At 57.3% G+C, this 54,923-nt stretch carries 58 protein-coding genes, 1 pseudogene and 1 other annotated feature (2 of these 60 only partly in view); of the genes and pseudogenes, 32 read left to right on the top strand and 27 right to left on the bottom strand.

Annotation, left to right across the window (positions count from 1 at the left end):
* Positions 1-809: the 3' portion of an adenine permease AdeP gene (adeP, locus tag ACWKXT_RS14090; RefSeq protein WP_454528126.1), read on the top strand. Its footprint begins 529 nt before the window's first position; only the last 809 of its 1,338 coding nucleotides appear in the window; its start codon lies off the left edge, out of view; the stop codon is at positions 807-809.
* A 44-nt stretch (positions 810-853) separates the two neighbouring features.
* On the opposite strand, the gene ACWKXT_RS14085 is transcribed toward adeP, so the two are convergent.
* From ACWKXT_RS14085 to rpmH, 9 genes are all read right to left on the bottom strand, one after another.
* Positions 854-1,420, bottom strand: coding sequence for an NADPH-dependent FMN reductase (locus tag ACWKXT_RS14085; RefSeq protein ID WP_454532676.1), 567 nt, complete (start codon positions 1,418-1,420; stop codon positions 854-856).
* Positions 1,421-1,456: 36 nt separating this feature from the next.
* Positions 1,457-2,203, bottom strand: coding sequence for a 4'-phosphopantetheinyl transferase family protein (locus ACWKXT_RS14080; RefSeq protein WP_454528128.1), 747 nt, complete (start codon positions 2,201-2,203; stop codon positions 1,457-1,459).
* 122 nt (positions 2,204-2,325) lie between these two features.
* Positions 2,326-3,297, bottom strand: coding sequence for an HTH-type transcriptional regulator YidZ (gene yidZ / locus ACWKXT_RS14075; RefSeq protein WP_454528129.1), 972 nt, complete (start codon positions 3,295-3,297; stop codon positions 2,326-2,328).
* Positions 3,266-4,441 (bottom strand): MdtL family multidrug efflux MFS transporter, encoded by a 1,176-nt coding sequence (locus tag ACWKXT_RS14070; protein ID WP_454528130.1) that lies wholly within the window; start codon positions 4,439-4,441, stop codon positions 3,266-3,268. The genes yidZ and ACWKXT_RS14070 overlap by 32 nt, the downstream gene beginning before the upstream one ends.
* A 111-nt stretch (positions 4,442-4,552) precedes the next feature.
* On the bottom strand, positions 4,553-5,917 hold the full coding sequence (gene mnmE / locus ACWKXT_RS14065; protein ID WP_215723139.1) for a tRNA uridine-5-carboxymethylaminomethyl(34) synthesis GTPase MnmE: 1,365 nt from the start codon (positions 5,915-5,917) through the stop codon (positions 4,553-4,555).
* Positions 5,918-5,989: 72 nt separating this feature from the next.
* Entirely contained in the window at positions 5,990-7,633 is a 1,644-nt protein-coding gene (gene yidC / locus ACWKXT_RS14060; protein ID WP_454528131.1) for a membrane protein insertase YidC, read from the bottom strand.
* Positions 7,634-7,635: 2 nt separating this feature from the next.
* Positions 7,636-7,893 carry a membrane protein insertion efficiency factor YidD gene (yidD, locus tag ACWKXT_RS14055; RefSeq protein WP_001307474.1) on the bottom strand — a complete coding sequence of 86 codons (258 nt, stop codon included), beginning with the start codon at positions 7,891-7,893 and terminating at the stop codon, positions 7,636-7,638.
* A complete protein-coding gene (rnpA, locus tag ACWKXT_RS14050; protein ID WP_014072458.1) occupies positions 7,857-8,216 on the bottom strand; it encodes a ribonuclease P protein component in 360 nt (119 codons plus the stop codon). Before rnpA ends, yidD begins: the two co-directional genes overlap by 37 nt.
* 16 nt (positions 8,217-8,232) lie before the next feature.
* Positions 8,233-8,373, bottom strand: a complete 141-nt coding sequence (gene rpmH / locus ACWKXT_RS14045) for a 50S ribosomal protein L34 (RefSeq protein ID WP_000831330.1) — start codon at positions 8,371-8,373, stop codon at positions 8,233-8,235.
* A 599-nt stretch (positions 8,374-8,972) separates the two neighbouring features.
* Here rpmH and dnaA point away from each other — a divergent pair.
* The 4 genes from dnaA to gyrB are packed head-to-tail and all read left to right on the top strand — an operon-like array spanning position 8,973 to position 14,985.
* Positions 8,973-10,367 (top strand): chromosomal replication initiator protein DnaA, encoded by a 1,395-nt coding sequence (gene dnaA, locus ACWKXT_RS14040; protein WP_119916710.1) that lies wholly within the window; start codon positions 8,973-8,975, stop codon positions 10,365-10,367.
* A gap of 4 nt (positions 10,368-10,371) precedes the next feature.
* Complete coding sequence (gene dnaN / locus ACWKXT_RS14035; protein ID WP_010426557.1) at positions 10,372-11,472, top strand: DNA polymerase III subunit beta; 1,101 nt, start codon at positions 10,372-10,374, stop codon at positions 11,470-11,472.
* Entirely contained in the window at positions 11,472-12,545 is a 1,074-nt protein-coding gene (gene recF, locus ACWKXT_RS14030) for a DNA replication/repair protein RecF (protein ID WP_454528132.1), read from the top strand. The genes dnaN and recF overlap by 1 nt, the downstream gene beginning before the upstream one ends.
* A gap of 28 nt (positions 12,546-12,573) precedes the next feature.
* The gene (gene gyrB / locus ACWKXT_RS14025) at positions 12,574-14,985 is read left to right on the top strand and encodes a DNA topoisomerase (ATP-hydrolyzing) subunit B (RefSeq protein WP_454528133.1); all 2,412 of its coding nucleotides are present in this window, start codon (positions 12,574-12,576) and stop codon (positions 14,983-14,985) included.
* A gap of 34 nt (positions 14,986-15,019) precedes the next feature.
* Here gyrB and ACWKXT_RS14020 read toward each other — a convergent pair whose 3' ends face one another.
* Complete coding sequence (locus ACWKXT_RS14020; RefSeq protein WP_454532675.1) at positions 15,020-15,955, bottom strand: LysR family transcriptional regulator; 936 nt, start codon at positions 15,953-15,955, stop codon at positions 15,020-15,022.
* A gap of 110 nt (positions 15,956-16,065) precedes the next feature.
* On the opposite strand from ACWKXT_RS14020, the gene ACWKXT_RS14015 reads away from it, so the two are divergent.
* From ACWKXT_RS14015 to ACWKXT_RS13980, 8 genes are all read left to right on the top strand, one after another.
* Positions 16,066-17,091 carry a zinc-dependent alcohol dehydrogenase family protein gene (locus tag ACWKXT_RS14015; RefSeq protein ID WP_454532674.1) on the top strand — a complete coding sequence of 342 codons (1,026 nt, stop codon included), beginning with the start codon at positions 16,066-16,068 and terminating at the stop codon, positions 17,089-17,091.
* Positions 17,092-17,205: 114 nt separating this feature from the next.
* A complete protein-coding gene (gene yidA, locus ACWKXT_RS14010) occupies positions 17,206-18,018 on the top strand; it encodes a sugar-phosphatase (RefSeq protein WP_454532673.1) in 813 nt (270 codons plus the stop codon).
* Between the two features lie 226 nt (positions 18,019-18,244).
* A complete protein-coding gene (gene dgoR / locus ACWKXT_RS14005; protein WP_003861109.1) occupies positions 18,245-18,934 on the top strand; it encodes a D-galactonate utilization transcriptional regulator DgoR in 690 nt (229 codons plus the stop codon).
* On the top strand, positions 18,931-19,809 hold the full coding sequence (locus tag ACWKXT_RS14000; protein WP_454532672.1) for a 2-dehydro-3-deoxygalactonokinase: 879 nt from the start codon (positions 18,931-18,933) through the stop codon (positions 19,807-19,809). The genes dgoR and ACWKXT_RS14000 overlap by 4 nt, the downstream gene beginning before the upstream one ends.
* Positions 19,793-20,410: a 2-dehydro-3-deoxy-6-phosphogalactonate aldolase gene (locus ACWKXT_RS13995; protein WP_454532671.1), complete on the top strand. Its 618-nt coding sequence runs from the start codon at positions 19,793-19,795 to the stop codon at positions 20,408-20,410. The genes ACWKXT_RS14000 and ACWKXT_RS13995 overlap by 17 nt, the downstream gene beginning before the upstream one ends.
* Complete coding sequence (dgoD, locus tag ACWKXT_RS13990; protein WP_454532670.1) at positions 20,407-21,555, top strand: galactonate dehydratase; 1,149 nt, start codon at positions 20,407-20,409, stop codon at positions 21,553-21,555. The genes ACWKXT_RS13995 and dgoD overlap by 4 nt, the downstream gene beginning before the upstream one ends.
* A 180-nt stretch (positions 21,556-21,735) precedes the next feature.
* Positions 21,736-23,073 (top strand): MFS transporter, encoded by a 1,338-nt coding sequence (locus tag ACWKXT_RS13985; RefSeq protein ID WP_454528140.1) that lies wholly within the window; start codon positions 21,736-21,738, stop codon positions 23,071-23,073.
* 51 nt (positions 23,074-23,124) lie between these two features.
* Positions 23,125-24,357: a DUF3748 domain-containing protein gene (locus ACWKXT_RS13980; RefSeq protein WP_454532669.1), complete on the top strand. Its 1,233-nt coding sequence runs from the start codon at positions 23,125-23,127 to the stop codon at positions 24,355-24,357.
* Here ACWKXT_RS13980 and ACWKXT_RS13975 read toward each other — a convergent pair.
* Positions 24,354-24,686: a YceK/YidQ family lipoprotein gene (locus ACWKXT_RS13975; protein WP_454528142.1), complete on the bottom strand. Its 333-nt coding sequence runs from the start codon at positions 24,684-24,686 to the stop codon at positions 24,354-24,356. The genes ACWKXT_RS13980 and ACWKXT_RS13975 overlap by 4 nt on opposite strands.
* 250 nt (positions 24,687-24,936) lie before the next feature.
* Positions 24,937-25,008 (top strand) — a sequence feature (ROSE (Repression Of Heat Shock gene Expression) occurs in the 5'-region of heat shock genes and acts as an RNA thermometer to modulate expression.).
* Here ACWKXT_RS13975 and ibpA point away from each other — a divergent pair.
* From ibpA to ACWKXT_RS13960, 3 genes are all read left to right on the top strand, one after another.
* Complete coding sequence (gene ibpA, locus ACWKXT_RS13970) at positions 25,002-25,412, top strand: small heat shock chaperone IbpA (protein ID WP_008500162.1); 411 nt, start codon at positions 25,002-25,004, stop codon at positions 25,410-25,412. It overlaps the preceding feature by 7 nt.
* A gap of 136 nt (positions 25,413-25,548) precedes the next feature.
* Positions 25,549-25,977, top strand: a complete 429-nt coding sequence (ibpB, locus tag ACWKXT_RS13965) for a small heat shock chaperone IbpB (protein WP_454532668.1) — start codon at positions 25,549-25,551, stop codon at positions 25,975-25,977.
* Positions 25,978-26,106: 129 nt separating this feature from the next.
* A complete protein-coding gene (locus ACWKXT_RS13960) occupies positions 26,107-27,768 on the top strand; it encodes a putative transporter (RefSeq protein WP_454532667.1) in 1,662 nt (553 codons plus the stop codon).
* Positions 27,769-27,873: 105 nt separating this feature from the next.
* Here the strand turns inward: ACWKXT_RS13960 and ACWKXT_RS13955 are convergent, their stop codons facing one another.
* From ACWKXT_RS13955 to ACWKXT_RS13940, 4 genes are all read right to left on the bottom strand, one after another.
* On the bottom strand, positions 27,874-28,548 hold the full coding sequence (locus ACWKXT_RS13955; RefSeq protein ID WP_454532666.1) for a DUF2931 family protein: 675 nt from the start codon (positions 28,546-28,548) through the stop codon (positions 27,874-27,876).
* Positions 28,545-30,299 carry a phospholipase effector Tle1 domain-containing protein gene (locus ACWKXT_RS13950; RefSeq protein ID WP_454532687.1) on the bottom strand — a complete coding sequence of 585 codons (1,755 nt, stop codon included), beginning with the start codon at positions 30,297-30,299 and terminating at the stop codon, positions 28,545-28,547. The genes ACWKXT_RS13955 and ACWKXT_RS13950 overlap by 4 nt, the downstream gene beginning before the upstream one ends.
* A 109-nt stretch (positions 30,300-30,408) precedes the next feature.
* Positions 30,409-30,891, bottom strand: a complete 483-nt coding sequence (locus ACWKXT_RS13945) for a PAAR domain-containing protein (RefSeq protein ID WP_454532665.1) — start codon at positions 30,889-30,891, stop codon at positions 30,409-30,411.
* Between the two features lie 79 nt (positions 30,892-30,970).
* Positions 30,971-31,030, bottom strand: a complete 60-nt coding sequence (locus ACWKXT_RS13940; RefSeq protein WP_454532686.1) for a hypothetical protein — start codon at positions 31,028-31,030, stop codon at positions 30,971-30,973.
* Between the two features lie 4 nt (positions 31,031-31,034).
* On the opposite strand from ACWKXT_RS13940, the pseudogene ACWKXT_RS13935 reads away from it, so the two are divergent.
* The 3 genes and pseudogenes from ACWKXT_RS13935 to ACWKXT_RS13925 all read left to right on the top strand — a co-directional run.
* Positions 31,035-31,466 (top strand): annotated as a pseudogene (locus ACWKXT_RS13935) (family 4 glycosyl hydrolase); the annotation flags it as partial.
* A 92-nt stretch (positions 31,467-31,558) separates the two neighbouring features.
* Positions 31,559-31,906, top strand: coding sequence for a YidH family protein (locus ACWKXT_RS13930; protein WP_014068263.1), 348 nt, complete (start codon positions 31,559-31,561; stop codon positions 31,904-31,906).
* Positions 31,896-32,243 (top strand): DUF202 domain-containing protein, encoded by a 348-nt coding sequence (locus ACWKXT_RS13925; protein WP_454532664.1) that lies wholly within the window; start codon positions 31,896-31,898, stop codon positions 32,241-32,243. The genes ACWKXT_RS13930 and ACWKXT_RS13925 overlap by 11 nt, the downstream gene beginning before the upstream one ends.
* 34 nt (positions 32,244-32,277) lie before the next feature.
* On the opposite strand, the gene dsdA is transcribed toward ACWKXT_RS13925, so the two are convergent.
* Positions 32,278-33,564, bottom strand: coding sequence for a D-serine ammonia-lyase (dsdA, locus tag ACWKXT_RS13920; RefSeq protein WP_454532663.1), 1,287 nt, complete (start codon positions 33,562-33,564; stop codon positions 32,278-32,280).
* A 95-nt stretch (positions 33,565-33,659) separates the two neighbouring features.
* Between dsdA and ACWKXT_RS13915 the strand changes: the two genes are divergently transcribed.
* A complete protein-coding gene (locus ACWKXT_RS13915) occupies positions 33,660-34,748 on the top strand; it encodes a glycoside hydrolase family 5 protein (protein WP_454528150.1) in 1,089 nt (362 codons plus the stop codon).
* Here ACWKXT_RS13915 and emrD read toward each other — a convergent pair.
* The 4 genes from emrD to tisB form a co-directional block, all read right to left on the bottom strand.
* Complete coding sequence (gene emrD / locus ACWKXT_RS13910; protein WP_454528151.1) at positions 34,651-35,835, bottom strand: multidrug efflux MFS transporter EmrD; 1,185 nt, start codon at positions 35,833-35,835, stop codon at positions 34,651-34,653. The two genes, ACWKXT_RS13915 and emrD, sit on opposite strands and share 98 nt — an antisense overlap.
* Before the next feature lie 175 nt (positions 35,836-36,010).
* On the bottom strand, positions 36,011-36,844 hold the full coding sequence (locus ACWKXT_RS13905) for an EamA family transporter (RefSeq protein WP_454528152.1): 834 nt from the start codon (positions 36,842-36,844) through the stop codon (positions 36,011-36,013).
* A gap of 62 nt (positions 36,845-36,906) precedes the next feature.
* Positions 36,907-37,353, bottom strand: a complete 447-nt coding sequence (locus ACWKXT_RS13900; RefSeq protein WP_454528153.1) for a GNAT family N-acetyltransferase — start codon at positions 37,351-37,353, stop codon at positions 36,907-36,909.
* Positions 37,354-37,417: 64 nt separating this feature from the next.
* The gene (gene tisB, locus ACWKXT_RS13895) at positions 37,418-37,507 is read right to left on the bottom strand and encodes a type I toxin-antitoxin system toxin TisB (protein WP_119936442.1); all 90 of its coding nucleotides are present in this window, start codon (positions 37,505-37,507) and stop codon (positions 37,418-37,420) included.
* A 522-nt stretch (positions 37,508-38,029) separates the two neighbouring features.
* Here tisB and ivbL point away from each other — a divergent pair.
* The 11 genes from ivbL (at position 38,030) to ACWKXT_RS13840 (ending at position 47,645) form a co-directional block, all read left to right on the top strand.
* Positions 38,030-38,128 (top strand): ilvB operon leader peptide IvbL, encoded by a 99-nt coding sequence (gene ivbL / locus ACWKXT_RS13890; protein ID WP_057979964.1) that lies wholly within the window; start codon positions 38,030-38,032, stop codon positions 38,126-38,128.
* Between the two features lie 106 nt (positions 38,129-38,234).
* Positions 38,235-39,923 (top strand): acetolactate synthase large subunit, encoded by a 1,689-nt coding sequence (gene ilvB, locus ACWKXT_RS13885; RefSeq protein ID WP_454532662.1) that lies wholly within the window; start codon positions 38,235-38,237, stop codon positions 39,921-39,923.
* A gap of 3 nt (positions 39,924-39,926) precedes the next feature.
* Positions 39,927-40,214, top strand: coding sequence for an acetolactate synthase small subunit (gene ilvN, locus ACWKXT_RS13880; protein WP_010426528.1), 288 nt, complete (start codon positions 39,927-39,929; stop codon positions 40,212-40,214).
* A gap of 82 nt (positions 40,215-40,296) precedes the next feature.
* Positions 40,297-40,890 carry a transcriptional regulator UhpA gene (gene uhpA / locus ACWKXT_RS13875; RefSeq protein WP_014881931.1) on the top strand — a complete coding sequence of 198 codons (594 nt, stop codon included), beginning with the start codon at positions 40,297-40,299 and terminating at the stop codon, positions 40,888-40,890.
* A complete protein-coding gene (gene uhpB, locus ACWKXT_RS13870) occupies positions 40,887-42,392 on the top strand; it encodes a signal transduction histidine-protein kinase/phosphatase UhpB (RefSeq protein ID WP_454528155.1) in 1,506 nt (501 codons plus the stop codon). The genes uhpA and uhpB overlap by 4 nt, the downstream gene beginning before the upstream one ends.
* Positions 42,385-43,695 (top strand): MFS transporter family glucose-6-phosphate receptor UhpC, encoded by a 1,311-nt coding sequence (gene uhpC, locus ACWKXT_RS13865; RefSeq protein WP_454528156.1) that lies wholly within the window; start codon positions 42,385-42,387, stop codon positions 43,693-43,695. Before uhpB ends, uhpC begins: the two co-directional genes overlap by 8 nt.
* A gap of 132 nt (positions 43,696-43,827) precedes the next feature.
* Positions 43,828-45,219, top strand: a complete 1,392-nt coding sequence (uhpT, locus tag ACWKXT_RS13860) for a hexose-6-phosphate:phosphate antiporter (RefSeq protein ID WP_454528157.1) — start codon at positions 43,828-43,830, stop codon at positions 45,217-45,219.
* A 110-nt stretch (positions 45,220-45,329) separates the two neighbouring features.
* On the top strand, positions 45,330-45,782 hold the full coding sequence (locus ACWKXT_RS13855) for a DUF1198 domain-containing protein (protein ID WP_454528158.1): 453 nt from the start codon (positions 45,330-45,332) through the stop codon (positions 45,780-45,782).
* Positions 45,783-45,884: 102 nt separating this feature from the next.
* The gene (gene nepI, locus ACWKXT_RS13850; protein WP_454532661.1) at positions 45,885-47,075 is read left to right on the top strand and encodes a purine ribonucleoside efflux pump NepI; all 1,191 of its coding nucleotides are present in this window, start codon (positions 45,885-45,887) and stop codon (positions 47,073-47,075) included.
* 56 nt (positions 47,076-47,131) lie between these two features.
* Positions 47,132-47,404, top strand: a complete 273-nt coding sequence (locus ACWKXT_RS13845; protein ID WP_104949785.1) for a type II toxin-antitoxin system Phd/YefM family antitoxin — start codon at positions 47,132-47,134, stop codon at positions 47,402-47,404.
* Positions 47,379-47,645, top strand: a complete 267-nt coding sequence (locus ACWKXT_RS13840) for a Txe/YoeB family addiction module toxin (RefSeq protein WP_041911701.1) — start codon at positions 47,379-47,381, stop codon at positions 47,643-47,645. The genes ACWKXT_RS13845 and ACWKXT_RS13840 overlap by 26 nt, the downstream gene beginning before the upstream one ends.
* A 1-nt stretch (position 47,646) precedes the next feature.
* Here ACWKXT_RS13840 and ACWKXT_RS13835 read toward each other — a convergent pair whose 3' ends face one another.
* The 6 genes from ACWKXT_RS13835 to ACWKXT_RS13810 form a co-directional block, all read right to left on the bottom strand.
* The gene (locus ACWKXT_RS13835; protein ID WP_454532660.1) at positions 47,647-48,552 is read right to left on the bottom strand and encodes an EamA family transporter; all 906 of its coding nucleotides are present in this window, start codon (positions 48,550-48,552) and stop codon (positions 47,647-47,649) included.
* A 148-nt stretch (positions 48,553-48,700) separates the two neighbouring features.
* Positions 48,701-50,080: a carbohydrate porin gene (locus ACWKXT_RS13830; RefSeq protein ID WP_014881942.1), complete on the bottom strand. Its 1,380-nt coding sequence runs from the start codon at positions 50,078-50,080 to the stop codon at positions 48,701-48,703.
* A gap of 136 nt (positions 50,081-50,216) precedes the next feature.
* Entirely contained in the window at positions 50,217-50,519 is a 303-nt protein-coding gene (locus ACWKXT_RS13825) for a PTS lactose/cellobiose transporter subunit IIA (protein WP_454528280.1), read from the bottom strand.
* A 5-nt stretch (positions 50,520-50,524) separates the two neighbouring features.
* Positions 50,525-51,901 (bottom strand): glycoside hydrolase family 1 protein, encoded by a 1,377-nt coding sequence (locus ACWKXT_RS13820; RefSeq protein ID WP_454532659.1) that lies wholly within the window; start codon positions 51,899-51,901, stop codon positions 50,525-50,527.
* Between the two features lie 17 nt (positions 51,902-51,918).
* The gene (locus tag ACWKXT_RS13815; RefSeq protein WP_454528162.1) at positions 51,919-53,244 is read right to left on the bottom strand and encodes a PTS sugar transporter subunit IIC; all 1,326 of its coding nucleotides are present in this window, start codon (positions 53,242-53,244) and stop codon (positions 51,919-51,921) included.
* A gap of 11 nt (positions 53,245-53,255) precedes the next feature.
* Positions 53,256-53,570, bottom strand: a complete 315-nt coding sequence (locus ACWKXT_RS13810; RefSeq protein ID WP_014830072.1) for a PTS sugar transporter subunit IIB — start codon at positions 53,568-53,570, stop codon at positions 53,256-53,258.
* A gap of 293 nt (positions 53,571-53,863) precedes the next feature.
* On the opposite strand from ACWKXT_RS13810, the gene ACWKXT_RS13805 reads away from it, so the two are divergent.
* Entirely contained in the window at positions 53,864-54,814 is a 951-nt protein-coding gene (locus ACWKXT_RS13805) for a LacI family DNA-binding transcriptional regulator (protein WP_454528163.1), read from the top strand.
* A 45-nt stretch (positions 54,815-54,859) separates the two neighbouring features.
* Here ACWKXT_RS13805 and ACWKXT_RS13800 read toward each other — a convergent pair whose 3' ends face one another.
* Positions 54,860-54,923: the end of a YicS family protein gene (locus ACWKXT_RS13800; RefSeq protein ID WP_454528164.1), read on the bottom strand. 233 nt of this gene lie beyond the right edge of the window; 64 of the gene's 297 nt are visible here — the last part of the coding sequence; its start codon lies beyond the right edge, outside the window — the gene reads right to left on this strand; its stop codon occupies positions 54,860-54,862.

Genomic DNA, 54,923 nt, shown 5'->3' with positions numbered 1-54,923 from the left:
TTGGTCACCTGACTTCCCACAGCGTGCTGCTGGGCGTGCTGGGCTTCTTTATCATCGCGATCCTCGCCTCCCGCAACATTCACGCGGCAGTGCTGGTGTCCATCGTGGTCACCACCCTGCTGGGCTGGATGCTGGGTGACGTACATTACAACGGTATCGTCTCTGCGCCACCGAGCGTCTCTACCGTGATTGGTCACGTTGACCTCGCGGGCTCCCTGAACCTGGGGCTGGCGGGCGTGATTTTCTCCTTCATGCTGGTCAACTTGTTTGACTCCTCCGGTACGCTGATTGGCGTGACCGACAAAGCGGGTCTGGCGGACGAGAAGGGCAAATTCCCACGCATGAAGCAGGCGCTGTATGTGGACAGCATCTCTTCCGTCGCGGGTTCTTTCATTGGAACCTCGTCTGTTACCGCTTACATTGAATCCTCTTCCGGCGTCTCCGTGGGGGGCCGCACTGGCCTGACGGCGGTAGTCGTGGGTATCCTGTTCCTGCTGGTGATCTTCCTCTCTCCGCTGGCGGGTATGGTGCCACCGTATGCGGCAGCCGGCGCGCTGATCTACGTCGGCGTGCTGATGACATCGAGCCTGGCGCGCGTGAAGTGGGAAGATTTAACCGAAGCGGTACCGGCGTTTATTACCGCGGTGATGATGCCGTTCAGCTTCTCGATCACCGAAGGTATCGCGCTGGGCTTTATCTCTTACTGCATTATGAAGATCGGTACCGGCCGCTTCCGCGAACTCAGCCCGTGCGTGATTATCGTGGCGCTGCTGTTTGTGCTGAAGATTGTCTTTATCGACGCCAAATAAAAGGTTTGTTCCCTCTCCCACAGGGAGAGGGTTAGGGTGAGGGGTTACGCCTTCACCCGCTTAATATAATCCCCAAACGCCGTCAGCTGGCCAGACAGATGGTCACGCGTGCTCTGATCCACCACTTCACCCGTCTGCGGGTCGACCTTGTTCTGAATCACGCCGCCCATAAATTCCGGCTTGTTCATCACCATTGCATCCAGGAACACCAGGATCTGACGCAGGTGATACTGGCAGCGCGCGCCGCCAATCGCGCCCATTGAGCTGGTCTGGATCAGCACCGGTTTGCCAGACAGCGGCTGCTCCGGTAAACGGGATAACCAGTCAATGGCGTTCTTCAGGCCACCCGGAACCGAGTAGTTATACTCCGGTGTAACAATGACTACACCGTCAGCCTGGCGGATCTGCTCGGCTATCGCCTCCACGCTCTGCGGGAACCCTTCGTCCTGCTGGACATCTGCATCATACAGCGGGATATCGCCAATCGACGGCAGGGTGCTAATCTCCATACCTGCCGGTGCCAGCTGTGGCAGCGTACGGGCCACCATCCCGTTAAATGAACCTTTGCGCAGGCTTCCCAGTAACGTAACAACTTTCAACGTATCAGACATGATTACTCCTGTTTCATCATGATGACCCTGAATGGATCAGCTAAGTATGTATGCTTTTTCTGCAGGTAAACTGGTTAACCGCATCAGACGCGCGGCGGGCGCATTGGCGCGCTCGGGCACATCCGGAAGGCTACTCCATCCATCTTTACTGTCAAACTCCCAGATCTTCAGCCGTTCGATGGCGGGGCTGACCGCAACTGACCATATCAACACGTCTTCTGCATCGCTGAGCGCCTCTACAAGCGTGGCTTTAGCGGCACGCAGGCGTCCGGAGCCTGGCAGCAATTGCAGCAGACTGGCGTCGTCTGAGGCGCACCCACAGAGCTTGCGGATGCTCTGACGCAGGGTGATGAGCTGAGCTCTGGCCTCGACGGGGTCGTTCTGATTGCGCACCCACAGCTTTTCATTGCTTGAGAGCGGGTAGTCATCGTGCGGGCTTGCGCCATGGAACCCTCGCGTCGCACGCTGAAGCTCCATATCCAGCCCGCAATCCCCTTCGGTGGTCAGCGCCACGCCAATGATATTGCCCGTATAGGCAATGGAAAATCGCGGGAGATCCGGGTCAGCAAAGACCGGACGGCCCTCTGGCTGAGTGATAATCTCCGGCAGTTCGCTGGTGCCATACAGCATAAACAGCAGTTCTGCGAGAAGTGCTCTGGACGCTAAAAACCGCGTCCTGCGGTGTTCGGGAAGTTTGAGTGCCTCACTGTGACAGGCTGAAGAGAGTCTGGCCGATACGAGACGTCCTTCTGTAAGTATCCCTCTTGCAAAGTGCGTTGCCATTTTTCGCTCCTTGATAATGGTCGTAATCGGTTAAACGGTTACATGATTATCGCTTAACTTGCTTCCTGTTTTAATCAGTAAATGGGAGTAAGAGAAGCCTGAGGACCGAACTTTACATTTTCTTAGGCAAAAATTGGATCGCTGCCACCGTACAACGCCTTGATGGTCTCCCGCAGCCAGAGGATTTTCGGGTTATGGCTGTTCCGTTTATGCCAGATCAGCGTGAAGGGAACGGTCAGCTTTTCAGACTGGGCTTCGTCAATGGGGATGGGCAGCGCAATCAGCTTCCGCTGGTGGAGTTGATTATAGTGATGGCAGTAGTGCGGTGCGGTGGCGATATAGTGATGACCGGGCTGCGCCGCCATAAACATCGCCTGTTCGAAGCCCGGCAGGCTCATGGCGACAGTGCGCTCACGTCCCATCTCCTTGAGGACTTCATCAAGCGCCCAGGTGTCGCTGCGTTCCCAGAAGATACTGATATGGGGATAGCGCAGGAATGTCTCCAGGTTCCACTCCTCCTGCAGAGCGGGGTGGTCTTCGCGCAGATAGACGCAGGGGCGGTCGCTAAACAGAATTTCGTAGTCGATAAACCACGGCATCAGCTTCAGCAGCTCGCGGGAACGCGGATGCGTTTCGCGTCCGGTAAAACCGAGATCGACCTCTCCGCGGGTAATGGCATCCAGCGAGTCGTAATCCCAGTGCCGCATCTTCACCGTCGCCTGCGGATAGCGCTGATTCACCTGCTCCAGTAGGGTATTAAACCGGATCAGCATCAGCGGCGTTTCCGCCGCGAGTTCGAAGTTCAGACCGCCGGGCGAATCATGGTGGAATTTGTCGAGGATCTGATTACCTATCTGCATCCAGTCGGCCAGATCCTGCTCCAGGCTCACCGTCAGGGGTGTAGGGAGCAGCCCTAACGGCGTTTTGACAAACAGCGGGTCGTCAAACCAGTCGCGCAGCTTGGCCAGCGATTTGCTCACCGCCGACGGCGTCACGTTCATCCGCTTTGCGGCTTTGGTGACGCTGCGCTCCTGCAGCAAAAGCTGCAGGCAAAGTAACAGGTTAAGATCGAGGTTGCTGATGGGCTTCTTCATAATGTGCCGCGGGCTGGATGACCATAAGTAAGGTAATGCAGACCATGCTACAGCCAATCAGAATCCCGATCAGCATATTGAGCGCGTTAAGTCCGATGACCGCTGCCAGCCATATCCACAGTGACGAGCCGCAGACCTGCGCGATCCCCAGCACCGAGCTTGCCACGCCTGCCCGCAGCGAGAAGGGGCCAAGTGCCTGACTCATCGCCACGCCAAAGCCAACCGAGAACCCGGCGCAGATGAGAGTAATGCCCACCAGCATAACCGCGTGTGAACTGGTGGTTGCCAGGATTGCGCCTGCGGCGAGGAACAGCACCTGGGACGTCAACATCAGCGTGCGCTGGCGGAAAAGATTCAGCGCAAAGGGGGTCGAGAACGAGACCGCCATACTGACCATGGCGGTTAAGGCCATTACGGTAGAATACTCACCGCGATCGAAGCCCATGGTCTCCATCAATAAAACCGGGGAAACGTTTACATACGTCAGGATCACCGCCACGCTTAACGTGGTCACGGCCAGACGGCTGAGGAAAAAGCGGTTAAGCAGTTTCTCTGCCGGGTGGAACGTTGCCGCATGGCCTGTGTTTTGCGAGCCCGGATGGGTCTCTTTCAGCACCGCAATCGACAGCACAAAGACCAGGGCGCCCATCGCCGCCATGGTCCAGAACAGGCTCTGCCACGGGAATTTCAGCATGATCAGATACCCCACAACCGGGGCCAGCACCGGGATGATGCAGGTTATCCCGTTCAGCATGGAGAGTACTTTGGCACGGCGCTGGGCGCTTAAGGTGTCGCGCAAAATGGCAAACGCCACCACATAGCAGCCGCCAGCCCCAATACCCTGGACGAAGCGTCCTGACAGAAACAATGTGCTTTCCTGTGCGACCGAACACAGTATCGATGCCAGCGCGAAGACAATCGCACCGGTAATGGCGACAGGCTGACGGCCAGCCTTATCCGCGATCTTCCCGGCAAAGACCATCGACGACGCCATCCCCGCGAGGTAGGCCGAAAACGCGATATGCAGCTGCGCTTCGCTGGCACCCAGATCGCGGGCGATGTGCGGTAATCCCACCAGATACATATCAATGCCGGACGGATAAAGCAGAACTAATGCGAAACTACAAAACAGAAAACGCGCCATAAACCCCCCATAGATGCAGGCATGCAGAATAGGGGGTGAAAAGGGATTAGGCGAGTTGCCATTTGGACAATGGTGATTTCCTGAGAGGAAATCACCCAGTGTTAGCGGGAGTTACTTACCAATACAGAAGCTCGAGAAGATCCTGCCCAGCAGATCGTCCGACGTAAACTCCCCGGTGATCTCGCTCAGGTTCTGCTGCGCCAGACGCAGCTCTTCCGCCAGCAGTTCACCTGCCCACGCCCCGATCAGCTGCGCTTTGCCCTGGTCAAGATGGCGTGCCGCCTCTTCCAGCGCCTGCAGGTGACGACGACGCGCCAGGAAACCGCCTTCCATGCTGGTATCAAAGCCCATGCTCTGCTTGAGATGGTTACGCAGATCGTCCACGCCTTCACCGGTACGCGCCGACAGGCGAATAAGTGAGTGACCATTCACATCGCTGATGCCCAGCGTTTCGCCGGTCACGTCTGCTTTGTTACGCACCACGGTGATTGGCAGTTTGGCTGGCAGACGAGCGATAAAGTCTGGCCAGATCTCCGCCGGGTCAACGGCGTTGGTCGTGGTGCCGTCCACCATAAACAGTACACGGTCAGCCTGCTCGATCTCCTGCCAGGCGCGTTCTATCCCGATGCGTTCAACTTCGTCGCTGGCATCGCGCAGGCCCGCGGTGTCGATAATGTGCAGCGGCATCCCGTCGATGTGGATATGCTCGCGCAGGACGTCGCGGGTGGTGCCGGCGATATCCGTCACGATGGCGGCTTCACGGCCCGCCAGGGCGTTCAGCAGGCTCGATTTCCCGGCGTTAGGGCGACCAGCAATCACCACCTTCATCCCTTCACGTAGCAGGCTGCCCTGGCGCGCTTCGGCGCGCACGGCGTCGAGATCGTTCATCACCTGGTTGAGCTGTGCTTCGATTTTACCGTCAGAAAGGAAGTCGATCTCCTCGTCCGGGAAGTCGATAGCCGCTTCGACGTAGATTCGCAGGTGAGTAAGTGCTTCCACAAGGTGATTCACGCGTGCGGAAAATGCGCCCTGCAACGAATTCAAAGCGGAGCGGGCCGCCTGTTCGGAACTGGCGTCGATCAGGTCAGCAATCGCCTCGGCCTGCGCCAGGTCGAGCTTATCGTTGAGGAAAGCACGCTCGGAGAACTCGCCCGGCTTCGCAATACGCAGGCCAGGCAGGGTCAGAATACGTTTTAACAGCAGGTCGAGGATAACCGGGCCGCCGTGACCCTGAAGCTCCAGCACGTCTTCGCCGGTAAAGGAGTTCGGGCCGGGGAACCACAGCGCAATGCCCTGGTCCAGCGGCGTGCCGTCGGCATCTTTAAACGGCAGGTAATCAGCGTAGCGTGGCTTTGGCAGTTTACCCAGCACCGCTTCAGCCACCTCGCGCGCCTTCAGGCCGGAGATACGCAGAATGCCTACACCACCGCGTCCCGGTGGGGTTGCCTGGGCGACGATAGTGTCGTTATGGCTCATGGTTGGTCTCGTTCAATACAAATAAAAAAGGCGGTCAATCGACCGCCCTTATTTTAGCGTTAACTTACCGAATCAGGACTTTTTCTTTTCGCGGCTATGCAGGCCACGTTTTTCCAGACCACGGTAAATCAGCTGCTGCTGGATGATGGTCACCAGGTTGCTGACGATATAGTACAGCACCAGACCTGACGGGAACCACAGGAAGAACACGGTGAAGATGACCGGCATAAAGGTCATGATCTTCTGCTGCATCGGGTCGGTCACGGTGGTCGGCGACATCTTCTGGATGAAGAACATCGTCACGCCCATCAGGATCGGCAGGATGTAGTACGGGTCCTGTGCGGACAGGTCATGGATCCACAGGGCGAACGGCGCATGGCGCAGCTCAACGGAACCCATCAGCATGTAGTACAGCGCAAGGAAGATTGGCATCTGAATCAGCAGCGGGAAGCAGCCACCCAGCGGGTTCACTTTCTCTGCTTTATACAGGGCCATCATCTCCTGGCTCTGACGCTGTTTGTCATCGCCCAGACGCTCACGCATCGCCTGAATCTTCGGCTGCAGCATGCGCATCTTCGCCATGGAGGTGTACTGCGCTTTAGTCAGCGGGTACATGATGCCACGAACGATGAAGGTGATAACGATGATGGAGAAGCCCCAGTTACCCAGGAAGCTGTGGATGAACTTCAGCAGCTTAAACAGCGGCTGAGAGATGAACCACAACCAGCCGTAATCAACGGTCAGATCCAGGTGCGGCGCAACGGCAGCCATTTTGTCCTGGATTTCCGGGCCGACCCACAGGGTGCTTGCCAGGTTACCGGTTTGACCCGGCTGAACCAGAACCGGCTGAGATTTGTAGCCGATAGCGGCAAGACCGTTACCCAGGTTCGCGGTATAGAAGTTGTTGCTACCGTCGTTATTTGGGATCCATGCCGTTGCGAAATACTGTTGCAGCATTGCTACCCAACCGCCTTTGGAGCTGACGTTCAGGTTTTCGTTATCGGCAATGGTATCGAATTTGTATTTCTCATACTTCGCGTCAGGCGTGGAGTATGCCGCGCCACGGAAGGTATGCAGCGCAAAGTTGCTGCTTCCGGTGTCACGGTGAGACGGCAGATTGATGGACTGCTTCAGCTGACCAAAGGTAGACAGTTCCAGCGGTTTCGCGCCGGTATTCTGTACGCTGTAGCCCACGTTCACCGCATACTCACCGCGTTTCAGGGTGAAGGTTTTGGTGAAGGTGTTGCCTGCCGCGTCGGTGTAGGTCATCGGGATAGCGATTTCATTCTGACCGTCAGCCAGTACGAAAGTATCTTTCTCGACGTTGTACAGTGGACGCGCACCGTTAGCCGGGTTATCCGGGCCATCACGACCGGTCAGGCCGCTCTGCGCCTGGTAGATAAACTCAGGCGTGGTTTCCAGTAACTGGAACGGTTCGGTAGACTTCAGCTCTTTCGGGTAGGTCAACAGCAGCGCCTGCTCTACATCACCACCACGGGTGTTGATAGTCAGCTCAAGCACATCGGTCTTAACCGTAATCTGTTTCCCCTGGCCACTGGCCGGTACGCCCTGATCGGCGGCGCTACCCGTTGCGGTGGTCGTAGTCTGCGTGGTCTGCTGCTGGGGTTGAGGATTTTTATCCTGCTCCCATGCCTGCCAGATCATGAAAGACACGAACAACAAAGCGATGATAAGAAGATTGCGTTGCGAATCCATCGTTAGTGTTCTCTGGTATCAAAGGGTCCTGGGGGGACGGGGTCGTCTCCACCGGGGTGTAAAGGGTGGCATTTTAATACGCGTTTCACCGTCAACCAACTGCCTTTTATCACTCCAAACCTGCGCAATGCCTCAATTCCGTAGCTTGAGCATGTTGGCGTGAAACGGCAGTGCGGCCCGAGTAGCGGACTAATCAGGCGTTGATAGACCCGAATGAGGGCTATCAGGACCCGTGAGCCAGGCGACAGTGGCGGCGCCATAATTTTTCCAACGCTTCCGAGAGAGCACGGTTATCGAGGTCGGCAACCCCTTTTTTAGCCACCACCACGAAATCCATTGAAGGCAGTTCGTGCTGACGTAAACGGAAGCTTTCACGCGTCAGACGTTTAATCCGGTTGCGTTCATGCGCTCGCTTAACGTTTTTCTTAGCGACTGTCAGACCGATGCGGGGATGCCCCAGCGAATTTTGGCGGCCGAGGATGGTGATTTGCGGCGTGCCAGCCCGTTGTGGCTGCTGGAAGACGAAAGTGAAATGAGTGGGAGTTAACAAACGTAACTCCCTGGGAAATGCTAGCTTAACCACTCAGGGGTTAGCTTTATTACTTGGAAACGGTCAGACGAGCGCGGCCTTTAGCACGACGACGTGCCAGAACCTGACGACCATTTTTAGTAGCCATACGAGCACGGAAGCCGTGAGAACGGTTGCGCTTCAGTACAGACGGTTGAAAAGTGCGTTTCATGGCGATTTCTACCTAAACTTGAATAAATTCACTGACTTTTGCGTATACCCGAACGAGTTTCGAACGACTAACGCCTCAGCGTGGGTGATTAAAGAGGCCGGATTGTAATAATTGTACACTCCGGAGTCAATTCTCTTTCCTTATTTCCCGCGTATTTCCGCACGATTTCGCGTGGAAAATGAGCAACGGACGACGCAGGAAGATGAGCATCACGCGCCGGGTCGAGGATTATACGGCCTCGCCAACAAAGCGCAAGGATCGTCCCGGATCTTCGTTAGATCATTTAAGCAAAAAATTGTCGCTGCTCATTAAATTTTCCAATATGCGGGCTAAATCGCGGGGCACTCGCGCCAGGATCGTTTACACTTACCCGGTTTCGGATCTTCCTGTGGATAAATCGGGAAGAATCTGTGAGAAACAGAAGATCTCTGGCTCAGTTTACGCTATGATCCGCGGTCCCGATCGGGATCCCAGGATCCTGGTCAGGATAAATTGCAGATAGCAATTCGCACGTCCCCCTTTACACAGGGTCATGTCGATGTGCGCCAACAATCATGAATATTCAATAGTTTTCTTTTATTGTTCGAGTGGAGTCCGCCGTGTCACTTTCGCTTTGGCAGCAGTGTCTTGCCCGATTGCAGGATGAGTTACCAGCCACAGAATTCAGTATGTGGATCCGCCCGTTGCAGGCGGAGCTGAGCGATAACACGCTGGCTTTGTATGCGCCAAACCGTTTTGTGCTCGATTGGGTAAGAGACAAGTACCTCAATAACATCAACGGCCTGCTGAACGATTTCTGCGGGTCAGATGTTCCACAGCTGCGTTTTGAAGTGGGCACAAAGCCGGTCACCCAAACCGTTCGTGAAACCGTGAACGTCACCGCGCCCGCTCAGGCTGTTCCGGCCCCGGCGCCTCGCGTCGCACCCGCTCGTCAGGGCTGGGATAACGTCCCTGCACCCGCAGAGCCGACCTACCGCTCTAACGTTAACGTGAAACACACGTTCGATAACTTCGTTGAAGGTAAGTCGAACCAGCTGGCGCGCGCGGCGGCCCGTCAGGTTGCCGATAACCCCGGCGGGGCCTACAACCCGCTGTTCCTGTATGGCGGCACGGGTCTCGGTAAAACCCACCTGCTGCATGCGGTGGGTAACGGCATTATGGCGCGCAAGCCCAACGCGAAAGTGGTGTATATGCACTCCGAGCGCTTCGTTCAGGACATGGTAAAAGCCCTGCAAAACAATGCGATCGAAGAGTTTAAACGCTACTACCGTTCCGTTGACGCGCTGCTGATCGATGACATCCAGTTCTTTGCTAATAAAGAACGATCGCAGGAAGAATTTTTCCACACCTTCAACGCCTTGCTGGAAGGTAATCAGCAGATCATTTTGACCTCGGATCGTTATCCAAAAGAGATCAACGGTGTTGAAGATCGTCTGAAATCCCGATTCGGCTGGGGCCTGACCGTGGCGATCGAGCCACCGGAGCTGGAAACCCGCGTCGCGATCCTGATGAAGAAAGCCGATGAGAACGACATCCGCCTGCCGGGTGAAGTGGCTTTCTTCATTGCCAAACGTCTGCGCTCCAACGTGCGTGAGCTGGAAGGGGCGCTGAACCGCGTTATCGCCAATGCCAACTTCACCGGTCGTGCGATCACCATCGATTTTGTGCGTGAAGCACTGCGTGATTTGTTGGCATTGCAGGAAAAACTGGTCACCATCGACAATATTCAAAAGACGGTGGCTGAGTACTACAAGATCAAAGTGGCAGATTTACTCTCTAAACGTCGTTCCCGCTCGGTGGCGCGTCCGCGTCAGATGGCGATGGCGCTGGCAAAGGAGTTAACCAACCACAGTCTGCCGGAAATCGGGGATGCGTTTGGTGGCCGTGACCATACGACCGTGCTGCACGCTTGTCGCAAGATTGAGCAGTTACGCGAAGAAAGCCACGACATAAAAGAAGATTTTTCCAATCTAATCAGAACATTATCATCGTGACGCTATGAAATTTACCGTTGAACGTGAACATTTATTAAAACCGCTGCAACAGGTGAGTGGCCCATTAGGCGGCCGCCCAACGCTGCCTATTCTCGGAAACCTGCTGCTTCAGGTCGCTGACGGTACGCTGTCGCTGACCGGTACAGATCTGGAAATGGAAATGATTGCACGCGTTACGCTGACTCAGCCGCACGACGCGGGCGCGACCACGGTTCCTGCACGTAAATTCTTTGACATCTGCCGCGGGCTGCCGGAAGGCGCTGAAATCGCCGTGCAGCTGGAGGGCGACCGCATGCTGGTGCGCTCTGGCCGCAGCCGTTTCTCGCTCTCCACGTTGCCCGCTGCGGACTTCCCGAACCTGGACGACTGGCAGAGTGAAGTTGAATTCACCCTGCCGCAGGCGACGATGAAGCGTCTGATTGAAGCCACGCAGTTCTCCATGGCGCATCAGGACGTTCGTTACTACTTAAACGGCATGCTGTTCGAAACCGAAGGTGAAGAGCTGCGTACCGTGGCCACCGACGGCCACCGTCTGGCGGTCTGTTCCATGCCGATTGGCGATTCACTGCCAAACCATTCGGTGATCGTGCCGCGTAAAGGCGTGATTGAACTGATGCGTATGCTCGACGGCGGTGACACGCCGCTGCGCGTGCAGATCGGCAGCAACAACATCCGCGCACACGTGGGCGATTTTGTCTTCACGTCTAAGCTGGTTGACGGTCGTTTCCCGGATTATCGCCGCGTATTGCCGAAGAACCCGGACAAAACGCTGGAAGCAGGCTGCGATAGCCTCAAGCAGGCCTTTGCCCGTGCCGCGATCCTCTCTAACGAGAAATTCCGCGGCGTGCGCCTGTACGTGAGTGAAAACCAGATCAAAATCACCGCTAACAACCCGGAGCAGGAAGAGGCAGAAGAAATTCTGGACGTCACCTACGCCGGAACCGAGATGGAAATCGGCTTTAACGTCAGCTACGTGCTGGATGTGCTTAATGCACTGAAGTGCGAGAACGTGCGCATTCTGCTGACCGACTCCGTATCGAGCGTACAGATTGAAGATGCCGCATCACAGTCGGCTGCTTATGTTGTCATGCCAATGAGACTGTAATGTCGCTCACCCGTCTGTTGATCCGCGACTTTCGCAATATCGAAAGCGCGGATCTCGCTTTATCCCCTGGCTTTAACTTCCTGGTTGGCGCGAACGGCAGCGGCAAAACCAGCGTGCTGGAAGCCATCTATACGCTCGGCCACGGCCGGGCGTTTCGCAGTTTGCAGATTGGTCGCGTGATTCGCCACGAGCAGGAATCTTTTGTTCTGCACGGGCGTTTGCAGGGCGCAGAGCGGGAAACCGCCATCGGCCTGACCAAAGACAAGCAGGGCGACAGCAAGGTGCGCATCGACGGCACCGATGGCCACAAGGTGGCGGAGCTGGCGCTGCTGATGCCGATGCAGCTGATTACGCCGGAGGGGTTTACTTTACTCAACGGTGGCCCCAAATACAGAAGAGCGTTCCTCGACTGGGGATGCTTTCACAACGAAGCCGGATTCTTTAACGCCTGGAGCAACCTGAAGCGCTTGCTCAAGCAGCGTAACGCCGCGTTGCGCCAGGTCACGCGCTACGCCCAGCTGCGCCCGTGGGATATGGAACTCATCCCCCTCGCGGAACAAATCAGCAACTGGCGTGCCGAATACAGCGCAGGCATCGCCGAAGACATGGCCGACACCTGCAAACAGTTTTTACCCGAGTTCTCTCTCACCTTCTCCTTCCAGCGCGGCTGGGAGAAAGATACGGATTATGCCGAGGTGTTAGAGAGAAGCTTCGAGCGCGATCGCATGTTGACCTACACCGCGCACGGCCCGCACAAGGCGGATTTCCGCATTCGTGCCGACGGTGCGCCGGTGGAAGACACGCTGTCGCGCGGGCAGCTCAAGCTACTGATGTGTGCGCTGCGCCTGGCACAGGGAGAGTTTCTCACCCGCGAGAGCGGAAGACGCTGCCTGTACCTGATAGATGATTTTGCCTCGGAACTTGATGACGCGCGTCGCGGGCTGCTTGCCAGCCGCTTAAAAGCTACGCAGTCGCAGGTTTTCGTCAGCGCTATTAGCGCTGAACACGTTATAGACATGTCGGACGAAAATTCGAAGATGTTTACCGTGGAAAAGGGTAAAATAACGGATTAACCCAAGTTGAAATGAGCGAGAAACGTTGATGTCGAATTCTTATGACTCCTCCAGTATCAAAGTCCTGAAAGGGCTGGATGCGGTGCGTAAGCGCCCGGGTATGTATATCGGCGACACGGATGACGGCACCGGTCTGCACCACATGGTATTCGAGGTGGTAGATAACGCTATCGACGAAGCGCTCGCGGGTCACTGTAAAGACATCGTGGTCACCATCCATGCGGACAACTCCGTCTCTGTTACCGATGATGGCCGTGGCATCCCAACCGGTATTCACCCGGAAGAGGGCGTCTCTGCTGCGGAAGTGATCATGACCGTGCTGCACGCAGGCGGTAAGTTCGATGATAACTCCTATAAAGTTTCCGGCGGCCTGCACGGCGTAGGCGTTTCCGTAGTAAACGCCCTGTCGCAGAAGCTGGAGCTGGTTATCCAGCGCGAAGGCAAAATTCACCGTCAGCTGTATACCCACGGCGTGCCGCAGGCACCGCTGGCCGTCACTGGCGATACCGACAAAACCGGTACCATGGTCCGTTTCTGGCCGAGCCTCGAAACCTTCACCAACGTCACCGAGTTCGAGTACGACATCCTGGCGAAGCGCCTGCGTGAACTGTCGTTCCTGAACTCCGGCGTGTCGATTCGTCTGCGCGACAAACGCGACAACAAAGAAGACCACTTCCACTACGAAGGTGGTATCAAGGCGTTCGTTGAGTATCTGAACAAGAACAAAACGCCAATTCACCCGAATATCTTCTACTTCTCCACCGAAAAAGACGGTATCGGCGTAGAAGTGGCGCTGCAGTGGAACGACGGTTTCCAGGAAAACATCTACTGCTTCACCAACAACATTCCACAGCGCGACGGCGGTACTCACCTTGCGGGCTTCCGCGCGGCGATGACCCGTACCCTGAACGCCTACATGGACAAAGAAGGCTACAGCAAAAAAGCGAAAGTCAGCGCCACCGGTGACGATGCCCGTGAAGGCCTGATTGCCGTGGTCTCCGTGAAGGTGCCGGATCCGAAGTTCTCCTCACAGACCAAAGACAAGCTGGTCTCTTCTGAGGTGAAATCTGCGGTTGAGCAGCAGATGAACGAACTGCTGAGCGAATACCTGCTGGAAAACCCGTCCGACGCGAAAATCGTTGTTGGCAAAATTATCGATGCGGCGCGTGCCCGTGAAGCGGCGCGTAAAGCGCGTGAAATGACCCGCCGTAAAGGCGCGCTGGACTTAGCTGGCCTGCCGGGCAAGCTGGCTGACTGTCAGGAACGCGACCCGGCGCTGTCCGAACTGTACCTCGTGGAAGGGGACTCCGCGGGCGGTTCTGCGAAGCAGGGCCGTAACCGCAAGAACCAGGCGATTCTGCCGCTGAAGGGTAAAATCCTCAACGTTGAGAAAGCGCGCTTCGACAAGATGCTCTCTTCTCAGGAAGTGGCGACGCTCATCACCGCGCTGGGCTGCGGCATTGGTCGCGATGAGTACAACCCGGACAAACTGCGCTATCACAGCATCATCATCATGACCGATGCGGACGTCGACGGCTCGCACATTCGTACGCTGCTGTTGACCTTCTTCTATCGTCAGATGCCTGAAATCGTTGAGCGTGGCCACGTCTACATTGCACAGCCGCCGCTGTACAAAGTGAAGAAAGGCAAGCAGGAACAGTACATTAAAGACGACGACGCGATGGATCAGTACCAAATCGCGATCGCCCTTGATGGTGCGACCCTGCACGCGAATTCGCACGCCCCTGCACTGGCCGGTGAACCGCTGGAGCGTCTGGTGTCCGAGTTTAACGCCACGCAGAAAATGATCACGCGTATGGAACGCCGTTATCCGAAAACGCTGCTGAAGGAGCTGGTCTATCAGCCAACCCTGACCGAAGCCGATCTGAGCAACGAGCAGACCGTGACCCGCTGGGTGAATACCCTGGTGAGCGAGCTGAACGAGAAAGAGCAGCACGGCAGCCAGTGGAAGTTCGACGTTCAGCAGAATGCGGCACAGCAGTTCGAACCGATTGTTCGCGTGCGTACTCACGGCGTCGACACTGACTACCCGCTGGAGCATGAATTCGTGACCGGCCCGGAATACCGCCGTATTTGCACGCTCGGCGAGAAGCTGCGCGGTCTGATCGAAGACGACGCGTTCATCGAACGTGGCGAGCGTCGTCAGCCGGTAGCCAGCTTCGAGCAGGCGCTGGACTGGCTGGTGAAAGAGTCCCGTCGCGGTCTGTCTATCCAGCGTTATAAAGGTCTGGGCGAAATGAACCCGGATCAGCTGTGGGAAACCACCATGGATCCGGAAAGCCGTCGCATGCTGCGCGTCACCGTGAAAGACGCGATTGCTGCGGACCAGCTGTTCACTACTCTGATGGGTGACGCGGTTGAACCGCGTCGTGCCTTCATCGAAGAGAACGCGCTGAAAGCGGCGAACATCGATATTTAATCGTCGTTATACCGCACGATAACTGGCCGCGCTTTTAGCGCGGCTTTTTTGTGGGCGCAGGCATATCCAGCGACATCACAGCCGGTAAACGGCTCGCCAGCGTATCTATCGCTATTCTTACCCTCAGCGGCAGATGAGGCGTAAGCTGCCAGACGGCATGAACGTTGAAGTGTACATCCGGCGCCTGCTTCAGGAGCGGGACGAGTTTTCCCTGATGAATTTCTTTGATGACCATCCAGCACGGCAACCATGCAATGCCGTGTCCGGCCAGTGCAGCGTCGCAAATAGCCTGCAAATCATCCATATTAAGCGACGAACGGGGAGTAAAGGTGCGAGACGTTCCTTCGTCATCCATCAGCTGCCAGGGCAACACCCTGCCCGCGCGCAGATAATTAATGGCCGTATGCTGGGGTAAATCATCCACGTTTTGCGGCTGGCCTTTCTTCTGCAGGTAATCCGGCGCGGCGCACAGCACCATGCGGTGTTCTCCAAGCTTTCTGGCCACCAGCACGCTGCTGTCCTGCAGCGTGCCGTTACGTACCGCCATATCAAACCCTTCCTCGACGAGATCCACCACGCGGTCGCTGAAAGACATTTCCAGTTCAAGCCCTGGGTGTTCCTGCGCCAGCGCTATCAGCAAGGGGGCGACGCACTGGCGACCAAACAGCACCGGCATGGCAACGCGCAGGCGGCCACTTACCTGCTGTTTCCCCGTTTCAAGCAGCGATTCCGCACCCCGAATCTCCTCCAGCGCGCGCAGGCAGCGTTCATAAAAAAGGGCGCCGTTATCGGTCAGCCTCTGGCTGCGGGTGGTGCGGTGAAAAAGACGCACTCCCAACCGCTGTTCAAGGCGAGCGATGCTTTTTCCTACCGCCGAGCGCGACAAATGCAGACGAATTGCGGCCTGAGCGAAACTTCCTGCCTCAACGGCGGCCACAAAAACAGGGATATCCTTCAGCGTATCGGTCATGGATTGTATCTATTCTGGCGTCAATGAAGAGAAAAATTATCGCCACTGGTGACCATACGTCAACGGTAGACTGTCAGTACAAAAGCTTATTTGATGGCAGGAGAAATAAGATGACACAGACAATGCAACGCTGGTCAATGAACGCCCTCGGGCGCGAGAACCTCAAACTCATTCAGGAACCTGTTCCACAGCCCGGCCCGGGTGAAATCCGCGTGCGGGTGAATGCCGTTGCGCTTAACTATCGCGATAAAATGGTTGTTGAAGGCACAATGCCGATCCCGCTTTCCTTCCCGTTTACCCCGGCGTCCGACATGGCGGGCGTGGTGGACAGCATTGGTGAAGGCGTTACGCGCTTCAAACCTGGCGCACGCGTCATCTCAACCTTCTTCCCGGAGTGGATCGACGGCAAGCCGCAGGCGGACGCGCGCAACTTGCCCTACAAAACGTCCGGTGGATACTTCCAGGGAATGCTGGCCGAGTATGTGATTGTGAAGGAAGACGCGCTGGTGGCCTCCCCGGAGACCCTGGATGACGCTGAAGCCAGCACGCTGCCCTGCGCAGGGCTTACCGCCTGGTTTGCGCTGGTGGAGCGCGGCCAGCTGCGTGCCGGGCAATCGGTGCTGGTGCAGGGGACAGGCGGCGTGGCGATATTCGCCCTGCAAATTGCAAAAGCGCACGGGGCAGAGGTGTTTGTCACCTCGGGGAGCGATGAGAAGCTGGCGCTCGCCAAAACGCTGGGGGCCAGCCACGGCATCAACCGGCTGAAAGGCGACTGGGCAGAAGATACGCTGGCGCTCACGCAGGATCGCGGCATCGACCATATTATTGAAACCGTGGGGGGCGAAAACCTGAGGCATTCCCTGCGCGCCGTTGCCGTTCACGGGCGTATCTCGGTGATTGGTGTGCTGGCCGGGACGGACATTTCGCTGCCTGCTGGCGAGTTGCTGCTGAAATCCCCCGTCATTCAGGGGATTGGCGTGGGGCACCGTCGGGCGCTGGAGGATTTTGTCCGCGCCGTGGATGTGACGGAGCTGAAACCCGTGATTGAACGCCGCTACCGCTTTGACGAGCTGGAACAGGCGTTTGAACACCTCGATCGCGGTGCGTTTGGTAAAATCGTTCTCACCCGCGAGTAAACCTTTGTTCCCGGGATAAGCGTAAAAGGGGGGATTCTGTTGCGCAATGTAGCTCTATTTTTGTGTGCTTAATCGCGTTAGCATGAGGTAGCACTCATTTATCCCGGGGACCTCATGGCTATCAAACTTATTGCAATCGATATGGACGGCACGCTGCTGCTGCCAGACCACACTATCTCTCCAGCCGTTAAAAACGCGATCGCCGCGGCACGCGCAAAAGGCGTGAATGTGGTTCTGACCACGGGGCGTCCGTATGCGGGCGTGCACAGCTACCTGAAAGAGCTGCACATGAATCAGCCTGGCGACTATTGCATCACCTATAACGGTGCGCTGGTGCAGAAAGCCGCAGATGGCAGTACGGTTGCGCAAACTGCGCTGAGCTATGACGACTACCTGTTCCTGGAAAAACTCTCCCGTGAGGTGGGTTCCCACTTCCACGCGCTCGATCGCAATACGCTCTACACCGCCAACCGCGATATCAGCTACTACACGGTGCATGAATCCTACGTGGCGACCATTCCGCTGGTGTTCTGTGAAGCGGAGAAAATGGACCCGGCGACCCAGTTCCTGAAAGTGATGATGATTGACGAGCCTGAGATCCTGGACAAAGCGATTGCGCGCATTCCTGCAGAGGTCAAAGAAAAGTATACCGTGCTGAAAAGTGCGCCGTACTTCCTCGAAATCCTCGATAAACGCGTCAATAAGGGCACCGGCGTGAAATCGCTTGCTGATGCGCTGGGCATCAAACCTGAAGAGATCATGGCGCTCGGCGACCAGGAAAATGACATCGCGATGATTGAATACGCGGGCATGGGTGTGGCGATGGATAACGCCATTCCGTCGGTGAAAGAAGTGGCGAATTTCGTCACCAAATCCAACCTGGAAGACGGCGTTGCCTGGGCGATCGAGAAATTCGTTCTGTCCTAGCAGTCGCTCGAAAACATCAGCCTCGGTTATCAACCGGGGCTTTTTTTGGCCCTGAATTTATTGAATTGTTCTTTTTGTGATCTTGATTGTAGTACAACATTAATTGATTGTACTACATTGTCCCCACAGAAAAGACGAAAGGCCTCACGTTTGTACTGCAAAAGTGAGGCGAAATTCAGCGGTCGCGGTAAAGTAGTGATGGACTTACAGAGCACAAGGACTCTCCATGACACTCAATAAAACCGATCGCATCGTTATCACGCTGGGCACCCAGATTGTGGGGGGAAAATACGTTCCCGGTTCGCCGCTGCCAGCAGAGGCTGAACTGTGTGAGGAGTTTGAAACCTCGCGCAACATCATCCGGGAAGTGTTCCGCTCGCTGATGGCGAAGCGGCTGATTGAAATGAAGCGCTATCGCGGTGCGTTTGTTGCTCCGCGCAACCAGTGGAACTACCTCGATACCGACGTGTTGCAGTGGGTGCTGGAAAACGACTACGACCCGCGGCTTATCGGCGCGATGAGTGAAGTCCGAAACCTGGTGGAACCGGCCATCGCCCGCTGGGCGGCGGAGCGCGCAACTTCCGGTGATTTGGCCCAGATTGAATCGGCTTTAAACGACATGATCGCTAATAACCAGAACCGGGAGGCGTTCAACGAGGCGGACATTCGCTACCACGAAGCGGTGCTGCAGTCGGTACATAACCCGGTATTACAGCAGCTTAGCGTGGCGATCAGCTCGCTACAGCGGGCGGTATTTGAACGTACCTGGATGGGTGATGAGGCGAACATGCCAAAAACGCTCCAGGAACATAAAGCGCTGTTCGATGCGATACGGCATCAGGACGGCGATGCGGCAGAGCAGGCGGCGCTTACCATGATTGCCAGCTCGACACGAAGGCTGAAGGAAATCACATGACATCTCGCTACATCGCAATTGACTGGGGATCGACCAATCTGCGCGCCTGGCTTTATCAGGGCGAGCAGTGCCTGGAGAGCAGGCAATCAGAAGCAGGCGTGACGCGCCTGAACGGTAAATCCCCCGAGGCGGTGTTAGCAGAGGTCACACAAAACTGGCGCGACAGCGCCACGCCGGTAGTCATGGCGGGAATGGTGGGCAGTAATGTAGGCTGGAAAATTGCGCCTTATCTACCGGTTCCCGCCCATTTCTCCGCTATTGGCGAGCAGTTAACGTCCGTTGGCGACAATATCTGGATTATTCCCGGTTTGAGCGTCTCTCGCGATGATAACCACAACGTGATGCGCGGCGAAGAGACGCAGCTGCTTGGCGCGCGCGCACTCTCTCCTTCTTCTGTCTACGTCATGCCCGGCACGCACTGTAAGTGGGTCCAAGCTGACGCTGAGCAAATCCACGATTTTCGCACCGTAATGACCGGTGAGCTGCACCATTTGTTGCTCAACCATTCGCTGGTCGGGGCCGGTTTACCTGAGCAGGAAGCCTCGGCAGAGGCGTTTGCTGCCGGGCTTGAACGTGGGATCGCTTCTCCTGATGTTTTGCCGCACCTTTTTGAGGTTCGCGCCTCGCACGTGCTGGGAAATCTCCCGCGCGAGCAGGTCAGCGAGTTTCTCTCCGGCCTGCTGATTGGCGCCGAGGTCGCCAGCATGCGTGAGTTCATCGCGCACAAGCAGGCCATCACGATTGTCGCAGGCGCATCGCTGACGTCGCGCTACGAACAGGCGTTTCGCGCCGTTGGGCGTGATGTTTCGACGGTTTCCGGCGACACGGCATTTCAGGCAGGCATAAGGAGCATCGCTCATGCAGTGGCAAACTGATCTTCCCCTTATCGCCATTTTGCGCGGCATCACGCCCGATGAGGCGTTAGCCCACGTCGGCGCGGTTATCGATGCCGGGTTCGACGCGGTAGAAATCCCGCTCAACTCGCCCGACTGGGAAAAAAGCATTCCGGCAGTTGTGAAGGCGTTTGGTGATAAGGCGCTGATTGGCGCTGGCACCGTATTACAGCCGGAGCAGGTGGATGAACTGGCGAAGATGGGCTGCAAGCTTATCGTTACACCGAATATCAACCCCGAGGTGATCCGCCGGGCGGTAGAGTACGGTATGACTGTCTGTCCGGGGTGCGCCACGGCCACAGAAGCCTTTACCGCCCTCGATGCGGGCGCGCAGTCGCTCAAAATTTTCCCGTCATCGGCTTTTGGACCGGACTACATCAAGGCGTTGAAAGCGGTATTGCCCGCCAGCGTGCCGGTCTTTGCCGTGGGCGGCGTAACGCCAGAAAATCTGGGCCAGTGGATGAGCGCTGGCTGTGTGGGCGCAGGGCTGGGCAGCGATCTTTATCGTGCCGGACAGTCCGTGGAACGTACCGCACAGCAGGCGGCAGCATTTGTGAAAGCGTATCGAGAGGCAGTGAAATGAAAATAACCAAACTCACCACGTACCGTTTACCCCCGCGCTGGATGTTCCTGAAAATCGAGACCGATGAAGGGGTTGTAGGCTGGGGCGAACCGGTGATTGAAGGGCGTGCGCGCACCGTTGAAGCTGCCGTGCATGAGCTGGGCGAGTACCTGATTGGTCAGGATCCGGCGCGCATAAACGACCTGTGGCAGGTGATGTACCGCGCGGGCTTCTATCGTGGTGGTCCGATTCTGATGAGCGCCATCGCCGGTATCGACCAGGCGCTGTGGGATATCAAAGGCAAAGTGCTGAACGCGCCGGTCTGGCAGCTGATGGGCGGCCTGGTGCGCGACAAAATAAAAGCCTACAGCTGGGTCGGCGGCGACCGCCCTGCGGAGGTTATCGACGGCATTACGCAACTGCGCAATATCGGCTTTGACACCTTCAAGCTCAACGGCTGCGAAGAGATGGGCGTTATCGACAACTCGCGTGCGGTAGACCGGGCGGTCAATACCGTGGCGCAAATCCGTGAAGCCTTCGGCAACGAAATTGAGTTTGGTCTGGATTTCCACGGCCGCGTCAGCGCGCCGATGGCCAGAGTGCTGATTAAAGAGCTGGAGCCGTATCGCCCGCTGTTTATCGAAGAGCCAGTGCTGGCCGAGCAGGCGGAATACTATCCGAAACTGGCTGAACAGACGCACATTCCTATCGCCGCGGGCGAACGTATGTTCTCGCGCTTCGAGTTTAAACGTGTCCTGGAAGCGGGTGGTATTGCGATCCTGCAGCCGGACCTCTCCCACGCGGGCGGCATCACCGAATGCTACAAAATTGCCGGGATGGCAGAGGCCTGGGATGTGGCGCTGGCCCCGCACTGTCCACTTGGGCCAATTGCGCTGGCGGCCTGCCTGCACGTCGACTTTGTCTCCCGCAATGCGGTGTTCCAGGAACAAAGCATGGGCATTCACTATAACAAGGGCGCGGAACTGCTCGACTTTGTGAAAAACAAAGAAGACTTCTGCATGGAAGGTGGTTTCTTTAAACCGTTAACGAAGCCGGGCCTTGGCGTGGATATCGACGAAGCCAAAGTCATTGAGCTGAGTAAAAATGCGCCGGACTGGCGAAACCCGCTGTGGCGTCATGAGGACGGCAGCGTAGCGGAATGGTAAATGCGCGTCATACTTCGCGCTGGTGATGCGTTGGCTGCGTTTTCTTACCCCGGTCACATACTTTTGTATGCTCCCGGGGATGCGAAAACTTGCCGCCTTCCCCCAGCACGAATTATTTAGCGCATTCCGTTTACGTTTTTAATTAAAAAAACCAAATACACCCTCTGTAAATTACAGGGCATGGTGAGCGGCTTCGCTATGCCCAAAATCTGGAGACAGATTGCGATGGATATTCCTGTTACTGCTGCAAAAACCGGGCGTCGTCGTTACCTGACGCTGATCATGATCTTTATTACCGTGGTCATCTGTTATGTCGACCGCGCCAACCTTGCCGTGGCATCGGCCCATATTCAGGAAGAGTTTGGCATCACCAAAGCGGAAATGGGCTACGTCTTCTCGGCGTTTGCCTGGCTGTATACGCTCTGCCAGATCCCCGGCGGCTGGTTCCTTGATCGCGTGGGGTCACGCCTGACTTACTTTATCGCCATTTTAGGCTGGTCTGTGGCGACGCTGTTCCAGGGGTTCGCCACCGGGCTGATGTCGCTGATTGGTCTGCGCGCCATCACCGGGGTGTTTGAAGCACCCGCGTTCCCGACCAACAACCGCATGGTGACCAGCTGGTTCCCTGAACACGAACGCGCTTCCGCTGTTGGTTTTTACACTTCCGGGCAGTTTGTTGGTCTGGCGTTTCTGACACCGCTGTTAATCTGGATCCAGGAGCTGCTGAGCTGGCACTGGGTGTTCATCGTCACCGGCGGGATCGGCATTATCTGGTCCCTTATCTGGTTTAAGGTGTATCAACCGCCGCGTCTGACCAAAAGCATCTCCAAAGCCGAACTGGACTACATCCGCGACGGCGGTGGCCTGGTGGACGGCGATGCGCCCGTGAAAAAAGAGGCGCGCCAGCCGCTGACCAGAGCGGACTGGAAGCTGGTCTTCCACCGTAAGCTGGTGGGCGTATATCTGGGCCAGTTCGCGGTGACCTCCACGCTGTGGTTCTTCCTCACCTGGTTCCCGAACTACCTGACGCAGGAGAAGGGTATTACCGCGCTGAAGGCGGGCTTTATGACCACCGTGCCGTTCCTTGCGGCGTTTTTTGGCGTGCTGCTCTCCGGCTGGCTGGCGGATAAGCTGGTGAAAAAAGGCTTCTCGTTGGGCGTTGCGCGTAAAACGCCGATTATCTGCGGACTGCTGATCTCTACCTGCATCATGGGAGCGAACTATACCAACGATCCGGTGTGGATCATGACCCTGATGGCGGTAGCGTTCTTCGGGAACGGTTTTGCCTCCATCACCTGGTCGCTGGTGTCGTCCCTGGCGCCGATGCGTCTGATCGGCCTGACCGGCGGCGTGTTTAACTTCGTGGGTGGCCTGGGCGGGATCACCGTGCCGCTGGTCATCGGTTACCTGGCGCAGGACTACGGCTTTGGTCCGGCTCTGGTGTATATCTCTGTCGTGGCGCTGATCGGCGCGCTCTCCTACATCCTGCTGGTCGGCGACGTGAAACGAGTAGGCTAATCCCTTCGGATGTTTTACCCTGATGCGATAACCGCGCATCAGGGTATTTCCATGAAACAAATCACCTTCGCTTCCCGCAACCACCAGCTCACCAACATCAACACCTGGACGCCAGACAGCCAGTGGCTTGTCTATGATGTTCGCCCGTCCGGCGCGTCGTTTACCGGTGAAACCATTGAGCGGGTCAATGTCAGTACGGGCGAGGTTGAGGCGATCTACCGTGCGACTGACGGCGCGCATGTCGGCGTGGTAACCGTTCATCCGGCAGAGGACAAATACGTCTTTATCCACGGCCCGAAAAACCCGGATGCAGACTGGCACTACGATTTTCATCATCGCCAGGGGGTGATTGCGCACAATGGCCAGGTCAGCAATCTGGACGCGATGGATATCACTGCGCCCTACACCGCAGGCGCGCTGCGCGGCGGCAGCCATGTGCACGTCTTTAGCCCGAACGGGCAGCTCGTCAGCTTCACCTATAACGACCATGTTCTGCACGAGCGCGATCCGAAGCTCGATTTACGCAACGTCGGCGTGGCGGCACCGTTCGGCCCGGTGAACCCGCAGGGGAATCATCCTCGTGAATATTCAGGCACTTTCTGGAGTGTGCTGGTCAGCCGCACGACGCCTAACCCGCAGCCGGGCAGCGATGAAATCAACCGCGCCTACGAAGAGGGCTGGGTGGGCAACAACAGGCTGGCGTTTATCGGAGACACCCTCTCCGCGCAGGGCGAAAAAGTGCCAGAACTGTTCATTGTTAACCTGCCAGAAGATGAGCAGGGCTGGAAACGCGCAGGCGATACGCCGCTGCAGGGCACCGCTGAAGCTATGCCAGCGCCGCCTGCCGGGGTGAAGCAGCGTCGTCTGACCTTTACCCATCAGAAGGCATACCCGGGGCTGGTGAACGTACCGCGCCACTGGGTGCGCAGTAATCCGCAGGGGACGCAAATCGCGTTTCTGATGCGTGATGATAACGGCGTTGTGCAGCTGTGGCTGATCTCGCCTGAGGGCGGCGAGCCGCGCCAGCTGACGCATAATACCGGGAGCGGTATTCAGTCTGCGTTTAACTGGCATCCTGCGGGAGACCGACTGGGATTCGTGCTCGAAAATCGGATCGCCTGCTGCGACGCGCAGACCGGGGAGGTGACGTTTTTGACGTCCGATCACGGCAACCCGCCGTCTGCTGACGCTGTGGTGTTTTCCCCGGACGGACGATTTATTGCATGGATGGAAGAGAAGGACGGTTTCCGTCAGCTGTGGTTAACGGAAACCGCGCAGAATTAGCGTGGAGGCATCTCTGCGGGCGGGATGACGGCGTTGGTCGCCAGATTTTCCTGCTCGCTTTTCTCAACGCGTGAGCGCACGGAGCTGTCCGTGCGGAACATGTCCCACGGCAGCAGCAGCGTATCGGCCACCGCCGTAAACGGCATATCCAGGATAACCAGGGACTTGGTGCCCCAGTTAGTATCATCATCGGAGATCATCGCCGCGCTGGCGCGCGTCCCCGGATATGTTCCTTCTTTACCGCCGGTGTGAGACATCACGCTCGAACACCCGCAAAGTAAAACTACCACGCTGAACGTCGTCAGCTTTATCAGAACATTTTTCATCATCACTCAGTCATCGTTAATGGCACTGCATAGACCTGCAACTCAGGGTTATAGCGAGCCTTATCCGAAATGAATAGCCCGATAACCCCGCACTGTGGCAGCCATCGCAATTTAACTCTTTGTGCTGTTGCCCCAGAGTCTATGCGACAACCAGCAAAGTGCAAAAAAATCTCGCATAAATAGTCTTGAAAAGCCTGATTACAGACCCATTTTAAGAATGTGACCCGATAACGAACACGCCTGATGGGTGTTCGGGGGCGCAAAGGCCTGTCCATGGTGGAAGGCTATAATGTCTCGCTGATTTCAGGAGTTTTATTTATGCGTAACTTCGATCTTTCTCCGCTATACCGTTCTGCAATTGGTTTTGACCGCCTGTTTAACCATTTAGAAAATAACCAAAGCCAGAGCAACGGCTACCCTCCATACAATGTTGAGTTGGTTGATGAAAACCACTACCGCATCGCCATTGCCGTCGCCGGTTTTGCAGAAAACGAACTGGAGATCACCGCGCAGGACAACCTGCTGGTGGTGAAAGGTTCCCATACGGCCGAGCAGAAAGAACGTACCTACCTTTACCAGGGCATCGCCGAGCGCAACTTTGAACGCAAGTTCCAGTTAGCCGAGAACATTCACGTTAAGGGCGCGAACCTGGTTAACGGCCTGCTGTTTATCGAACTGGAACGCGTGATTCCGGAAGAGAAAAAACCGCGCCGTATCGAAATTAACTAATTACGCGGGTCGCGTAAGCGGCCCACCCGGACTTGCTTGCCGTAACGGGAGCATATGTGAATCCATCAGGATTCGCAGGAACAACTGCGCACAAAATTAAACTGTGCCGAACTCGCTTCTCAGAAGGAGATTTAGTATGCGTAACTACGATTTATCCCCCCTGCTGCGTCAGTGGATTGGTTTTGACAAACTGGCTAACGCGCTGCAAAGCGCCACCGAGCAACAGACGTTTCCTCCGTACAACATTGAAAAAAGTGACGATAACCACTATCGCATCACCCTGGCGCTGGCCGGTTTCCGCCAGGACGATCTGGATATCCAGCTTGAAGGCACACGCCTGACCGTGAAGGGGACGCCGGAAAAACAAGAGACCGAAACCAAATGGCTGCATCAGGGGCTGGTGAATCAGCCGTTTAGCCTGAGCTTTACCCTGGCAGACCATATGGAAGTATCCGGCGCGACGTTTACCAACGGGCTGCTGCATATCGACCTGCTCCGCAACGTGCCGGAAGCCATCGCGCCGCAGCGTATCGCCATTAGCGAGCGGCCTGCGTTGAACAGCTAATCCGTTTTACTCACAGACTGCACAAAGCCCTGCCCCGGCAGGGCTTTTTTGTGCGCCATCGCCCATACAACCGCCCCCGGCTCTGAGAGAATCCTTAGCATAACTAAGGTTATACACAGGATGTGGATCATGAGTGATATCGCGTTAACCGTAAGCGTATTGGCCCTGGTCGCTGTTGTGGGCCTGTGGATAGGCAATATCAAAATTCGTGGCGTCGGGTTTGGGATTGGCGGGGTGCTGTTTGGCGGCATTTTTGTCGGGCATTTTGCCGACACGCTCGGGCTGGTTCTCAGCGCCGATATGCTCCACTTTATTCAGGAGTTCGGCCTGATTCTCTTCGTCTATACCATCGGGATTCAGGTAGGGCCGGGCTTTTTCGCTTCCCTGCGCGTCTCCGGGCTACGGCTCAATCTGTTTGCCTTCGGCATTGTGGTGATGGGCGGGCTGGTCACCGCGATCCTGCACAAAATCTTTGCTATCCCGCTGCCCGTGGTGCTGGGGATTTTCTCCGGGGCGGTCACCAACACGCCAGCGCTCGGTGCGGGGCAGCAAATCCTGCGCGATCTGGGCATAGAACCTGGCATTGTCGACCAGATGGGGATGAGCTACGCCATGGCTTATCCGTTTGGGATTTGCGGTATTCTGCTCTCCATGTGGCTGGTACGCGTCCTGTTTCGCATTAACGTCGACAAAGAGGCGAAGGACCACGAAACCACGCTCACCAACGGCCATATGCCGATCAAAACCATCAACATTCGCGTCGATAACCCCAACCTGAACAATATGGCGATTCAGGACGTGCCGATTCTGAACAGCGCCAATATTATCTGCTCCCGCCTTAAACGCGACGACGTGCTGATGGTGCCTGCGCCCGGCACGATGATCCGGCAAGGTGACCTGCTGCACCTGGTCGGCCAGCCGGGGGATTTAAACAACGCCCGCCTGGTAATTGGTCAGGAAGTGGATACCTCACTTTCAACCCGCGGCACCGATATGCGCGTGGAGCGCGTTGTGGTGACTAACGAGCACGTTCTGGGCAAGAAAATACGCGATCTGCAGGTAAAAGAGCGCTACGACGTGGTGATATCCCGTCTCAACCGTGCGGGTGTCGAGCTGGTCGCCAGCCCGGAGGCCAGCCTGCAGTTCGGGGATATCCTCAACCTGGTCGGACGCCCGTCGTCCATCGACGCCGTGGCGGATATGGTGGGCAACGCTCAGCAAAAACTGCAGCAGGTGCAGATGTTGCCGGTGTTTATCGGCATCGGGCTTGGCGTGCTCCTCGGCTCCATCCCGCTGTACGTCCCAGGCTTCCCGGTGGCGCTCAAGCTGGGCCTGGCGGGCGGGCCGCTGATCATGGCGCTGATCCTCGGGCGTATCGGCTGTATCGGGAAGCTCTACTGGTTTATGCCGCCGAGCGCCAACCTGGCGCTGCGCGAGCTGGGCATCGTGCTGTTCCTGGCGGTGGTCGGGCTAAAATCCGGCGGGGATTTTGTCGATACCCTGGTCAAGGGCGAAGGGATGAGCTGGGTCGGGTATGGCATCTTCATCACCGCCATTCCGCTGCTGACGGTGGCAATCCTGGCGCGGATGTTCGCCAAAATGAACTACCTGACGCTGTGCGGCATGCTGGCGGGCTCCATGACCGACCCGCCAGCGCTCGCCTTTGCGAACAACCTGCACGCCACCAGCGGCGCGGCCGCGCTCTCCTATGCCACCGTCTACCCGCTGGTGATGTTTCTGCGCATCATCACCCCGCAGCTACTGGCGGTGCTGTTCTGGGGGATGGGCTAGCAGGTCGTCCGCGGGGTCTGACGCTCAGTGGAACGAAAACTCACGTTAAAGGCTTAGTAATGAGATTGTTAAAAAGGATCCACAAGGGATCCTTTTTAGGGGCTACTACCAGCTACCATAGGGATAGGCTTTCCCTTTGATAAAATCCTTTATGTCCTGATCATAACCATCTGGAATGCTGTAGTTAAAATCAATCCGCGAAGGTACGTCTTTACAGGCATCTAGTTTATCACCGGACAGCGTGGTGATTTTTACCGGTTCAATCGGCATATTAGCGACCGGGCCGCTGTTCTGGAGCCAGATGCGCACTTTGCCTTCAGGTGCCAGACCAAACAATAATGTTTTATACCAAGCGGTATTTCCTCTCCGATCTTTGCCGGTTGGTACCGACATTTTTTCCCGCAGGGCAGATGAGAAGATAATTCGCGTCTCGTAAGTCGTTTTATCAATAACTGAATCCCAGCAGAACAGCATCAAAGCTGGCGGGTGACGGACTTTGTTGAACTGGATTCCCACAACATAGGTTGTGTTATTCCAGGAACCTACCACATCGGGATCACTCTGCGTACTGTCCAGCGTCCGGAAGGTGGATACCACCTTTTCGTTGTCGATAATCAGCGCTTTCGTCACCACCGCCGGTAATGCCTGAGGGGTAAAAAATGCAAAACCAACCTCCCCGTAAGGCATTTCTCCGGTGTCTTCCGGCGTCTGCGCTTCGCCTGCACGACAACCGCTGATCATGACCAGCATCAGCAGGGGAAAAAGTGCTTTCAGCTTCATATCTTCTTCCCGTCCATGCTGTAGACCGAGCGTTTCCACTGCTCATCCGGCCGGTTGATAAAGCCAATCAGCTCTGAGGGCGATACGCCTCCGTGAATGAAGCCGTCCGTATTGACCACGATGGCATTCCAGTTGGCCGAACAGTGAATATACTTCTTCGCAATCACGTCCAGCTCATCCTGACTGAATGCCTGTGCCATCTGGCCGCTGCGGGCAGTTTTCCCCATTGCCAGCGCTTTGTCCCAGAGGGGCGCAAGCTCATCCGGAATGGCGAGTTCTTTGTCTTTGCTCAGAATGGGGTCAAACACCACCCCGGCCTCCTGTGCAGCCTCAAGCATCACCCTCAGCACCACACGGGACCAGTCGTTTCTGACTGTCCGCTCCCGCAGGGTTAGCGCCGCAAAGCTGCGTTTCTGCATCTGGCCGTACCGGTCCGGTCGAAGCCTGTCGTCATGCCAGGTTTCTGCCGAAATGTCGTTTGTCCGCAGTAGAGGGACCAGGCAAGGCGACTTATCCAGCGTCTGCAGCTGCGCCACGGCCTGCCGGTAGGCCTGCGTCTTTTCACCGGGCTGGCTGTACGGTACGGTTTCCGTTGCAGGCCGCGTCAGAAAAAGATTCTCCTTCGTGACGGGTAGATATCCGCCGCCGATATCGGAATGGACGCCGGGCAGTGCCAGTTCCGGCCAGGCCGGTTTCACGCTGTTCAGCGCAAAGTTAAAGCGGCACTCGTTCGCGGCGGTGATATGAAAAACCTTCTCCGCCACGCCAGGGCGCAGGGTGAGCTTAACGTCACCGGTATCCGCACTGTGCGGATTCAGGCCGTTAACCGGCGTGCCAATGGCGGCAACGGTATCGAAAATGCCGATGAAGCGGGTTTTACCGGCAGGAGAACCATTGAAGCTCGTGTCCGTCATGGCCTGCCGGATGGCGCTGATAATGGCCGGGTCTTCGGACTGGATGCGGTTTGCAAAATGGCGGGCGGCGGCTGCGCCCCGACTGAAGCCAAAAATATCGAACTGCAGGATTCTGACTATAAGCTTGCCGTCAGCCTGTTTTTTACCAACAACCTCTAGCACGTCCTGAATACTGTCAGCCAGCATGGAAACCGCTTTATCCGTTTTGGCAACGACACCGGTATCAAAGATACCAAACCCCTGCCCAAGTTTGCTGTCAGGTTTACCTGCTTCAGTACCAATGCCATCAATGTAAATGCCTGTTTGAACATCTGAATCGTTACCGGATAGGGTTTTCTTATATAGCGTACTCAGCCAGTGTATATTGGTGTAGTATCCGGTATAGCTGATTGCACCGCTGCCCGACACGCCAAAATTTTCCCGAGCGCATTTTGCCAGGATGGACTCGGCTTCCGGGTCATCCAGGTTGTAATGTTCTGCGGTATACGCCTTCAGCATGTTCTGCGTGTTAACGGCATTGTTGCCGGTACCGTCGAAGAACACGCCTATCGTCAGCGTGATCTCCCGTTTCTTTTTCTTCGCCGTCTGCGCATGTTGTTCCGGCTCAGGAGCGACTGCCGGAGTCATCCCGGCTTTTGCCGCTGAAAGCTGTGGGATCGTACCCGGTGCAATCAGAAAATTGGTCCCCTGTGGACACCCGCAACGGATCTCCGCGCCGTCCACCGCAACAGCGGCACTGTTTGAGCAGCGGTGATCGCCGTCCACAATGACCCCCACTTCCCCACACTTCGGGCAGGGGGTAGTCTTGTCGCCGATATAGAGTTTCAGCAACCCCATGACCGACATACCGGGCCGGGCCGCGATGCATAGTGCACCCGTGGAAGTCTTATCCCCGTGCAGCCCGACGTTTTTACCGTGAATGATACAGCCTCTTCGGATCATCGGCTCAGCCCTCAGCCGGTAAAAAATCAGCATCCATCGGCAGAACTTTCAGCTCATTCAGCGTACATCCCGCCTGCGGGGTGCTGATAATCACATCACCGTGACTCAGTCGGCTGCCGACCAGCGCGATACTGTTACCACCTTTCTGAAATTTCGACCCGCTGCTGGTGACTATCCGGGCTGTGGTGCCGTCAGGATACACCACCTCATCACCTTCCAGCGCGACGTTGACCTTTTGCCCGCTCTCAAGCGCGATTTCAGAGCCATTCCAGGCAGCACGTACCACTCCACCGCGTTGGGTCTGCGCCCCGTCAACCGCGATCCGGTAAATCGCCACCACCGGATGTTCAAGCAGAAATGCCTCCTGCTCTTCAACCGTCTGACGGGCACCTTCAGACATCCCGGCCTTTTTCTCCGCAGAGAATGGCGGACGCGCCAGTGAGGCGGCTAATTCCGGAGTCAGTTGGTTGGTATATTGCTGTTCCACATCAAATCCCTCTTTTTCCTGTGGTTAATTGTTCCATAGTAACCGGGCGGCATGACTTAACCAAAATTTAATGCCGACGTCAGAGCGGCTGAACTGTCTTTTCGTCCTCAAGAATTTTATAAACGGTGGAACGGGCAATGCCGAGCTGCCGGGCGATTATCGAAGCCGGTCATTCTTCTGCTGGTGAACTGGAAATCGACGAACATGCGTCGTACATCGTCGATCTGGTGACCGCGATTGCTTTTAACACCCAGGAACGGATGCTGCTGATAGTGCCAAACAACGGGGCCATCCATAACTTTGACGCCGACGCGATGGTAGAAATTCCGTGTCTGGTCGGCCACAACGGACCGGAGCCGCTGACCGTGGGTGATATTCCGCACTTCCAGAAAGGGCTCATGAGCCAGCAGGTGGCGGTGGAAAAACTGGTGGTGGACGCCTGGGAGCAGCGCTCGTACCAGAAACTCTGGCAGGCGATTACCCTGTCGAAAACCGTGCCGAGCGCGTCAGTCGCGAAAGCGATTCTGGATGACCTGATCGAGGCCAACAAAGAGTACTGGTCAGAGCTGCACTGATCGTCCTGACCGGCATCGCCCGATGCCGGTCTCCTTGTCTTTGTCGATTTACGCTATGCTGAAGCCTGCCTGTAGCACGACAAGGAACCTTCATGAAAATTTCCCGCCTCGGCGAAGCGCCGGACTATCGCTTCTCTCTGGCTAATGAACGCACTTTTTTAGCGTGGATCCGCACGGCGTTGGGCTTTCTGGCGGCAGGCGTCGGCCTCGACCAGCTCGCGCCTGATTTCGCCACGCCGCTGATCCGTGAAGTGCTGGCGCTGCTGCTGTGCCTGTTCGCGGGCGTGCTGGCGATTTACGGCTATCTGCGCTGGCTGCGCAATGAGAAGGCGATGCGCCTGAAGCAGGATCTGCCCTATACGCGCGGGTTACTCATCATCAGCGCAATTCTGCTGACGGTGGCGGGCGTGGTAATGGTGCTGGTGTTCTATGGCGGATAGCCGCAAAGCGCGGCGCGAAGCGGACCCCGGCCTGCAGCCGGAGCGGACGTCGCTCGCCTGGCTGCGCACCCTGCTGGGATATGGCGCGCTGATTGCCCTGGCGATCAAGCACAACTGGCACCGCACCGGGCTGCCATTCTGGGTTTCGCTGGTTGTGCTGGCGCTGGTGGCTATCATTTTATGGCGCTACACCCGCAGCCGTAACCTGATGGACGTGGTGCAGAATGATTTTGTACAGCCGAAAGCGGTGCGGGATAAGTTCCTGATTGCGCTGGCTGTGCTGTCGCTATCGCTGCTGTTTGCGGTGACCCATATTCAGCAAATTTTAAGCCTGTAATCCCGGTGGCGGCTACACCTTACCGGGCCTACGATTAACGGCCTTTTGCTAAATACTTCACCATCTCGTCTTCCGGCACCATGCCGCCGCCAGTCGCCCACACCAGGTGGGTAACGTTGGTATCCGAATGAACGCGCACCGGCCCGGCCATGCCCGCCAGCGCCGACGGCTCCAGGCGAATCCCTTCCTCCTGCGCCAGCCAGCCGAGCATGTCATACATGCTCCGATCGGAGAGGGTATAGAACCCGTCAAGCAGACGCTCCATCGCGCGGCCCACGAAGCCGGATGCGCGCCCGACCGCCAGACCGTCCGCCGCCGTCACGTTATCAATGCCCAGATCCTGCACGGCGATTTCATCATGCAGACCAGTGTAAACGCCCAGCAGCATGCACGGTGAGTTCGTGGGCTCCGCGAAGAAGCAGTGGACGTTATCGCCAAAGGCCAACTTCAGGCCAAACGCCACGCCGCCTGGGCCACCACCGACGCCGCACGGCAGATAGACGTACAGCGGGTGATCCGCATCCACCACGCGGCCCTGTTCAGCAAACTGCGCCTTCAGGCGCTCGCCCGCTACTGCATAGCCCAGGAATAAGGTGCGGGAGTTTTCATCGTCAATGAAGAAGCAGTTCGGATCGCTTTCTGCCGCTTTGCGTCCCTGCTCCACCGCCACGCCGTAATCCTGCTCGTATTCCACCACGATGACGCCGTGGCTGCGCAGTTTGGCTTTTTTCCACTCGCGGGCGTCGGCGGACATATGTACCGTCACCTTAAAGCCGATGCGTGCGCTCATCATGCCGATGGACAACCCCAGGTTGCCGGTTGAGCCCACCGCAATGCTGTACTGGCTGAAGAAGGCCTTAAAGCGCGGTTCCAGCAGAATGCTGTAGTCGTCTTCCACGCTCAGCAACCCGGCTTCCAGCGCCAGTTTTTCCGCATGGGTCAGCACCTCATAGATGCCACCGCGCGCTTTAATTGAGCCGGAAATCGGCAGATGGCTGTCTTTTTTCAGCAGCAGGGTGCCGGGAATGGATTTGCCAGATTCTTTCTCCAGCCGTTTTTTCATTGCCGGAATAGCAATCAGATCGGACTCGATGATCCCGCCCGTTGCCGCGGTTTCCGGGAAGGCTTTCGCCAGATACGGCGCGAAGCGGTTGAGGCGCGCGTGGGCGTCGTCCACGTCGGTTTTGGTCAGCCCGACATAGGGCAACCCTTCCGCCAGCGTAGTGGTGCGCGGGTTAAGCCAGGTGGTTTCTTTCAGGGCAATCAGATCCTCAACCAGAGGAAACTGTGCAATGAGTGTATTGATGGCCGTTGCGTTCATAATTTTTCTCAGCAATTAGTTCGTTCTGACTCTACACCAAATGCGAAAAAGCGTGCTAAATACAGGTAATGCTTTTGATTTATCCAGGGTAAACCGTGTTAAAGCCTCTTATTGCTACCGCGTTACTGATCTCTTCCGGCTGGGCGATTGCCGCTGAGCCGCCGCTGACGGCTGCCCACTATGCGCAGCAGCTGGGCGTCGGGATGGATGTGGACTGGGCGCGCACGGAGCGCGGTATACGCGAATTCGACCCGCTGGTGGTACGCGATTTTCGCGCAAAAGGCATTACCCACGTGCGCATCCGCGTGGCCGACGAGCCGACCGAAGCGCGGCTGATCCACCTGCGCAAACTGGTGGAAGCCTGCGAGCAGTATGGCGTCATCCCGATAATCGCTTATCAGGCCGATGAATATAAAAACGACCCGAAAGTCGATAACGAGAAAGAGACAATCAACTGGTGGATTGCCGTGGCGCACTATTTTGGCCAGAGCTATCCGCTGCTGGGTTTTGACCTCATCTATGAGCCGGCCGACAAGCTCAACCATAATCTCGCGTCGCTAAACCGCGTGTATGAAAAAACCATTAAAGCGATCCACGACATCGACCCTCAGCGCATGATTTTCATTGCGCCGCGCCTGCGCGCCGCGCCGGAGGATTTATCCAGCCTGAAGCTCCCTGCGCACAGCCAAAACTACCTGCTGGCGGAGTGGCATATTTTCCCGTGGGGGCCGCTGAAAAATAGCGGTAAATACCCGTGGACGTCCGGCACGGCGGTGGAGAAGGCGGCTATCCATAATCGCATCAATACCGCGCTGCGCTGGCAGCAAAAAACCGGACACGTTAGCTGGGTCGGGGGCTGGGGCGTGGGGGAGTCAAATCACCTCACGCCAACCGCTTCGCAGCTGGCCTTCGCCACCTTTATGGCCTGCGAGCTGCAAAAGGCGAAAATCCCGTATGCGTTGAACGCGGACTTCCAGTTTTACGACGGGGAAGAGGGCGCCTGGCGGCCTGCGCCAGAGCCGTTACTACAGGCGATGATTTCGCCCGTCTGTGAAAAGCCCGGCGAGAAGCCGGGCCATCATGTGGTTAAACCGGCTGCTCGTGATGCGGGACACGCGACGCCAGCGGCAGCCAGCACAGTAAAATCAGCAGCCCCATCAGCGTCATCAGTAACCCCAGACTAGCCTGCCCGGTCTGCGGCATCATGGCCGAGAGCCAGGCCAGCGCGCCGGAACCGATATTCTGCAAACCGCCCACCAGCGCGCCCGCCGTGCCTGCAAGGAACGGGAACGGCTCCATCGCGCCGCTGGTGGCGAGCGGGAACAGCATGCCCGCGCCGAAGAAGAACAGCGCCGCCGGGATGAGCAGCGTCCAGACCGACATCACATCAAACAGCCCTGGGATCCACATCATCAGACCTGCCAGCAGACAGCTGATCACCGACTGCCACATCAGGGTTGAGAAGCGTTTGTTCGGGCGTCCGGCAAACCACGCGCCGAAGAATGCCGCCGGGATCGGCAGAATAAACAGAATACTCACCACCATGCTGCTCAGGCCCAGCCCCGCGCCCAGCAGCACGCCGGAGCAGGCTTCAAACACCGCGATACCCGCCAGGCCGCCGATCAGCATCAGCAGGTAGCAGGTGAACGCGCCGTTACCGAACAGCGTTTTGTAGCTGGTGATGAGCTTCGTGCGCGGCGCGTCCTGCGGGCGCGTTTCCGGCATCCAGCGCGCCATGCTGAAGGTGACAATGATGCACAGCACCAGCAGGAAGGCGTAGCAGGCGCGCCAGGACCACATCGTATCCAGCAGGCCGCCAATCAGCGGAGCGAGAAGCGGACTGACCAGAATGCCCATATTCAACAAGCTGTTGGCATGGCGGAGCTGCGTACCCTGATACATATCGCGCGGTAAGGTACGCGCCATCACCCCACCGACGCCGGTCCCAACGCCCTGCAGGGCGCTGGCGGCAATCAATACGGTCAGGTTATGGGTCATCATCGCAATCACGGTTGCCACCATGAAAATGCTCATACCCACCAGGATCACCGGACGACGCCCGACGCGGTCGGAGAGCGGGCCGTAGAAGAGTTGCGAAACGCCATAGGTCAGCAGGTAGGCTGCCATCACGCTCTGCACCGCACCTTCGCGGACGTTCAATTCCTTTGCCATATCGGCAATCGCCGGAATGTAGATGGTTTGCGCCATCTGACCGACGGCCACCAGTAACACCAGCATCAACAATAAATTAACGTTCCGTTGCTTTTTCATGTCGCTGAATACTTTTGCCAAAAAAGAAAATTGAAGAATAAGTGACTACGCATTCCCATAAATGCGCGAGGAATCTACCACAGCGTGATGACAATTTAAGCATTACTGTGATGAATGACAGAAGACGTGAAGGCAGGATTTGTAAACAAGATCGGCAACTAATGTTGCCAGCGAATTACGCCAGGCGCAGCAGGACCGCACCGGCTGCAATACCCAGCGCCGCCGCGATGCGCAGGCCGACAACCTTCTCTTTTAAAAGCACAAATGCGATTAATGCGCCGAAGAGAATTGAGGTTTCACGCAGCGCCGCGACTACCGCCAGCGGCGCCTGCGTCATCGCCCAAAGGGCCAGGCCGTAAGAGCCCATGGTCCCGACGCCGCCGAGCAGCCCTTTTTTCCAGTGCAGGCGCAGGTAGCTGGACGCTTCGCGCCGACGCGCTACCATCGCCCAGCTTAGCAGGCAGAAGCCGTTCATAAAGAAAGTCCAGAGCGTGTAGCCCAGCGCAGTGTCCGACAGCCGTACGCCGGTGCCGTCCACCAGCGTATACCCGGCGATAAAACAGGCGTTCAGCAGCGCCAGCCAGATCCCCTTACGTGACTGCATGCGGCCATTCATCGCCATCGCCAGAATCGACAGGCAAATGACCCCGATGCCGGACCAGGCGATCCAGGAGAGATGGTCGCCGAGCGCCAGCACGCTGATCATCGCCACCAGCAGCGGGGCGGTGCCGCGCATCAGTGGATAGGTCTGGCTCATGTCAGAGACCTGATAGGTCTTCGCCACCAGCACGGTATACACCACCTGTAAGGCGCAGGAGACGATCAAAAACGGCCAGCTTGCAGCAGAAGGCTGTGGCGAGAAGGGCAGTAAAATCAGGGCAATAATTGCGGCAGAGCCGCTAACGCCGATCGCAGAGTAGAGCTTGTCCGTTCCGGCTTTGACAATGGCGTTCCAGCTGGCATGCAGCAGTGCGGCGAACAGCAAAATGCAGAATACGGTGATGGTCATGGCGTATCGGGTGATGAATTGTCACTCAACTGTAACATTCACATCCTGATGCTGCCAGCCGGTTACACCGCACAAAAAAGGCGGTGCGTCACCCGCGGTTCGTCTGAAACCAGCGTAAAACCGGCTCGATTGTAAAATCCGTACGCGCTGTCCGGCGCATGGGTATTGAGAAAATCAAACCAGATGCTGGCATCGGCCATCACTACGGTTAAAAGCTGTTTGCCAATGCCCAGCCCGCGGCACTTCTCGCTGACGTAGAGATGGCGAATACGTCCGGCGCGCGGCTGCTGGCTGAACGGATCGCGGTTGAGGCCGCACACGCCCACCAGCTTGCCGTTAAGAAACGCCCCCAGCAGTTTTTCTCCCGGCGCGTTAAAGCGATTTTCACCCCGCTGCCAGTTTTCTTCCAGCCTGTGCAGCATGTTGAAATTCAACGCGATACTTTCAGCCTTCAGGGCGATATACCCGGGTTCATCAGGCGTGACAGGCTCAATTAACAGACGCGACATAGCATTCCCTCGTTATTAAAGAGGGGCGGTTGCCCGCCCCTCTCAGGTGCGACTTGAACCTGAATTACCGAACGTATTTCAGGACAGCATCAAGCAGTTGCAGTACTGCAACAATGAGTTTGAGGATAAGTATCACCATATCCACGACGCCCATACGCGTCTCCTTTTGGTTAAAAGGAGCACGATGCTGGCGTACCTTTCCGCCGCCTGTGGCCAGCATCTGGATTGACGTAACACAGTGTGCTCACTTCAGGGGGTTAAGGCACTGACGGCACCACCCGTTTCAGCCAGGACTTCGTTGCGCCGGTAGAACTGCGGCCCCCTCGCTCACTGCGAACACCCTCATTATAGATAAATACTGTATGTATGAACAGTATTTTGTGGACAAAATTTGGAAGGCGATTCATACTCAAAAACGTCAAAATCCGTGCCGGAATTGCGCGTTCGTCTTCGATCGCGTATACTTTTCGCGTTGACGTAACACAGTGTGTTCTGCGGCGACCAACCGCAAAACCCTGATAAAAACCTCGCTTAGGCGGGGTTTTTTGTTTTCATCACCTAACAAACGAAACGTGATCCCTGACGCATTTTTGCGCAGATGAAAATATTTCCATTGTCACGCCCGAAAACCTGTGTTTGTATAAATTCAATCAATGATTCCAAACACAGGTCCCCAATGACTTCATCCATCTTCACTTCGACCCTACTAAAAACTGCGCAACCTGCCGCAGTGGTCGTCGTGCGTGTGGTGGTGGTCGTCGGCAATGCGCCGTAGGGACTGGATCAACACACGAATCCAAAACCCCGCCGGCGCAAACCGGGCGGGGTTTTTCGTTTTGGACCCTCCCCGGAAGGCTGGCTCAGAAGAAAAGGACTGGAGCATGGCAAGTTCGGGCACAACATCCACGAAGACGCGTTTCACCGGCGCGCAGCTGATCGTTCATTTGCTGGAGCGGCAGGGCATCACCACGGTTGCGGGCATCCCTGGCGGCACGGTGCTGCCGCTGTACGATGCGTTAAGCCAAAGCACGCAGATCCGCCACGTGTTGGCGCGCCACGAGCAGGGCGCAGGCTTTATCGCTCAGGGCATGGCGCGTACGCAGGGTAAACCGGCGGTCTGTATGGCCTGCAGCGGCCCGGGCGCAACCAACCTGGTGACCGCCATCGCCGACGCGCGTCTCGACTCCATTCCGCTGATCTGCATTACCGGCCAGGTACCGTCCTCGATGATCGGCACCGATGCGTTCCAGGAAGTGGATACCTACGGCATCTCTATCCCCATCACCAAACATAACTATTTAGTTCGCGATATCAGCGAGCTGCCTCAGGTTATCAGCGATGCGTTCCGCATTGCGCAGTCTGGCCGCCCGGGCCCGGTGTGGATAGACATTCCTAAGGATGTCCAGACCGCAGAGATCGAGATCGACGTACTGCCCGAGCCGGGCGAGCGTGCCCCCGCGCCGGAATTCAGCGCTGAGAGCGTGCGCGATGCTGCCGCCATGATTAACGCCGCCAAACGCCCGGTACTCTATCTGGGCGGCGGGGCGATTAACGCTGCGGATGAAATCCGCGAGTTTGCGGAAAAAGCCAACCTGCCGACCACCATGACCCTGATGGCGCTGGGCATGCTGCCAAAAGTGCACCCGCTGTCATTAGGCATGCTGGGCATGCACGGCGCGCGCAGTACTAACTACATCCTGCAAGAGGCGGATTTGCTGATTGTTATGGGCGCGCGTTTTGATGACCGGGCGATCGGCAAAACCGAGCAGTTCTGCCCAAATGCGAAGATCATTCACGTTGATATCGACCGCGCCGAGCTGGGTAAAATCAAGCAGCCGCACGTGGCGATTCAGGGCGATGTGGCCGAGGTGCTGGCGCAGCTGATCCCGCAAACCGATGCAACCGACCGCGCCGACTGGCGCCAGCTGGTGGCCGACTTGCAGCGCGAGTTCCCGGGCGCTATCCCAACTGAGGGCGACCCGCTGAGCCACTATGGTCTTATCAACGCCGTCGCCGCCTGCGTGGATGACAGCGCGATTATCACCACCGACGTGGGCCAGCATCAGATGTGGACCGCCCAGGCCTACCCGCTGAACCGTCCGCGCCAGTGGCTGACCTCCGGCGGTCTTGGAACCATGGGCTTCGGTCTGCCCGCAGCAGTCGGCGCGGCCCTGGCGAATCCGGACCGCAAGGTCATCTGCTTCTCCGGCGACGGCAGCCTGATGATGAACATTCAGGAGATGGCGACTGCGGCCGAAAACCAGTTAGACGTGAAAATTATCCTGATGAACAACGAGGCGCTGGGGCTGGTGCACCAGCAGCAGAGCCTGTTCTACAAGCAGGGGGTATTTGCCGCGACCTATCCGGGGATGATTAACTTTATGCAGATTGCCGCCGGTTTTGGCCTGCATACCTGCGATCTGAACGCCGAAGAGGATGCCCACGCGGCGCTGCAGGCGGCGATTTCTCGCCCCGGCCCGGCGCTGATCCACGTGCGTATCGACCCTGAACAAAAAGTGTATCCGATGGTGCCGCCGGGTGCGGCAAATACTGAGATGGTGGGAGAATAAGCCATGCAGAAACAACATGATAACGTCATTCTGGAACTCACCGTCCGCAACCACCCTGGCGTCATGACCCATGTCTGCGGGCTCTTTGCCCGCCGGGCGTTTAACGTGGAAGGCATTCTCTGCCTGCCGATTCAGGGCAGCGAGCACAGCCGCATCTGGCTACTGGTCAACGACGATCAGCGTCTGGAGCAGATGATGGCGCAGATCGATAAGCTGGAAGATGTCACCAAAGTGGCGCGCAACCAGTCCGATCCCACCATGTTTAACAAAATTGCGGTGTTTTTCGAGTAAATCGCTTAAGGTAAGCGTCTTTCGCTCTTGTAGGCCGGATAAGCGCAGCGCCATCCGGCATTTTCAGACCGCAGGAACACGCATGACCACCATCGCTCTTATCGACGACCACCTTATCGTTCGCTCCGGCTTTGCCCAGCTTTTAAACCTCGAACCGGATTTTCAGGTCGTGGCCGAGTTTGGCTCCGGTCGCGAGGCGCTGGCGGGCCTGCCGGGGCGCGGGGTGCAGGTCTGTATCTGCGATATCTCCATGCCCGACCTCTCCGGGCTGGAGCTGTTAAGCCAGCTGCCAAAGGGCATGGCGACAATCATGCTTTCGGTCCACGACAGCCCGGCGCTGGTCGAGCAGGCGCTCAACGCGGGCGCGCGCGGCTTCCTCTCTAAACGTTGTAGCCCGGACGAGCTGATCGCCGCCGTGCGTACCGTCTCCACCGGCGGCTGCTACCTGACGCCGGATATCGCCATCAAGCTGGCAGCCGGACGGCAGGATCCGCTCACAAAGCGCGAGCGTCAGGTTGCGGAAAAACTCGCGCAGGGTATGTCGGTAAAAGAGATTGCCGCCGAACTGGATCTGTCCCCGAAAACCGTGCACGTTCACCGCGCCAACCTGATGGAAAAACTCAACGTCAGTAACGATGTCGAGCTGGCGCGCCGCATGTTCGACAGCTGGCAATGAGTTCCGCTTTTTCACGGCTGATCGCCGTCGTCGCCAGCTTTTTTATCTTCTCCGCCGCCTGGTTCTGCCTGTGGAGCATCAGTCTGCACCTGGTGGAACGCCCCGAGCTGGCGGTGCTGCTGTTCCCCTTTGGCCTGCGTCTGGGGCTGATGCTGCAATGCCCGCGCGGCTACTGGCCGGTGCTGCTGGGCGCAGAGTGGCTGATGCTGATCTGGCTGGCGCAGGAAGTGGCCCTCGCGCACCTGCCGTTATTGATGACCGGAAGCCTGCTCACGCTTATCCCGGTCGCCCTGATTTCCCGCTACCGTCACCAGCGCGACTGGCGCACGCTGCTGCGTCAGGGGGCGGCGCTGATTGCCGCCGCGCTGTTGCAGTCCCTGCCGTGGCTGGGTGAAAAGGAGGTGCTTAACGCCCTGCTGCTGACCCTCACCGGCGGCCTGACGCTGGCCCCGACCTGCCTTGTGATCTGGCATTACCTTACCAGCACCGTCTGGCAGCCGCTCGGCCCGGCGCTGGTCTCCCAGCCGGTGAACTGGCGCGCCCGGCACCTGATCTGGTATCTGCTGCTGTTTGTGGTGAGCCTGTGGTTGCAGCTTGGTCTGCCCGCTGAATTATCACGCTTCACGCCGTTTTGTCTGGCGCTGCCGATCATCGCCCTTGCCTGGCATTACGGCTGGCAGGGCGCATTGATCGCCACGCTGATGAACGCCATCGCGCTGATCGCCAGCCAGACCTGGCACGATCATCCTGTTGATTTACTGCTCTCCCTGCTGGCCCAGAGCCTGACCGGGCTGTTGCTCGGGGCTGGCATACAGCGCCTGCGCGAGCTGAACCAGTCCCTGCAGACCGAGCTGGCGCGCAACCGCCGTCTGGCGGAGCGTCTGCTGGAGACGGAAGAGAGCGTGCGGCAGGAGGTCGCCCGCGAGCTGCACGATGACATCGGTCAGACGATCACCGCCATCCGCACCCAGGCGGGCATTGTCCAGCGCCTGGCGGCAGAAAATGCGGGCGTGAAGCAGGGCGGGGCGCATATCGAACAGCTTTCGCTGGGGGTCTATGACTCTGTTCGCCGCCTGCTGGGACGGCTGCGCCCGCGCCAGCTTGACGATCTCTCGCTGGAGCAGGCGATACGCTCTCTGATGCGCGAGATGGAGCTGGAAAGCCGCGGGATCGTCAGCCATCTCGACTGGCGCATTAACGAACCTGCGCTCAGCGAAGGCCAGCGCGTGACGCTGTTCCGCGTCTGCCAGGAAGGGCTGAACAATATCGTCAAACACGCCAGCGCCAGCGCGGTCACGATTCAGGGCTGGCAGCAGGACGAGCGCCTGATGCTGGTGATTGAAGACGACGGCTGCGGCCTGCCGCCGGGCTCCGGCCAGCAGGGCTTTGGCCTGGCGGGCATGCGCGAGCGCGTAAAGGCGCTGGGCGGCACGCTGAACCTCTCCTGCACTCACGGGACGCGCGTCAGCGTCAGTTTGCCGTTAAGGACGCTCCATGTTTAAAACCCCAGCCAGCGCGGCTCCTTTGCGCGACAAAGCAGAAATTGACGCCCGCTACCGCTACTGGCGTCGCCATATCCTGATCACCATCTGGCTCGGCTACGCACTGTTCTACTTCACCCGCAAAAGCTTCAACGCCGCCGCGCCGGAGATCCTCGCCAGCGGCGTGATGACGCGCACCGATATCGGCCTGCTGGCGACGCTGTTTTATATCACCTACGGCCTGTCGAAGTTCTTCTCCGGCATCGTCAGCGACCGCTCGAACGCGCGTTATTTCATGGGTGTTGGGTTGATCGCCACCGGGGTGGTGAACATCCTGTTTGGCTTCTCCACCTCGCTGTGGGCCTTCGCCCTGCTGTGGGCGCTGAACGCCTTTTTCCAGGGCTGGGGCGCGCCGGTTTGTGCTCGTCTGCTGACCGCCTGGTACTCACGCAACGAGCGCGGTGGCTGGTGGGCAATCTGGAACACCGCGCATAACGTCGGCGGGGCGCTGATCCCGATGGTGGTAGGCGCGGCGGCGCTGCACTACGGCTGGCGCGCGGGGATGATGATTGCCGGTGGCCTCGCGATTGTCGCCGGACTATTCCTCTGCTGGCGCCTGCGCGACAGGCCGCAAACTGTCGGCCTGCCTGCGGTGGGCGACTGGCGGCACGACGAGATGGAGATTGCCCAGCAGCAGGAGGGCGCGGGGCTGAACCGCAAAGAAATTCTCACCAAATACGTCCTGAAAAACCCGTACATCTGGCTGCTGTCGCTCTGCTACGTGCTGGTCTACGTGGTGCGCGCGGCGATCAACGACTGGGGCAACCTGTACATGTCCGAGACGCTCGGCGTGGATCTGGTGACCGCCAACTCGGCGGTGACCATGTTTGAACTGGGCGGGTTTATCGGCGCGCTGGTGGCGGGCTGGGGCTCGGATAAGCTGTTCAACGGCAACCGCGGTCCGATGAACCTGATTTTTGCCGCCGGGATTTTGCTCTCCGTCGGCTCGCTGTGGCTGATGCCGTTCGCCAGCTATGTGATGCAGGCGGCGTGCTTCTTCACCATCGGCTTCTTCGTGTTTGGCCCGCAGATGCTGATCGGCATGGCGGCGGCAGAGTGCTCGCACAAGGAGGCGGCAGGGGCGGCGACGGGTTTTGTCGGGCTGTTTGCCTACCTCGGCGCATCGCTCTCCGGCTGGCCGCTGGCACGGGTGATCGACGTCTGGCACTGGAGCGGGTTCTTCGCGGTGATCGCCATCGCGGCGGGGATCTCCGCCCTGCTGCTGCTGCCGTTTTTGCACGCGCAGGCACCGCGCGAAGCGTGACGCGCCTCACCTTTTGCTGCCGAGACGCGCAAAACTAAGAAATTTTCCCGGTTTTACCTGGACGCTGTCTCAGGCATCTCTCCCGGCTGGTTTTTACAATGCTGCAAAAATCAGCTCAGGAGTAAACCAACCATGCTGGCCTTCTTAAACCAGGTACGCAAGCCGACCCTGGATCTGCCGCTCGACGTGCGGCGCAAGATGTGGTTCAAACCGTTCATGCAGTCTTATCTGGTGGTCTTTATCGGCTATCTGACCATGTACCTGATCCGCAAAAACTTTAACATCGCGCAGAACGACATGATCTCAACCTACGGGCTGAGCATGACGCAGCTGGGGATGATTGGTCTGGGCTTCTCCATCACCTACGGCGTGGGTAAAACCGTCGTTTCCTACTACGCGGACGGCAAAAACACCAAGCAGTTCCTGCCGTTTATGCTGATCCTCTCCGCCATCTGTATGCTCGGCTTCAGCGCCAGCATGGGCGCGGGCTCCGTCAGCCTGTTCCTGATGATCGCCTTCTACGCCCTGAGCGGCTTCTTCCAGAGTACCGGCGGGTCGTGCAGCTACTCCACCATCACCAAATGGACCCCGCGGCGCAAGCGTGGTTCCTACCTCGGTATGTGGAACATCTCCCACAACCTCGGCGGGGCGGGTGCGGCAGGCGTGGCGCTGTTTGGCGCGAACTACCTGTTCGACGGCCACGTGATCGGCATGTTTATCTTCCCGTCGATTATCGCCCTGATTGTCGGCTTTATCGGCCTGCGCTACGGCAGCGATTCCCCGGAATCTTACGGCCTCGGCAAAGCCGAAGAGCTGTTCGGCGAGGAGATCAGCGAAGAGGACAAAGAGACCGAAGAAAACGAAATGTCCAAATGGCAGATCTTTGTTGAGTACGTGCTGAAAAACAAAGTGATCTGGCTGTTATGTTTCTCGAACATCTTCCTGTACGTGGTGCGTATCGGCATCGACCAGTGGTCGACCGTGTATGCCTTCCAGGAGCTGAAGCTTTCTAAAGAAGTGGCGATTCAGGGCTTTACCCTGTTTGAAGTGGGCGCGTTGGTCGGCACGCTACTGTGGGGCTGGCTCTCGGATCTCGCCAACGGCCGTCGCGCGCTGGTGGCCTGCGTCGCGCTGGCGCTGATTATCGCCACCCTCGGCGTCTACCAGCACGCCAGCAACCAGTACGTTTACCTGGCGTCCCTGTTCGCGCTCGGCTTCCTGGTGTTCGGTCCGCAGCTGCTGATCGGCGTGGCGGCAGTGGGCTTCGTGCCGAAAAAAGCGATCGGCGCCGCCGATGGGATTAAGGGCACCTTCGCCTACCTGATCGGCGACAGCTTCGCCAAGCTGGGCCTGGGGATGATCGCTGACGGCACGCCGATTTTTGGCCTCACCGGCTGGGCAGGCACCTTCGCAGCGCTGGATGCGGCAGCCATCGGCTGTATCGTCCTGATGGCGATGGTTGCGGTGCTGGAAGAACGTAAGATTCGCCGTGAGAATCGTGCGCAGAAATTAAAAATAGCCTGAGTGTGCAGGTAACTTCTTTGCCCGGTGTGTGATGCCGGGCTTTTTTATGTCTGTCGCTGTCGACGCCGTGTGTTTCCCGCTATGATGAGCGGCTATTCACAGGAGAACGCATGGTCTGGATAATGCTGGCAACGCTTGCCGTGGTGTTTGTGGTTGGATTTCGTGTCCTGACCTCTGATTCCCGCCGCGCCATCAAACGTTTAAGCGAACGGCTGGGGATCACCCCGATGCCGGTCGAGTCAATGATCGACCAGCTCGGTAAAACGCCGGGCAATGAGTTTATCCGCTACCTTGAGCGACCTGACGAGGCGCATTTGCAAAACGCGGCGCAGGTGCTGCTCATCTGGCAGGTCTGCATTGTGGACGCTAGCGAAGAGAACCTGCATACCTGGCACCGCCTGCTGCGTAAAGCTCGCCTGGCCGCGCCGATCACCGATGCACAAATCCGTCTCGCGCTTGGCTTTATGCGCGAGATGGAGCCCGATCCGCAGGAGCTTAACGCCTTCCAGCTGCGCTATAACCAGCTCTTCCTGCCGGAAGAGGGCGTGTTTTACCTGCACTGATCCCCTGTAAAAACGACAAAAGTTGTCAAATCGTTAAATCCGTCACACTTTTGATGATAAACTGCGCGACTTTTCCGCACGTTTTTATCTTCAGGTGACGCCATGACAGAACATATCCAGCCCACGACCAGACCGCAGACCAACGAGGTTTCACGCCCCAACTGGTCGGCCGTTTTCGCCGTGGCGTTCTGCGTCGCCTGCCTGATTACCGTAGAGTTTCTGCCGGTGAGCCTCCTGACGCCGATGGCGCAGGATCTGGGCATTTCCGAGGGCGTTGCCGGGCAGTCCGTGACCGTCACCGCTTTTGTGGCGATGTTTGCCAGCCTGTTTATCACCCAGGTGATTGGCACCATCGACCGCCGCAAAGTGGTCATTCTGTTCAGCGTGCTGCTGACGCTCTCCTGCCTGCTGGTCTCCTTCGCGGAAAGCTTTACCCTGCTGCTGCTCGGTCGCGCCTGTCTGGGGCTGGGGCTCGGCGGCTTCTGGGCGATGTCCGCCTCGCTCACCATGCGTCTGGTGCCCGCGCGTACGGTGCCAAAGGCCCTGTCCGTCATCTTCGGCGCGGTCTCGATCGCGCTGGTGATCGCCGCGCCGCTGGGCAGCTTCCTCGGCGGGATTTTCGGCTGGCGTAACGTTTTCAACGCTGCGGCGGTGATGGGCCTGTTCTGCATCATTTGGGTGTGGAAAGCGCTACCGTCGCTGCCGGGCGAAGCGGCGCACCACAAACAGAACATGTTCGCGCTGCTGAAGCGCCCAGGCGTGCTGGCGGGGATGACCGCCATCTTTATGTCCTTTGCCGGGCAGTTTGCCTTCTTCACCTATATCCGCCCGGTGTATATGACGATGGCGGGCTTTGACGTTGACGGCCTGACGCTGGTGCTGCTGAGCTTCGGTATCGCCAGCTTTGTCGGCACCTCGCTGTCGTCGCAGTTCCTGAAGCGCTCCCTGAAGGTCGCGCTGGCGGGTGCGCCGCTGGTGCTGGCGCTGAGCGCGGCGGTGCTGGTGCTGTGGGGCAGCGATAAGTGGGTGGCTTCGGCGATCGCGATTATCTGGGGCTTTGCCTTTGCGCTGGTGCCGGTGGGCTGGTCGACGTGGATCACCCGCTCGCTTGCCGATCAGGCGGAAAAAGCCGGGTCGATTCAGGTGGCGGTGATCCAGCTGGCGAACACCTGCGGCGCGGCGGTGGGTGGCGTAGCGCTCGACCACCTGGGGCTGACGTCACCGCTGGTGATTTCCGGCATGCTGATGCTGCTGACGGCGCTGCTGGTGGCGGGGAAGGTGAAGGCACGTTGATTGATAAATAGTCACTTCATCGATATACTTGTACCGTAACTTGTACAGGAGGAAATATGCAGGTTGTGACGTTTACCGAAGCACGAAGCCGGCTCAAAGATGTGTTGGACGACGTGAATGACAATGTGGAGACAACCATCATCAGCCGCCGAAACGGGGGTGATGCGGTGGTGATGTCTCTGCAGCACTACAACTCAATGATGGAAACCATCCATCTGATGAGTTCGCCTGCTAACGCCAGTCGGCTGATGGAGTCAATCGCACAGGCAAATACCGGAAAAACCATCCAGAGGGATCTGATAGATGACCAGGCTACTGATTTGGACTGATAACGGCTGGGATGATTACCTGTGGTGGCAGGAGCAGGATAAGAAAACGCTTCGCAGAATCAATAAATTGATTGAAGATGCGAAGCGTCAACCCTTTGACGGCCTGGGTAAGCCGGAACCGCTTAAGGGTAACCTTTCCGGGTACTGGTCCCGCCGAATCAATGACACTGACCGTCTGGTTTACGGGGTGTCGGATAGCGCTCTCACTATTTTAATGTGCCGTTATCATTATTATTCGTAGATCATGCCGATGCCTTCACCCGTCTTCTCGAATCCATCGAAATCAGCACCACCGACGACACAATCAGCAGCGTCCCCAGCCAGTCCGGCAGGGTGAACGCCACGCCCAGCAATATCACCGACAGCAGCGCGCTGCTCAGCGGTTCGGCGCAGCTCAGAATGCTCGCCTTCGGCCCGCCGATCATCTGCGCGCCTTTCAGGTACAGGCTGAACGTCAGCGCCGTGCCGATCACCACCAGGTAGAAAAACGCCAGCAGCAGGCCGCCGTCAATCACGAAGGTGGTACCGCGTCCGGCGTAGAACGGCGTTAGCATTAATCCGGCAATCAACATACTCCACCCAACAATCGGCAGCGTGCCGTAGCGGGCGATCAGCGTCGACGGATAGGTGGTATAAAACGCGGCGGCAAACGCCGAGGCGATGCCGAAGAACAGCGCGGCAGGCGAGATGGAGAGCGAGGTTGGGTCGCCGTGGGTGACCAGCAGGAAGGTACCGACAAGCGACGTCATAATGGCAGACAGCACAAACAGGCCGGGACGCTTTTTCCGCGCCAGGGCGAACCACGCCACAATGATGGTCGGCGACAGAAACTGGAGCACGGTAGCCGTAGCGGCGTTGGATTTTTCAATCGTCAGCAGGAAGGTGAGCTGCACGGTGAGCGCACCGACGAGCGAGAAAATCAGCAGGCTGAGGGCGTCTTTGCGATGTTTGATGACCGAGAAAATCTTGTCGCCGTGAACAAAGGAGAGCGTCAGCAGGATCACGCCGGTAAACAGCAGACGAACCATGGTCAGGTAAGGCGAAGAGATGTGGCTTTTCTCCATGATGTACTGCGCGCAAACGCCCGAGCTGCCCCATAAAACGGCGGCGATCAGGACGTTCAGCATCCCTTTGCGTGTGGAACCCATGTTCTCCCCTGCTATGTTGTCGTTAATTCGGTCAACAGCATAGCATGGTTGTGTGCGGCCTGATGCCCTCACCACGGCCCTCTCCCACGGGGAGAGGGAGCAAACACTAAAAACGGCAACTCTCGTTGCCGTTTTGCTTCTACCTTGCTTAGAACCACGCCTCCCACATTGCGCCGACGTTGAAGTCGTCGAGGGTTTCGTCTTTGGTGTTGTTCACGCGTGCGGTGCGTTCGTTATCCACCTTGCCGCCGGTCACGTAGAAGCGCAGCATCGGGCGGAACTCCGGACCCATGGCGATAGACATGTTCTGCGACAGGGTCAGCTTCCAGCCCTTGTTGTCGCCGCCGTTGTCGTAATCCACGTGCTGCCAGCCCGCTTCCAGCCAGGTGGAGTGAACGTCGTTCCACCAGTGCATCGGACGCACGATGGCGTTGTAGTTCTTGCGGTTGTCGGTCTTATCACGGCTGTTGTCGTAGTCGTGGAAGGCGAGGATGTACTCCACCTGCGTTGCCTGGGTGAATTTATACAGCCCTTCGAAGCTGGCGTAGACCGTGGTCAGATCCTCGGTTTTGTTGAATACGCTGTTGTCCGCGTTATCGGAGTAGCGGGCAATCACCTTGTTCACGCCGCTGTCGTTGGTGTGGCTCAGTACCACGCCGCCCTGCCAGGCGTTCAGGCGTTCGTCGCTCTCCACCGCTTTCGAATCAAAGCCGTAGTTGGCGTACAGCTCCATGTCGATCGGGCCGAGCTTCATGCCGTGGATTTTGGAGGTCGCGGCGTAGTTGCCTTTGTCGCCCGTGCCGGAACCGCCGGTACAGGTGATGCGCGACGGGTTCGCTTCGTCTTCCATCACTTCCGGGCTACAGGATTCCACTGCCGCCACGGCGGCCACGTCGAACTGCACGCCGCCGATGTCGAAGTTCTTCACCCCGGCGCCCTGGCCGTCGTGGTTCATCCAGAAGTAATCGTTGATGCCCTGCTGTGGACGCTGGTGGAAGTCACGACCGGCCCAGAAGTAGGCGTTCGGGTTGGAGGCCATAATGTTGGTCACCCCCGCGTAGGCTTTTTTGAGGTTAACTTCGTCGCCCCAGTGGTCGATCATCACGTTGATGTCCCAGATGGCGCCGTTATCACCCTTGAAGGCCTTGGAGAGCTGGAATTCCCCGCCGTTGCCTTCGTTGCCCAGACGACCAATGGCGGACGCACCGTTGTAGGAGCCGTCCACCGCCACGTATTTCTGATCGGCGGCCTGGAAGTGTGCGCCGTAGCGGGCGTAGCCGGTAAATTTCACGCCGAACGGGATCGCCATATCCGGGGATTGCGCCGCGCTTTGCGGCTCGGTCACCACGTCCGCTTTTTTCGCAACCGCCGCATCCATTTTGGCCTGACGCTCGGCGAGGGCTTTATCCACCGCTTTCGCCACAATGGCGTCGATTTGCTCCTGCGTAAATTCTTGTGCGAGTACGGAAATTGGGCAAAGCGCGGCGATAACCGCCATGGTTAATGGAAGTTTTTTAATCGTATTCATGGTTATCTCAATATAGTTTAATTTTATTCAGACAATAACCATCCCGCTCCGATCTGACAGAGTATGTCGCTATCATCAGAACAAGTGGATCTCTATTTAGGGTACAGAGGTATTACAGTAATTATTTCGCCATAGACTATCTCTGATATAAATGAATAATTTCTTCGGATAATTCACGCGCTAATAAGGAATTCATTAAATGATCCTGCGCGTGCACCATGATTAACGTCATCGGCTGGCGGCCTTCACCCGCATCCTGCTCGATAAGCCTGGTCTGCATCTTGTGCGCCTGGCGCGCGTAGCCGTCGGCTTCGCGCAGCAGGCTTTTGGCTTCGTCTATGTTGCCCTGACGCGCCGCGTGCAGCGCTTCAAAGCACAGGCTGCGGGACTGTCCGGCATTGACGATAATTTCCATTACGGCTTCTTCTAATGCGATCATCATCATTACTCTTTATCAAAACTATTATTTAAGGCGGTGGCGGCAAACCACTCTCCGCTTTTCTTAATGGTGCGCTGCTGCGTTACTAAATCGAGCTGAATAAAACCGTAGCGGTTTTTATACGCATTGCACCACGACCAGTTATCAATAAACGTCCACATATGGTAACCAAGACAATTACACCCTTCGCTAATACCCTTATGCAGCCAGGCTAAATGTTCGGAAATAAACTCGATGCGGTATTGATCGTTTATCTGGCCATTTTCAATAAAACGCTGCTCGTTTTCGACGCCCATGCCATTTTCAGAAATAAAGCAGCGAGGGTTGCCGTAATTGTCGCGCAGGTTAACCAGAATATCGTAAATACCCGGCGCGTAGATTTCCCAGCCGCGGTACGGGTTCATCTTGCGGCCCGGCATCTCATAGTTATCAAAGAACCACTCCGGCATAAACGGCGCCTGCGGGTTCACCGCGCTGTCGCGACATTTCACGCGACGCGGTTGATAGTAGTTCACGCCGAGCAGGTCGATTTTCCCTTCCGCGATCAGGGCGCTGTCTTCCGGCTTGCAGGCAGGCAGTTGATCGTACGCTTTCAGCAGCGCCACCAGGTCCGCCGGATATTCCCCGCGCAGGACCGGATCGAGGAAGCTGCGGTTAAACATCAGGTCCGCGATGTGCGCCGCCTTCACGTCCGCCGGGTTCCGGGAGCGCGGGTACGACGGCGTCAGGTTCAGCACGATGCCGATCTCCCCCGCGTAATGCCCGGCGCGGTAGGCCTGAACCGCCTTCGCGTGGGCCAGCACGGTGTGATACGCCACGGTGGCTGCCCGACGAAAATCCACCACGTTCGGGTAGTGGAAATCGTACAGATAACCGCCTTCCACCGGGACAATCGGCTCGTTGAAGGTAAACCAGTGCAGCACGCGGTCGCCGAACAGCTCGAAGCAGATCTGTGCATAGCGGGCGTAAGCGTCCACCACGTCACGGTTTTCCCAGCCGCCAATCTCCTGCATCGCCATCGGCATGTCGAAATGGAACAGGGTCATAAACGGCGTGATGCCCTGCTCATTCAGCTCATCAATGACCTGGTTGTAAAAATCGACCGCGTCCGGGTTCACTTCACCGATACCGTCGGGGATCAGGCGCGCCCAGCTAATCGAGGTGCGAAAGCTGTTGTGGTTCAGCTGCTTTAACAGCTGAATGTCCGTTTTCCAGTGCTGATAAAACGTGGAGGTGTGCTGCGGCCCCACGCCGTTGTGAAAACGGTTCGGCTCGCGGGCAAACCAGTAGTCCCACGTGGTTTCACCCTCTCGTGTCCCTTCCGTCTGGAGAGCGGAGCTTGCGCTGCCCCACCAGAAGTTATCGGGAAATGCGTATTTCATGACCCTTCCTCTTTGACTTAATTACTGACTGTTTCAGCGGTGCCGACGGTTGCCTGGGCTTTCTGCTCTTCGTTTTTGATGAGCGTACGCTCATAGGCGCGCAGGAACGGCAGGTACATCAGGGCGGACATCACCATGCAGACCAGGCACATCACCACCGGGCTCAGCGCCCAGTTCGCCGCCCACGAGGCACCAATCGGCGCAGGCGTGGTCCATGGAGTCAACGACACAACCTGTGCCAGCCAGCCGAGTTTGGTTGCACCGTACGCCAGGCAGGCGTTAACCAGCGGAACGAACACGAACGGGATAAACAGCATCGGGTTCATGATGATCGGCGCGCCGAACAGAATCGGTTCGTTGATGTTGAAGAAGCTCGGCACCACGCCCATTTTGCCGATGGTGCGCAGGTGGGTAACGCGGCTGCGCAGCAGCAGGAACGCCAGCGGTAGCGTGGAGCCTACGCCGCCAATCAGCAGGTAGTGATCCCAGAAGCCCTGCAGGTAAACGTGCGGCAGCGCCGCGCCTGCCGCCAGCGCCGCCTGGTTTGCGGAGAGGTTCGCCATCCAGAACGGGTTCATGATGCCGGTGACAATCAGCGACCCGTGGATACCGGCGAACCAGAAGATCTGGCATAGCAGCACGGAGAGCAGAATGGCGGGCAGGGAGTCAGACGCGGACACCAGCGGCTCCAGCAGGTGCATAATCGCCTGCGGGATGATCATCCCGGTCTGCGCTTCAATGAACAGGTTCAGCGGGTGCAGCGTACCGATCACCACCATCACCGGGATCAGGATCTCAAACGAACGCGCCACGCCGGTCGGCACTTCTTTCGGCAGGCGGATGGTTACGTTGTTCTGCTTCAGCCACGCATAGACGCGGGTGGAGTAAATGGCGGTGATCAGCGCAGTGAAGATGCCCTGGCCGGAGAGATACTGGGTCGAGATTTTGCCATCGGCATACGGCGCAGCGACCAGCAGGAAGGCCATAAAGGCCAGCAGGCCGGACATTACCGGGTCGAGGTTAAACTGACGCCCCAGGCTCGCCCCAATCCCCACCGAGATGAAGAAGGTCATGACGCCCATGCTGAGGTTAAACGGCAGCATCAGCTGTTCGCGGTAGGTCTGGGAGAAATCCAGCCAGCCGCGGGCGAAGCTGTTGGTGGTATCCGCCGAGAACGGCGGGAAGATGAACACCAGCATAAACGAGCCGATGATCATAAACGGCAGCGCGGCGGTAAAGCCGTCGCGGATGGCAATCACATACTTTTGCTGGCCCAGCCTGGCGGCCAGCGGGGTAATTGACTGCTCAATCACCGCGACCATGGATTGATATAACGAACTCATGTGAACACCTTTTAGTGTGCCGCTTCGATGAGCGACAGAGCATAGTCCAGTACTTTATCGCCACGCTGCATGCCGTAGTCCATCATGTCGATGGGCTGCACCGGAATGCCTTTCGTAGCCGCCTTGTCTGAGAGTGTCTGTAACATGTATTTCACTTGCGGTCCGAGAAGTACCACCTGGTATTGCGGAAACTGCGTATCAAATTCGGAAACACCGTACGCATCTATCTTCACCGGCAAACCACGTTCTTTCGCGACATCGACCATTTTGCTGACCAGCAGGCTGGTGGACATCCCGGCAGAGCAGCACAGCATAATCTTGAACATCGACAACCATCCTCTAAATGTAAAAAGTTATTGCGAGGATGATTGGACATGATACGGAAACCGGTTTCCATTCATAAAAGACAGAAGTGTGACAACCATCAAGATCCCTTACTTATGAGGCTAATTAACCGGATGTGGGTCACATAATTTGGCTGTTTTTACGTCATTTTGAGTGGAAACGGAAAATCGGTTTCCATGGAAAACGGAAACGGATATACTCCGTTCTGGCTATAATATGAGCCGAAGCGGTGATGGAATTTGCAGGCATGAAGTCAGCCTGCCAGGGGAAAGAGATGTCGACAATCAATGATGTATCACGTCTTGCCGGGGTGTCTAAAGCCACGGTATCGCGAGTGTTGAGTGGGTCACGTGGCGTGAAGGAAGCCAGCCGTCAGGCCGTTCTGAAGGCAGTGGATGAACTGAACTATCGTCCCAACGTGATTGCACAGTCGCTGCTCAGTCAGTCGACGGGCTGCATTGGGGTGATTTGCGCGCAGGAAAATATTAACCAGACCACCGGTTACCTGTACGCGCTGGAAAAACAGCTCAGCCAGCATCAAAAACACCTGCTGCTGCGCTTCGCGCACAGCAAAGCGGAAGTGATGCACGCTCTCGAAGAACTCTCCTGCGGCTTGTGTGACGACATCCTGGTGATTGGCGCGCGTTTCCCGCTGGACGTGGACATGGACAACGTGATTCTGGTCGACTGTATGGAAGCCGATAACGCCAACAGCATTCAGTTCGATCACGCGTTCGCGGCTGAAACGGCCTGTAACTATCTCACCAGCCAGGGGCGTCGCCAGATAGCGCTGATCCACCCGCACGGCAGCGGGTTTGCCGACCAGGTACTGCTCGGCTACAAGCACGCGCTGGAGAAAAACTTCCTGCCCTTTAATCGCAACCTTGTCTTTATGGACGCCACCTCCTCGTCCGTTGCGCTGCAGGAGCTGCTTAACAACGCCAGCACCCTGAATTTCAACGCACTTCTTGTGGCGGACGAGCAGGAAGCCCAGCGGGTGATCCCGCAGCTGCAGGCGTTTAATAAATCGGTACCGGAAGACATCATGGTTTTCAGCCTCGGCGGATCGCTGCATCTGCCGGGCATTCCGGTGATCCCGGCCATCGAGTATTCCATGGACGCCATGGCGGCGCGCATTGTGAGCTGGCTGACGGAGAAAACGCAGATGCTCGGGTCCTACGTTCTGCGCGGGGATTTGATTATTCCGGATGTGCGGAAGCGTTAAGCATGTTTTGTTTGCCGGGTTAGCGCAGCGCCACCCGGCGAGAACTCAATAATCCTCCATACAATCCACCTGACTTACTGCATCCCAGTAGGCGTCCGGGTTGTCACGC

Source organism: Enterobacter sp. UPMP701 (genome assembly GCF_053709515.1).
This window is presented reverse-complemented; position numbering and strand designations above follow the sequence as displayed.

Excerpts from the sequence above, each read along its gene's own strand:
- ACWKXT_RS14085 (WP_454532676.1), bottom strand. The coding sequence starts at position 1,420 with ATGTCTGATACGTTGAAAGTTGTTACGTTACTGGGAAGCCTGCGCAAA.
- ACWKXT_RS14080 (WP_454528128.1), bottom strand. The coding sequence starts at position 2,203 with ATGGCAACGCACTTTGCAAGAGGGATACTTACAGAAGGACGTCTCGTA.
- yidZ (WP_454528129.1), bottom strand. The coding sequence starts at position 3,297 with ATGAAGAAGCCCATCAGCAACCTCGATCTTAACCTGTTACTTTGCCTG.
- ACWKXT_RS14070 (WP_454528130.1), bottom strand. The coding sequence starts at position 4,441 with ATGGCGCGTTTTCTGTTTTGTAGTTTCGCATTAGTTCTGCTTTATCCG.
- mnmE (WP_215723139.1), bottom strand. The coding sequence starts at position 5,917 with ATGAGCCATAACGACACTATCGTCGCCCAGGCAACCCCACCGGGACGC.
- yidC (WP_454528131.1), bottom strand. The coding sequence starts at position 7,633 with ATGGATTCGCAACGCAATCTTCTTATCATCGCTTTGTTGTTCGTGTCT.
- yidD (WP_001307474.1), bottom strand. The coding sequence starts at position 7,893 with ATGGCGCCGCCACTGTCGCCTGGCTCACGGGTCCTGATAGCCCTCATT.
- rpmH (WP_000831330.1), bottom strand. The coding sequence starts at position 8,373 with ATGAAACGCACTTTTCAACCGTCTGTACTGAAGCGCAACCGTTCTCAC.
- dnaN (WP_010426557.1), top strand. The coding sequence starts at position 10,372 with ATGAAATTTACCGTTGAACGTGAACATTTATTAAAACCGCTGCAACAG.
- recF (WP_454528132.1), top strand. The coding sequence starts at position 11,472 with ATGTCGCTCACCCGTCTGTTGATCCGCGACTTTCGCAATATCGAAAGC.
- gyrB (WP_454528133.1), top strand. The coding sequence starts at position 12,574 with ATGTCGAATTCTTATGACTCCTCCAGTATCAAAGTCCTGAAAGGGCTG.
- ACWKXT_RS14020 (WP_454532675.1), bottom strand. The coding sequence starts at position 15,955 with ATGACCGATACGCTGAAGGATATCCCTGTTTTTGTGGCCGCCGTTGAG.
- ACWKXT_RS14015 (WP_454532674.1), top strand. The coding sequence starts at position 16,066 with ATGACACAGACAATGCAACGCTGGTCAATGAACGCCCTCGGGCGCGAG.
- yidA (WP_454532673.1), top strand. The coding sequence starts at position 17,206 with ATGGCTATCAAACTTATTGCAATCGATATGGACGGCACGCTGCTGCTG.
- dgoR (WP_003861109.1), top strand. The coding sequence starts at position 18,245 with ATGACACTCAATAAAACCGATCGCATCGTTATCACGCTGGGCACCCAG.
- ACWKXT_RS14000 (WP_454532672.1), top strand. The coding sequence starts at position 18,931 with ATGACATCTCGCTACATCGCAATTGACTGGGGATCGACCAATCTGCGC.
- ACWKXT_RS13995 (WP_454532671.1), top strand. The coding sequence starts at position 19,793 with ATGCAGTGGCAAACTGATCTTCCCCTTATCGCCATTTTGCGCGGCATC.
- dgoD (WP_454532670.1), top strand. The coding sequence starts at position 20,407 with ATGAAAATAACCAAACTCACCACGTACCGTTTACCCCCGCGCTGGATG.
- ACWKXT_RS13985 (WP_454528140.1), top strand. The coding sequence starts at position 21,736 with ATGGTGAGCGGCTTCGCTATGCCCAAAATCTGGAGACAGATTGCGATG.
- ACWKXT_RS13980 (WP_454532669.1), top strand. The coding sequence starts at position 23,125 with ATGAAACAAATCACCTTCGCTTCCCGCAACCACCAGCTCACCAACATC.
- ACWKXT_RS13975 (WP_454528142.1), bottom strand. The coding sequence starts at position 24,686 with ATGATGAAAAATGTTCTGATAAAGCTGACGACGTTCAGCGTGGTAGTT.
- ibpA (WP_008500162.1), top strand. The coding sequence starts at position 25,002 with ATGCGTAACTTCGATCTTTCTCCGCTATACCGTTCTGCAATTGGTTTT.
- ibpB (WP_454532668.1), top strand. The coding sequence starts at position 25,549 with ATGCGTAACTACGATTTATCCCCCCTGCTGCGTCAGTGGATTGGTTTT.
- ACWKXT_RS13960 (WP_454532667.1), top strand. The coding sequence starts at position 26,107 with ATGAGTGATATCGCGTTAACCGTAAGCGTATTGGCCCTGGTCGCTGTT.
- ACWKXT_RS13955 (WP_454532666.1), bottom strand. The coding sequence starts at position 28,548 with ATGAAGCTGAAAGCACTTTTTCCCCTGCTGATGCTGGTCATGATCAGC.
- ACWKXT_RS13950 (WP_454532687.1), bottom strand. The coding sequence starts at position 30,299 with ATGGGGTTGCTGAAACTCTATATCGGCGACAAGACTACCCCCTGCCCG.
- ACWKXT_RS13930 (WP_014068263.1), top strand. The coding sequence starts at position 31,559 with ATGAAAATTTCCCGCCTCGGCGAAGCGCCGGACTATCGCTTCTCTCTG.
- ACWKXT_RS13925 (WP_454532664.1), top strand. The coding sequence starts at position 31,896 with ATGGCGGATAGCCGCAAAGCGCGGCGCGAAGCGGACCCCGGCCTGCAG.
- dsdA (WP_454532663.1), bottom strand. The coding sequence starts at position 33,564 with ATGAACGCAACGGCCATCAATACACTCATTGCACAGTTTCCTCTGGTT.
- emrD (WP_454528151.1), bottom strand. The coding sequence starts at position 35,835 with ATGAAAAAGCAACGGAACGTTAATTTATTGTTGATGCTGGTGTTACTG.
- ACWKXT_RS13905 (WP_454528152.1), bottom strand. The coding sequence starts at position 36,844 with ATGACCATCACCGTATTCTGCATTTTGCTGTTCGCCGCACTGCTGCAT.
- ACWKXT_RS13900 (WP_454528153.1), bottom strand. The coding sequence starts at position 37,353 with ATGTCGCGTCTGTTAATTGAGCCTGTCACGCCTGATGAACCCGGGTAT.
- tisB (WP_119936442.1), bottom strand. The coding sequence starts at position 37,507 with ATGGGCGTCGTGGATATGGTGATACTTATCCTCAAACTCATTGTTGCA.
- ivbL (WP_057979964.1), top strand. The coding sequence starts at position 38,030 with ATGACTTCATCCATCTTCACTTCGACCCTACTAAAAACTGCGCAACCT.
- ilvB (WP_454532662.1), top strand. The coding sequence starts at position 38,235 with ATGGCAAGTTCGGGCACAACATCCACGAAGACGCGTTTCACCGGCGCG.
- ilvN (WP_010426528.1), top strand. The coding sequence starts at position 39,927 with ATGCAGAAACAACATGATAACGTCATTCTGGAACTCACCGTCCGCAAC.
- uhpA (WP_014881931.1), top strand. The coding sequence starts at position 40,297 with ATGACCACCATCGCTCTTATCGACGACCACCTTATCGTTCGCTCCGGC.
- uhpB (WP_454528155.1), top strand. The coding sequence starts at position 40,887 with ATGAGTTCCGCTTTTTCACGGCTGATCGCCGTCGTCGCCAGCTTTTTT.
- uhpC (WP_454528156.1), top strand. The coding sequence starts at position 42,385 with ATGTTTAAAACCCCAGCCAGCGCGGCTCCTTTGCGCGACAAAGCAGAA.
- uhpT (WP_454528157.1), top strand. The coding sequence starts at position 43,828 with ATGCTGGCCTTCTTAAACCAGGTACGCAAGCCGACCCTGGATCTGCCG.
- ACWKXT_RS13855 (WP_454528158.1), top strand. The coding sequence starts at position 45,330 with ATGGTCTGGATAATGCTGGCAACGCTTGCCGTGGTGTTTGTGGTTGGA.
- nepI (WP_454532661.1), top strand. The coding sequence starts at position 45,885 with ATGACAGAACATATCCAGCCCACGACCAGACCGCAGACCAACGAGGTT.
- ACWKXT_RS13845 (WP_104949785.1), top strand. The coding sequence starts at position 47,132 with ATGCAGGTTGTGACGTTTACCGAAGCACGAAGCCGGCTCAAAGATGTG.
- ACWKXT_RS13840 (WP_041911701.1), top strand. The coding sequence starts at position 47,379 with ATGACCAGGCTACTGATTTGGACTGATAACGGCTGGGATGATTACCTG.
- ACWKXT_RS13835 (WP_454532660.1), bottom strand. The coding sequence starts at position 48,552 with ATGGGTTCCACACGCAAAGGGATGCTGAACGTCCTGATCGCCGCCGTT.
- ACWKXT_RS13830 (WP_014881942.1), bottom strand. The coding sequence starts at position 50,080 with ATGAATACGATTAAAAAACTTCCATTAACCATGGCGGTTATCGCCGCG.
- ACWKXT_RS13825 (WP_454528280.1), bottom strand. The coding sequence starts at position 50,519 with ATGATCGCATTAGAAGAAGCCGTAATGGAAATTATCGTCAATGCCGGA.
- ACWKXT_RS13820 (WP_454532659.1), bottom strand. The coding sequence starts at position 51,901 with ATGAAATACGCATTTCCCGATAACTTCTGGTGGGGCAGCGCAAGCTCC.
- ACWKXT_RS13815 (WP_454528162.1), bottom strand. The coding sequence starts at position 53,244 with ATGAGTTCGTTATATCAATCCATGGTCGCGGTGATTGAGCAGTCAATT.
- ACWKXT_RS13810 (WP_014830072.1), bottom strand. The coding sequence starts at position 53,570 with ATGTTCAAGATTATGCTGTGCTGCTCTGCCGGGATGTCCACCAGCCTG.
- ACWKXT_RS13805 (WP_454528163.1), top strand. The coding sequence starts at position 53,864 with ATGTCGACAATCAATGATGTATCACGTCTTGCCGGGGTGTCTAAAGCC.